Source organism: Algoriphagus terrigena DSM 22685 (assembly GCF_000429445.1).
Lineage (GTDB): Bacteria > Bacteroidota > Bacteroidia > Cytophagales > Cyclobacteriaceae > Algoriphagus > Algoriphagus terrigena.
This window is the reverse complement of sequence record NZ_AUBW01000020.1, coordinates 57,672-115,342: the sequence shown is the minus strand read 5'-3', so window position 1 is coordinate 115,342 and position 57,671 is coordinate 57,672. Positions and strand designations below refer to the sequence as shown.

55 protein-coding genes (2 of these 55 cut by a window edge) are annotated in these 57,671 nt (G+C 48.0%); 27 read left to right on the top strand and 28 right to left on the bottom strand.

Translation table 11 applies throughout. The features are described from left to right. From atpG to G459_RS0118040, 8 genes are all read right to left on the bottom strand, one after another. Positions 1-124, bottom strand: the 5' end (the start) of a protein-coding gene (atpG, locus tag G459_RS0118075) for an ATP synthase F1 subunit gamma (RefSeq protein WP_026968905.1). The gene continues 746 nt to the left of window position 1, outside the view; only the first 124 of its 870 coding nucleotides appear in the window; it begins with the start codon at positions 122-124; its stop codon lies beyond the left edge, outside the window. 55 nt (positions 125-179) lie between these two features. Continuing rightward, positions 180-1,757, bottom strand: a complete 1,578-nt coding sequence (atpA, locus tag G459_RS0118070; protein WP_026968904.1) for a F0F1 ATP synthase subunit alpha — start codon at positions 1,755-1,757, stop codon at positions 180-182. 21 nt (positions 1,758-1,778) lie between these two features. Further along, positions 1,779-2,342 (bottom strand): ATP synthase F1 subunit delta, encoded by a 564-nt coding sequence (gene atpH / locus G459_RS0118065; RefSeq protein WP_026968903.1) that lies wholly within the window; start codon positions 2,340-2,342, stop codon positions 1,779-1,781. Between the two features lie 6 nt (positions 2,343-2,348). Next, positions 2,349-2,843 (bottom strand): F0F1 ATP synthase subunit B, encoded by a 495-nt coding sequence (locus G459_RS0118060; RefSeq protein ID WP_026968902.1) that lies wholly within the window; start codon positions 2,841-2,843, stop codon positions 2,349-2,351. A gap of 83 nt (positions 2,844-2,926) precedes the next feature. Then, entirely contained in the window at positions 2,927-3,184 is a 258-nt protein-coding gene (gene atpE / locus G459_RS0118055; protein ID WP_026968901.1) for an ATP synthase F0 subunit C, read from the bottom strand. A 38-nt stretch (positions 3,185-3,222) separates the two neighbouring features. Next, positions 3,223-4,251 carry a F0F1 ATP synthase subunit A gene (atpB, locus tag G459_RS0118050; RefSeq protein ID WP_026968900.1) on the bottom strand — a complete coding sequence of 343 codons (1,029 nt, stop codon included), beginning with the start codon at positions 4,249-4,251 and terminating at the stop codon, positions 3,223-3,225. 18 nt (positions 4,252-4,269) lie between these two features. Then, complete coding sequence (locus tag G459_RS0118045) at positions 4,270-4,653, bottom strand: hypothetical protein (RefSeq protein ID WP_026968899.1); 384 nt, start codon at positions 4,651-4,653, stop codon at positions 4,270-4,272. Between the two features lie 90 nt (positions 4,654-4,743). Next, positions 4,744-4,974, bottom strand: coding sequence for an AtpZ/AtpI family protein (locus G459_RS0118040; RefSeq protein WP_026968898.1), 231 nt, complete (start codon positions 4,972-4,974; stop codon positions 4,744-4,746). Between the two features lie 132 nt (positions 4,975-5,106). Between G459_RS0118040 and porW the strand changes: the two genes are divergently transcribed. The 3 genes from porW to uvrC all read left to right on the top strand — a co-directional run bounded on the left by porW (position 5,107) and on the right by uvrC (position 11,911). After that, positions 5,107-7,725, top strand: coding sequence for a type IX secretion system periplasmic lipoprotein PorW/SprE (gene porW / locus G459_RS0118035; protein WP_026968897.1), 2,619 nt, complete (start codon positions 5,107-5,109; stop codon positions 7,723-7,725). 6 nt (positions 7,726-7,731) lie between these two features. Further along, on the top strand, positions 7,732-10,035 hold the full coding sequence (locus tag G459_RS0118030; protein ID WP_051315292.1) for a penicillin-binding protein 1A: 2,304 nt from the start codon (positions 7,732-7,734) through the stop codon (positions 10,033-10,035). A 70-nt stretch (positions 10,036-10,105) separates the two neighbouring features. Beyond that, positions 10,106-11,911: an excinuclease ABC subunit UvrC gene (gene uvrC, locus G459_RS0118025; protein ID WP_026968895.1), complete on the top strand. Its 1,806-nt coding sequence runs from the start codon at positions 10,106-10,108 to the stop codon at positions 11,909-11,911. 14 nt (positions 11,912-11,925) lie between these two features. Here uvrC and porN read toward each other — a convergent pair whose 3' ends face one another. From porN to G459_RS29920, 8 genes are all read right to left on the bottom strand, one after another. Next, positions 11,926-12,741, bottom strand: coding sequence for a type IX secretion system ring subunit PorN/GldN (gene porN, locus G459_RS0118020; protein WP_026968894.1), 816 nt, complete (start codon positions 12,739-12,741; stop codon positions 11,926-11,928). A 25-nt stretch (positions 12,742-12,766) separates the two neighbouring features. After that, positions 12,767-14,365: a type IX secretion system motor protein PorM/GldM gene (gene porM, locus G459_RS0118015; protein WP_026968893.1), complete on the bottom strand. Its 1,599-nt coding sequence runs from the start codon at positions 14,363-14,365 to the stop codon at positions 12,767-12,769. Between the two features lie 38 nt (positions 14,366-14,403). After that, positions 14,404-15,186 (bottom strand): type IX secretion system motor protein PorL/GldL, encoded by a 783-nt coding sequence (porL, locus tag G459_RS0118010; protein WP_026968892.1) that lies wholly within the window; start codon positions 15,184-15,186, stop codon positions 14,404-14,406. 48 nt (positions 15,187-15,234) lie between these two features. Beyond that, the gene (gene porK / locus G459_RS0118005; protein ID WP_026968891.1) at positions 15,235-16,329 is read right to left on the bottom strand and encodes a T9SS ring complex lipoprotein PorK/GldK; all 1,095 of its coding nucleotides are present in this window, start codon (positions 16,327-16,329) and stop codon (positions 15,235-15,237) included. 168 nt (positions 16,330-16,497) lie between these two features. After that, the gene (locus G459_RS0118000; protein ID WP_035456342.1) at positions 16,498-17,478 is read right to left on the bottom strand and encodes a PorP/SprF family type IX secretion system membrane protein; all 981 of its coding nucleotides are present in this window, start codon (positions 17,476-17,478) and stop codon (positions 16,498-16,500) included. Between the two features lie 73 nt (positions 17,479-17,551). After that, entirely contained in the window at positions 17,552-18,325 is a 774-nt protein-coding gene (locus G459_RS0117995) for a uroporphyrinogen-III synthase (protein WP_026968889.1), read from the bottom strand. Between the two features lie 33 nt (positions 18,326-18,358). After that, positions 18,359-19,468 carry a DUF4271 domain-containing protein gene (locus G459_RS0117990; protein ID WP_026968888.1) on the bottom strand — a complete coding sequence of 370 codons (1,110 nt, stop codon included), beginning with the start codon at positions 19,466-19,468 and terminating at the stop codon, positions 18,359-18,361. A 16-nt stretch (positions 19,469-19,484) separates the two neighbouring features. Then, positions 19,485-21,185, bottom strand: coding sequence for a BamA/TamA family outer membrane protein (locus G459_RS29920; protein ID WP_035456340.1), 1,701 nt, complete (start codon positions 21,183-21,185; stop codon positions 19,485-19,487). A gap of 45 nt (positions 21,186-21,230) precedes the next feature. On the opposite strand from G459_RS29920, the gene hemW reads away from it, so the two are divergent. The 7 genes from hemW (at position 21,231) to G459_RS0117950 (ending at position 29,103) form a co-directional block, all read left to right on the top strand. After that, positions 21,231-22,352: a radical SAM family heme chaperone HemW gene (gene hemW / locus G459_RS0117980; RefSeq protein ID WP_026968886.1), complete on the top strand. Its 1,122-nt coding sequence runs from the start codon at positions 21,231-21,233 to the stop codon at positions 22,350-22,352. A 4-nt stretch (positions 22,353-22,356) separates the two neighbouring features. Next, positions 22,357-22,668, top strand: coding sequence for a DciA family protein (locus tag G459_RS0117975; RefSeq protein WP_026968885.1), 312 nt, complete (start codon positions 22,357-22,359; stop codon positions 22,666-22,668). 96 nt (positions 22,669-22,764) lie between these two features. Then, complete coding sequence (locus G459_RS0117970) at positions 22,765-24,849, top strand: GAF domain-containing SpoIIE family protein phosphatase (protein ID WP_026968884.1); 2,085 nt, start codon at positions 22,765-22,767, stop codon at positions 24,847-24,849. Positions 24,850-24,864: 15 nt separating this feature from the next. Further along, positions 24,865-25,197 carry an STAS domain-containing protein gene (locus G459_RS0117965; RefSeq protein ID WP_026968883.1) on the top strand — a complete coding sequence of 111 codons (333 nt, stop codon included), beginning with the start codon at positions 24,865-24,867 and terminating at the stop codon, positions 25,195-25,197. A gap of 1 nt (position 25,198) precedes the next feature. Beyond that, positions 25,199-25,612 (top strand): ATP-binding protein, encoded by a 414-nt coding sequence (locus G459_RS0117960; RefSeq protein ID WP_026968882.1) that lies wholly within the window; start codon positions 25,199-25,201, stop codon positions 25,610-25,612. Between the two features lie 87 nt (positions 25,613-25,699). Beyond that, positions 25,700-27,694, top strand: a complete 1,995-nt coding sequence (locus G459_RS0117955; protein WP_026968881.1) for a peptidylprolyl isomerase — start codon at positions 25,700-25,702, stop codon at positions 27,692-27,694. A 44-nt stretch (positions 27,695-27,738) separates the two neighbouring features. Next, complete coding sequence (locus G459_RS0117950) at positions 27,739-29,103, top strand: peptidylprolyl isomerase (RefSeq protein ID WP_026968880.1); 1,365 nt, start codon at positions 27,739-27,741, stop codon at positions 29,101-29,103. Between the two features lie 250 nt (positions 29,104-29,353). Here G459_RS0117950 and lolA1 read toward each other — a convergent pair whose 3' ends face one another. The 4 genes from lolA1 to G459_RS0117930 all read right to left on the bottom strand — a co-directional run bounded on the left by lolA1 (position 29,354) and on the right by G459_RS0117930 (position 34,499). After that, a complete protein-coding gene (gene lolA1, locus G459_RS0117945) occupies positions 29,354-30,007 on the bottom strand; it encodes an outer membrane lipoprotein periplasmic chaperone LolA1 (protein WP_026968879.1) in 654 nt (217 codons plus the stop codon). Between the two features lie 32 nt (positions 30,008-30,039). After that, on the bottom strand, positions 30,040-32,553 hold the full coding sequence (locus G459_RS0117940; RefSeq protein WP_026968878.1) for an FtsK/SpoIIIE family DNA translocase: 2,514 nt from the start codon (positions 32,551-32,553) through the stop codon (positions 30,040-30,042). Positions 32,554-32,606: 53 nt separating this feature from the next. Beyond that, a complete protein-coding gene (locus G459_RS0117935; RefSeq protein ID WP_026968877.1) occupies positions 32,607-33,647 on the bottom strand; it encodes a quinone-dependent dihydroorotate dehydrogenase in 1,041 nt (346 codons plus the stop codon). An 81-nt stretch (positions 33,648-33,728) separates the two neighbouring features. Next, a complete protein-coding gene (locus G459_RS0117930) occupies positions 33,729-34,499 on the bottom strand; it encodes a type III pantothenate kinase (protein ID WP_026968876.1) in 771 nt (256 codons plus the stop codon). Positions 34,500-34,569: 70 nt separating this feature from the next. Between G459_RS0117930 and G459_RS0117925 the strand changes: the two genes are divergently transcribed. The 6 genes from G459_RS0117925 (at position 34,570) to G459_RS0117900 (ending at position 40,582) form a co-directional block, all read left to right on the top strand. After that, positions 34,570-35,049 carry a GNAT family N-acetyltransferase gene (locus tag G459_RS0117925; protein WP_026968875.1) on the top strand — a complete coding sequence of 160 codons (480 nt, stop codon included), beginning with the start codon at positions 34,570-34,572 and terminating at the stop codon, positions 35,047-35,049. 192 nt (positions 35,050-35,241) lie between these two features. Beyond that, positions 35,242-35,976, top strand: coding sequence for an RluA family pseudouridine synthase (locus G459_RS0117920; RefSeq protein ID WP_026968874.1), 735 nt, complete (start codon positions 35,242-35,244; stop codon positions 35,974-35,976). Between the two features lie 14 nt (positions 35,977-35,990). Then, entirely contained in the window at positions 35,991-36,488 is a 498-nt protein-coding gene (locus G459_RS0117915) for a SixA phosphatase family protein (protein WP_026968873.1), read from the top strand. Positions 36,489-36,548: 60 nt separating this feature from the next. After that, positions 36,549-38,123, top strand: a complete 1,575-nt coding sequence (locus G459_RS0117910) for a glycerol-3-phosphate dehydrogenase/oxidase (RefSeq protein ID WP_026968872.1) — start codon at positions 36,549-36,551, stop codon at positions 38,121-38,123. 158 nt (positions 38,124-38,281) lie between these two features. Then, positions 38,282-39,781 (top strand): glycerol kinase GlpK, encoded by a 1,500-nt coding sequence (gene glpK / locus G459_RS0117905; RefSeq protein ID WP_026968871.1) that lies wholly within the window; start codon positions 38,282-38,284, stop codon positions 39,779-39,781. Positions 39,782-39,847: 66 nt separating this feature from the next. After that, the gene (locus tag G459_RS0117900; protein ID WP_026968870.1) at positions 39,848-40,582 is read left to right on the top strand and encodes an MIP/aquaporin family protein; all 735 of its coding nucleotides are present in this window, start codon (positions 39,848-39,850) and stop codon (positions 40,580-40,582) included. Between the two features lie 184 nt (positions 40,583-40,766). Here the strand turns inward: G459_RS0117900 and G459_RS0117895 are convergent, their stop codons facing one another. Further along, positions 40,767-41,753, bottom strand: coding sequence for a D-alanine--D-alanine ligase (locus tag G459_RS0117895; RefSeq protein ID WP_026968869.1), 987 nt, complete (start codon positions 41,751-41,753; stop codon positions 40,767-40,769). 152 nt (positions 41,754-41,905) lie between these two features. Between G459_RS0117895 and G459_RS0117890 the strand changes: the two genes are divergently transcribed. Then, complete coding sequence (locus G459_RS0117890; protein ID WP_026968868.1) at positions 41,906-44,092, top strand: S9 family peptidase; 2,187 nt, start codon at positions 41,906-41,908, stop codon at positions 44,090-44,092. 167 nt (positions 44,093-44,259) lie between these two features. Here G459_RS0117890 and G459_RS0117885 read toward each other — a convergent pair whose 3' ends face one another. After that, on the bottom strand, positions 44,260-44,577 hold the full coding sequence (locus G459_RS0117885) for a hypothetical protein (protein ID WP_026968867.1): 318 nt from the start codon (positions 44,575-44,577) through the stop codon (positions 44,260-44,262). A gap of 71 nt (positions 44,578-44,648) precedes the next feature. Next, on the bottom strand, positions 44,649-46,439 hold the full coding sequence (locus G459_RS0117880) for an ABC transporter ATP-binding protein (RefSeq protein WP_026968866.1): 1,791 nt from the start codon (positions 46,437-46,439) through the stop codon (positions 44,649-44,651). 146 nt (positions 46,440-46,585) lie between these two features. Here G459_RS0117880 and G459_RS0117875 point away from each other — a divergent pair, with 146 nt between their 5' ends. The 8 genes from G459_RS0117875 to G459_RS0117840 all read left to right on the top strand — a co-directional run bounded on the left by G459_RS0117875 (position 46,586) and on the right by G459_RS0117840 (position 52,700). Further along, positions 46,586-47,686, top strand: coding sequence for a Glu/Leu/Phe/Val dehydrogenase dimerization domain-containing protein (locus G459_RS0117875; protein WP_026968865.1), 1,101 nt, complete (start codon positions 46,586-46,588; stop codon positions 47,684-47,686). A 119-nt stretch (positions 47,687-47,805) separates the two neighbouring features. Next, a complete protein-coding gene (gene nusB / locus G459_RS0117870) occupies positions 47,806-48,990 on the top strand; it encodes a transcription antitermination factor NusB (RefSeq protein WP_026968864.1) in 1,185 nt (394 codons plus the stop codon). A 7-nt stretch (positions 48,991-48,997) separates the two neighbouring features. Further along, entirely contained in the window at positions 48,998-49,300 is a 303-nt protein-coding gene (locus G459_RS0117865) for a YtxH domain-containing protein (protein WP_026968863.1), read from the top strand. 1 nt (position 49,301) lies between these two features. After that, positions 49,302-49,838, top strand: a complete 537-nt coding sequence (locus G459_RS0117860) for a DUF1573 domain-containing protein (protein WP_026968862.1) — start codon at positions 49,302-49,304, stop codon at positions 49,836-49,838. Positions 49,839-49,840: 2 nt separating this feature from the next. Then, positions 49,841-50,158, top strand: coding sequence for a preprotein translocase subunit YajC (yajC, locus tag G459_RS0117855; protein ID WP_026968861.1), 318 nt, complete (start codon positions 49,841-49,843; stop codon positions 50,156-50,158). Between the two features lie 8 nt (positions 50,159-50,166). Further along, on the top strand, positions 50,167-51,132 hold the full coding sequence (locus G459_RS0117850; protein WP_026968860.1) for a YbbR-like domain-containing protein: 966 nt from the start codon (positions 50,167-50,169) through the stop codon (positions 51,130-51,132). Then, positions 51,125-51,733: a dephospho-CoA kinase gene (gene coaE / locus G459_RS0117845; RefSeq protein WP_026968859.1), complete on the top strand. Its 609-nt coding sequence runs from the start codon at positions 51,125-51,127 to the stop codon at positions 51,731-51,733. The genes G459_RS0117850 and coaE overlap by 8 nt, the downstream gene beginning before the upstream one ends. A gap of 82 nt (positions 51,734-51,815) precedes the next feature. Continuing rightward, the gene (locus tag G459_RS0117840) at positions 51,816-52,700 is read left to right on the top strand and encodes a bestrophin family protein (RefSeq protein WP_026968858.1); all 885 of its coding nucleotides are present in this window, start codon (positions 51,816-51,818) and stop codon (positions 52,698-52,700) included. Between the two features lie 86 nt (positions 52,701-52,786). Here G459_RS0117840 and G459_RS0117835 read toward each other — a convergent pair whose 3' ends face one another. The 5 genes from G459_RS0117835 to G459_RS0117810 all read right to left on the bottom strand — a co-directional run bounded on the left by G459_RS0117835 (position 52,787) and on the right by G459_RS0117810 (position 56,376). Next, positions 52,787-53,035, bottom strand: coding sequence for a DUF6952 family protein (locus G459_RS0117835; protein WP_026968857.1), 249 nt, complete (start codon positions 53,033-53,035; stop codon positions 52,787-52,789). Continuing rightward, entirely contained in the window at positions 53,016-53,327 is a 312-nt protein-coding gene (locus G459_RS0117830; protein WP_425393748.1) for a thioredoxin family protein, read from the bottom strand. Before G459_RS0117830 ends, G459_RS0117835 begins: the two co-directional genes overlap by 20 nt. 2 nt (positions 53,328-53,329) lie before the next feature. After that, on the bottom strand, positions 53,330-53,962 hold the full coding sequence (locus tag G459_RS0117825; RefSeq protein ID WP_026968855.1) for a peroxiredoxin: 633 nt from the start codon (positions 53,960-53,962) through the stop codon (positions 53,330-53,332). A 335-nt stretch (positions 53,963-54,297) separates the two neighbouring features. Further along, positions 54,298-55,569 (bottom strand): serine--tRNA ligase, encoded by a 1,272-nt coding sequence (serS, locus tag G459_RS0117815; protein WP_026968854.1) that lies wholly within the window; start codon positions 55,567-55,569, stop codon positions 54,298-54,300. A gap of 36 nt (positions 55,570-55,605) precedes the next feature. After that, a complete protein-coding gene (locus G459_RS0117810) occupies positions 55,606-56,376 on the bottom strand; it encodes a hypothetical protein (RefSeq protein ID WP_026968853.1) in 771 nt (256 codons plus the stop codon). A 76-nt stretch (positions 56,377-56,452) separates the two neighbouring features. Between G459_RS0117810 and G459_RS0117805 the strand changes: the two genes are divergently transcribed. Further along, positions 56,453-57,430: an isopenicillin N synthase family dioxygenase gene (locus G459_RS0117805; protein WP_026968852.1), complete on the top strand. Its 978-nt coding sequence runs from the start codon at positions 56,453-56,455 to the stop codon at positions 57,428-57,430. Between the two features lies 1 nt (position 57,431). Beyond that, on the top strand, positions 57,432-57,671 hold the start of the coding sequence (chrA, locus tag G459_RS0117800) for a chromate efflux transporter (protein WP_026968851.1). The gene runs 960 nt beyond the window's last position; only the first 240 of its 1,200 coding nucleotides appear in the window; its start codon is at positions 57,432-57,434; the stop codon falls past the right edge of the window.

The window sequence follows — 57,671 nt, the reverse complement described above, 5'->3', positions numbered from 1 at the left end:
TCTGAATGATCTTGTCCTGAGCTCTTCTCAGCTTGGCGGCGGATACCATTTTCATGGCCTTGGTGATCTGCTGTGTCGAGATTACCGAGTTGATCCTTTGCTTTACTTCCTTAAGGTTAGCCATCAGTGAGTTATACTTATAGAAATCCGGTGAGGTCGCCCTCACCGGGGATTTTCAATTATTTAGCGTATTTCGGAGCCAGTTCGGCCGCCGCGGTTGCGAGGATCTTACCTGCGCCGTCCACGTCTCCTTTGAGGATCAGTGTCAAAGCTTCAGGATAAGTAGAATCCAGCAATTGGTAGTATTCCTTTTCGAAAGCTCTTGCTTTCTCCACAGGCACACTGTCCATCAAACCTTTGGTAGAAGCGTAGATGATCGCAACCTGATGCGCTACAGATACAGGAGAGTACTGTGCTTGCTTCAGGATCTCCTGGTTTCTTCTACCTCTCTCGATCGTACGCTTGGTAGTCGCATCGAGATCAGAACCGAACTTAGAGAAGGCTTCCAATTCACGGAAAGCTGCCTGATCCAATTTCAGGGTACCGGCAATCTTCTTCATGGATTTGATCTGCGCGTTACCACCTACTCGGGATACGGAGATACCTACGTTGATCGCAGGACGGATACCAGAGTTGAAAAGGTTGGTCTCCAAGAAGATCTGACCGTCTGTAATCGAGATTACGTTAGTCGGGATGTAGGCAGAAACGTCACCAGCCTGAGTTTCGATGATCGGAAGTGCAGTCAAAGACCCACCACCTTTCACCAAATGCTTGATTGATTCTGGCAGATCATTCATTTCCTGAGCGATCTTATCAGACTTGTTGATTTTCGCAGCTCTCTCCAGCAATCTGGAGTGAAGGTAGAATACGTCACCTGGATAGGCTTCACGTCCCGGAGGTCTTCTGAGAAGCAAAGAAACTTCACGGTATGCAACCGCTTGCTTGGAAAGATCATCATAAACAACCAAAGCAGGACGACCGGTATCTCTGAAAAATTCACCGATCGATGCACCTGTAAACGGTGCAAAGAACTGCATTGGAGCTGGATCAGAAGCCGGAGCCGCTACGACCACGGTATAAGGAAGAGCGCCGCCTTTTTCCAAAGCTGCTACTACACCCGCAACAGTCGATGCTTTCTGACCGATCGCAACGTAGATACAGAATACTGGCTCGCCTTTTTCGTAAAATTCTTTTTGGTTCAAGATCGCATCGATTACCACGGCAGTCTTACCAGTCTGACGGTCACCGATTACGAGTTCTCTTTGTCCTCTACCGATTGGAATCATCGCATCGATAGATTTGATACCTGTCTGAAGAGGCTCAGTAACCGGCTGACGGTAGATTACACCCGGAGCTTTACGCTCCAATGGCATCTCGTACAAGTCACCAGTGATTGGCCCTTTGCCGTCGATTGGGTTACCCAAGGTATCCACGACGCGGCCAAGCATGCCTTCACCCACTTTGAGGGAAGCAATCTTCTTCGTTCTTTTTACGGTATCGCCTTCTTTGACTCCTTTGGAATCGCCGAAAAGTACAGCACCGACATTGTCTTCTTCAAGGTTCAGAACCATTGCTTTCAGACCATTGTCGAATTCAAGCAATTCGCCCGCCTGAGCTTTGGAAAGTCCGTAGATTCGAGCTACACCATCCCCTACTTGGAGGACTGTACCTACTTCTTCAAGTTCGGCTGCAGTTCTGACACCCGCGAGTTGTTCTCTCAGGATTGCCGAAACTTCATCAGGTCTTACTTCTGCCATGTTATCGTCTATTAATGCTTTTTAGATTTTGCTTTCGTAATGATTTTGCGAAAACTCGTTTCGCAACACTCTCAATTTGCTGCTCAAAGATTCGTCCAGCTGTCTGTCGTTGACTTTCAGGACAAAACCACCGATCAGATCTGGATTGATTTTCTCGGTCAGCTTCACTTCCTTCATCCCGGAAATCTCCAGGACAAGCTTGGTGAACTCAGCGCGGAGCTTTTCATCCAAAGGAAAAGTGGTAGTCACTTCAGCCACCTGGATCGAATTGTGAAGCTGATAAAGAACCTGGAACTCCCGGGCGATATCTGCCAGCACCTCTGCTCTTCCTTTTCGGCAAATGATCTCAAAAAAGGAAAATGTCGCTTTAGTCGCGCCTTTTTTCTCATAGAGCGCCTTCAAGATCGCCAGCTTTTTTTCGGAGCTAATGATCGGACTTCTCATCGCCAGCTCCAAGTCTCTGTTGGACTTAGCCAACTTGGCCAAGTGGAGAAAATCCTGATACACTGCTTCCAATTCACCTCGTTCGATGGCAAGATCCATCAGAGATTTGGCATAAGCGTATGCTACTCTTTGGTTTGACATGAGGGCTTAGTTAAGCTTGATATCTTTTATGAATTCGTCCACAAGCGCTTTTTGCGATTGCTCATTAGACAAATTCTTTCTCAGCAATTTCTCGGTGACTTCCAGTGTCAAGATTGCCACTTGGTTTTTCACCTCGGTCAACGCTGCTCTCTTTTCGGTTTCGATCACGGCTTTTGCATTCTCGATCTGCTGAGCGGCCACTTTTGAGGCTTCGTTTTTGGCATCTTCAATCATCTTGACAGAAGCTTCCTGAGCTTTTTTCAAGATAATATCGCGCTCCAAACGGGTCTCCTGAAGCAACTTTTCGTTGTCAGCTTTCAAATTTGCCATCTCGTTTCTGGCTTGTTCAGCTGACTTCAGTGCGTTCTCGATGCTGGTTTCCCGTTCTTCCAAAGCTGCAAGCAACGGCTTCCAAGCGAATTTGATGAGAAGGAAAAGCAAACCTAGGAAGCCGAAGAGCTGCCAGAAAATTAGACCGGAACCTGGGGTTATTAAATCCATGGATAGAGGAGATTTATTTCAGATTGTTCAATAGAAAATAAAGAAAAGGGAAAGGCCTAGCGCCAATCCCTTTCCAATTTGTTTTAAGCGATGCCCGCGATGTTTAGCGCGATCAACAAACAGATTACTGCTGCGAACAGGGAAACAACCTCGATCAAAGCGGCAATGATCAACATTGCACCTTGGATCTTACCGGCAGCTTCTGGCTGGCGAGCAATAGCTTCCATTGCCTGACCACCGATACGACCGATACCTAGGCCTGCGCCAATCGCAACAATACCTGCACCGATACCAGCTCCCATTAGAGCGTAACCAGCAGTCAACAAGATAGACATTAACATAAGTGTATGATTTATAAATTGAACAAAGAAATTTCTACTTAATGATGATCGTCATGCGCGTGTTCGGCCACTGCACCACCGATGTACATCGCTGTAAACAGCGTAAATACATAGGCCTGAATCGTGGCTACGAGCAATTCGATGATATTGATAAAGGTCACCATGATCGTACTCACGATGCCGATGGAGATCGACTCGAAGATGAACGCCAAAGCGATGAAACCCAAGATCACGATGTGACCCGCTGTGATGGCGACAAAAAGTCGAACCATCAAGGCGAAAGGCTTGGTAAACAAACCGATGATCTCCACCGGCACGATGATGAGCAACATCGGAATCGGCACGCCCGGCGTGGCGAATACGTGCTTCCAGTAGTCTTTATTTCCGCTGACGTTGGTGATGATAAAGGTCAAGACCGCCAAAGTCAAGGTCACGGCGATATTTCCGGTGATGTTGGCAGCGCCAGGCAAAAGCCCCAACAGGTTGCCAAACCAGATGAAAAGGAACAGTGTAATCAGGTAGGGAACGTACTTCTTGTATCTCGGACCGATAGACTTGTGGGCGATCTCGTCCCGGACGAAGATCACAATCGGCTCGATGATGGCGGCTGCACCTTTTGGAGCTACAGGGCCGTTCTTCTTATAGTGAGATGCCGCAGACAGGGACACATAAGCCACCACGAAGATGACGATGAACATCATCACGACGTTTTTGGTAATCGAAAAGTCAGTGAAGCTACCTCCGTCTACACGACCCAGATGATCGTGGTCATCGATGAAATATCCCTCGTGAGCGAACTCTTTGCCGAAGGCATGGGTTTCATGGTCTTGGAAATCGGTAGACATGAAAAACTCCAATCCACGGTCTCCAGAGTAGACAATGACCGGAAGGGGAAGGGTCACATGGGTATGTCCGAAAGTCGCAAAGTGCCACTCGTGTGAATCAACCACGTGATGCATGATAAAACTCGTCTTGTCTTCTTCTGACTCAGATGCAAGAGCAGAGCTGTTGAAACCCAGCAAAAATGCTGAAAATAAAAGACTTAGGGCTAGTAGTTTACGCGTCATCAACTCTTTTTTTGAGGGCTACTTCGAAATCGGCCGCAAGTTAGCCAGAAAGGTGTAGATATCAAAAACTAAGTAGAACAAAAAAACTACAAAGAAGTCGGCTATAAACAGAAGAATATTCTCCATTTGAGGCCAAACTTCGATCCCAATGAAGGTAAGTGAGGCTATAAATCGTAGAATCATTGCTAAAACCATGATTTGAAAAAAGCTATCTGCAAAGCTTTTCAATAAAAACGCATTGAGTAAGCTGATCAAAAAGGAAAGAACGACCATAAAACCCACGATTTCCCAGATCTTAGGATGAATAATAACCGGCAGCGCAAACTGCAGGATCAAGATCAGAACTATCAACCCTGCAGTGACGATCAGAAGGCGGAGGTGGCTATTTTTAGGAAGGGTCATCTTCGGATTTTTGCCCAAAATTAGCCCATTTTTTTAAACCTGAATTTCGAACCTTGCTGGTCTAGCTTCTAAAATCTTGTGTCTGCTATCTTATTTGTCCCGCTTCATCTGAACCCACAACTGATAAAAAGCTACAAACACCGAAAAAAAGCAAAACACCAGAATCCAAAGGGGAAATTTCATCTCAGAGCGCTGCTGTAGCCAATAGCCCAGGTAAGTACCTGCAGCGATGATTCCAAAAAGTTGAAAGGAAATCCCAATGTACTTGACATAGATTGGAGGCCCCTCCTCTCCTTCCTTTTTCTCCTTCATCTTTTCCATAAAAGTGAATTTATCTAAAATCAGCTGCAATGAACATTCCAAAATGACTCACAGGTAAGATTTGCGCTTTTATTGCGTTCGGTAAGTAAGTTAAAAAGGCTATTTTGGTACTCAATTTGGGTGAATTCAGAAATGAGAAGATTTTCCGGTCTGGCAGTAGTTGTGTTTATTTTTTTAGGGGCGTGTTCCTCTGAGCGCAACACGTTTACTAACAGGGCCTTCCACAATCTGACCTCGCATTTCAACGCCTACTACTTGGCAGATGTCAAGATCAAGGACGTAGAAAATCAGGTTCGGGCTAACTACAAGGAGGATTTCACCCAGGTGTTACCCGTCTTTATCCCGATCGATTCTGCCACGATACAGTTAAATAAGGAGAAGCTGGATTCGGCACAGGAGCTTTCCTCCAAAGCAATTGACTGGCACCGGATTTCCAAATGGGTCGATGACAGCTACTACCTTCTGGGCAAGATCGACTACCTCCAAGGCCAGCAGGACGACGCTTTGAACGCTTTCAAGTACGTCAACAGCAAAAGCAAAGACAAGGACCTCCGCCATCAGTCCCTCATCAGTCTGCTACGGTTGTATGTAGACAAGCGGGAGTATGAAAACGCCAACTTCACCATAGACTATTTATCCAAAGAGACAGAGATAAGCGATGAAAACAGGTTTACGCTTTTCAAAACACTCGCCTATTATTACGAAACACGAATAGATCAAAACGGGGTGATTGGTGCACTCGACAGAGCCGTGGAATATTCCCCTGACAAAAAGGAAGAGTCGCGGATCAATTTCATACTCGCTCAGCGCTATCAAAGAGAGGGCTTGGATGCACTGGCGTATGACTATTATCGAAAGTCCCTCGAGGGCAATCCTCCCTACGAAAGGAGCTTTTTTGCAACACTCTACGCGCAGCAGGTAGCAGAACTGGATAAATCAAAGGATCTCAAAAAAGTCCGCAACTACTATGACGAACTCTATAAGGATCCAAAAAACAAAGATCTCAAAGACGTGGTGATCTATGAGCGGGCGCTTTTTGAAGAAAAGCAGGGGGACGTTCCGCTCACCGTCCAACTACTGCATCAAGCTGCCAAGGAACCCGGAAGCAATCCCCGGTTGAAAGGTTACATCTATCAAAAACTTGCCGCCATCAACTTTGAGGAATTCAAAGACTTTCGGGCTACCAAATACTACCTAGACAGTGCATTGACTTTTATTAAGGAAGACGATCCGGTTGCGATCGAAATCCAGGAGCAGAAGACGACTTTGGATCAGTATGTCTTCCATGTAGAGCGCATCCAGCTGAATGACAGTTTGGTGGTCATCGCGGAGATGAGTCCAGATCAGCAGATGGCAATCGCACAGGATTACATCGAAAAAGAAGAGGAAAGGCTTATCAGTGAAGCGCAGGCCAAAGAGCAACCCAAGAACTCCAACATCTTCAACAACCTTTTGGCTTTTAGCGGGAAGGATCCCGGGGCAAGTTTCTACTTTGACAATGGCGTAGCCATGCAGCAGGGCGCGATTGAATTTAACCGGACTTGGGGCAATCGGCCACTGCAGGACAATTGGCGAAGACGGGCGGCGAGTTTTCAGACCGTCCAGCAGGATTTGCCCACAGCAGCACTGGATTCCCTGGCTCCCTCAGAAAATCCGATTCTGGCCGGCCTACCGACCATGGAAAGCCTTTTGGCGAAAATCCCCAACACTCCAGAGCAACTTTCCCAACTCAACGGAGAGCTCGAGGAATCTTACTTCGAGCTCGGCAAGCTGCTTTACTTTGATCTGGAAGAAATCGAACCAGGCATTGACAACCTAGAGACGTTGATTAGAAATTATCCCAATACCATCCGAAAACCTGAAGCCTATTACCTGCTTTATCTTGGACAAAAAGACTCCGGAGGGAATTTCGAGCAATATGTCGGCCGTCTAAACAGAGAATATCCGGAGTCGCAATACACTTATTCCGTCAACAATCCAGACGCAGCTTCGGGTAACCTCGCAGCCCTGGAATCGTCCAAAGGATACGAGGAAGCCTATAATAGTTACTACGCAGGCGACTATCAGAAGGCCCGGACAGTGATCAAATCCACGCTCGAGGGATATCCACTCACCCGAAATACCGAGAAATTACTTTTGCTCGACATCATGGTCACCGGCAAACTGGAAAGCCGGGACAGATTCAAAGGCAGACTGGAATCGTATATCGAAAATACGAAAGATCCTGCGCTGGTCAGTTTGGCAAGAAATATGCTCAGACCGCTATTGTCTAGTGAAGAGCTGGCGGCTTTGGCACCAAAGGACAGTACTGCGATTGATTCGACACAGCTTCAGGCAAATCTTGAAGCTGAAAATCAACCCAAAGAAGTCCCAGCAGATTCCCCGTATAAGCTGAACGAATCACAAACCCATATCTTTGTGATTGCTTTGAGCCGATCAGAGGCCGACGCGGCGAAAAATCTGTTGGGTGATTTGGAGAACTTCCATGCCAGCAACTACCCCAACGCCCGTCTCCGCACCGGGAATATGAACATGAGCCAAGAAAATGCGATATACATTATAAGTCCCTTTTCAAACGCCGAGAAAGCAAAAGAATACTACGGAAAGTTTACGACCGATTTCAAATCAGAAGGATTGCCCGAAAATGCGAAAACAAACGCCTTCTTTATTTCTATCGAGAATTTTCAGACGTTAAATAAATCCAAAAATCTGGAAGAATACCGAACCTTCTTCCGCACCATATACCAGTAACACACTATGTCAAAGACTGCCAAAGCCACAATCCCCGATTGGGCCGGTAAAACCATAAAATACCTCTGGATCGCATTTATCGGAGGTGTGATTTTCTTCATCCTCTTCGTCTGGATGGTCAGCATCAATTTCCTTGGATTATTTGGATCGCTTCCCGATTTCAAGGCATTGGAAAATCCGGACAGCGAACTGGCATCCGAACTCTATTCCGCGGATGGTTTTCTACTTGGCACCTATGCCCGAGAAAACCGCAGTCCGGTCAGCTACGAGGAGCTTTCACCAAATCTCGTCCGTGCATTGATTGCCACCGAGGATGTTCGCTTTGAAGACCATTCCGGAATCGACATGATTGCCATGCTTCGCGTATTTGTGAAGTCGATCTTGCTTGGACAGGACGCCGGGGGAGGATCTACGCTGAGCCAACAAACTGCCAAAAACCTTTTCAAAACCCGTACAGACGCTTCTCAAGGAGTTTTAAGCTCGATCCCTGGGCTAAGAATGTTGATCATCAAAACCAAGGAGTGGATCGTGGCCACCCAGCTCGAGAAATCCTATACCAAAAACGAGATTCTGACTTTGTACCTCAACACTTCAGAATTCGGATCCAATGCATACGGGATCAAGACTGCCGCCGGGACTTTTTTCAACAAGCTGCCTTCGGAACTTTCCGTGCAGGAAGCGGCCGTGTTGGTAGGTCTCTTCAAAGCGCCAACCTACTACAGCCCAGTCTTTAATCCCGAAAACTCCCTGAGACGGCGAAACACCGTCCTTTCCCAAATGGAAAAAAACGGCGATCTGGACGAGGCCGCATACGATTCTATCTCCCAATTGCCGATCGAACTCGACTATCGGGTCAGAAACCAAAATCACGGTTTGGCGACCTATTTCCGAGAAATAGTCAAAGCAGATCTAATCAAATGGACCAAGGAAAATCTCAAATCCGACGGTTCTTCTTATGACCTTTTTGGAGATGGATTAAAGATTTATGTCACCATCGACAGTAGAATGCAGCGGTATGCGGAGGAAGCGGTGCAAGAGCACATGACCGATTTGCAAAAATTGTTTTTCAAAGACATGGGAAAAAGAGACCCATGGATCGATGAAAGTATGCAGGTCATCCCCAATTTTATCGAAAACGCAGTCAAGAGAACAGAAGCCTATCGTCTTTTGAAAGTCCGATACGGCGATGATACTGACTCCATCGATCTTAAGCTGAATGAAAAAAAGAAGATGCGAATCTTCTCTTGGGAGGGAGAGATCGATACACTCATGAGCACAATGGACTCGATGAGATACTATAAAAAGTTTCTCCAGGCAGGCTTCATGAGCATGGACCCACATACGGGACACATCAAAGCTTGGGTGGGAGGTATTGACCACAAGTACTTCAAGTTTGACCACGTGAAGCAAGGCAAGCGACAGCCCGGATCTACGTTCAAGCCATTCGTCTATGCCGCGGCAATCGAAAACGGCTACAGCCCTTGCTACTCGGTGGTCGATCAGCCGGTAGAAGTATATATTCCAGGCCAGCCAGCCTGGAGCCCGTCCAACGCAAACGGGAAATTCACCTACGAAAAGATGACGATCCGTAAAGCAATGGCCGAGTCGGTAAACTCAGTCACGGCTTATATGATGAAAAAACTCAGTCCAAAGATCGTCATGGAGACCGCCAGAAGAATGGGCGTAACCAGTGACCTGCAGGAGGTACCTTCTTTGGCCTTGGGTGTCAATGACGTTTCTGTCTTCGAGATGGCCGGAGCCTTTGGGACTTTTGTCAACAAAGGCGAGCATACGACACCATATTATATCGACCGAATTGAGGATAAAAACGGTAACGTGATTCAGCAGTTTACACCACGTAAGAAACCTGCCATGAGCGAAGAGCACGCCTACCTGATGCTCTACATGCTTCGGGGAGGATTTGAAGAGGAGGGCGGAACAAGTCAAGGCGTACCTTGGACTTTGAGAGCTGGGAATGAGCTCGGCGGCAAAACTGGAACTACCCAAAACGCCTCAGATGGTTGGTACATGGGTCTGAGCAAAGATCTAGTTTCGGGCACTTGGGTTGGGGGCGACGACCGTGCTATCCATTTCAGAAGCTGGATCAATGGACAAGGAAGCAAAACCGCAAGGCCGATTTGGGTTAAGTTCATGTCAAAAGTCTACGAGGATGAAAGCCTGGGCTATACCAAAGGGCCATTTCCAAGACCGGACCGGCCATTGAGCATCGAGATCGATTGTGACCGCTACGAGCAGGACAGCCAGCGCTTTGCGGATTTTGACTACGATGCCAAAAAGAACGATTTCTAAATTTCATATTTGAAAAGATCCTAATGGAAAAACAGCCTGATTCACGGGCTGTTTTTTTTAATTTTAACCCATGCAGTCCTCCTCCTTTTCGCCCGAAGAACACCTCCAACTTCCGGATCATCCTGGTGTCTACAAGTATTTCAATGAAGAGAACGAGCTGATCTATGTAGGCAAAGCCAAAAGCTTAAAAAAGCGGGTCAGCAGCTACTTCAACAAAAACTCCGGGGTGAATCTGAAAACCCGGAGGATGGTGAAGGAAATCCGAATGATCGAAATCACCCTCGTCGACAGTGAACTGGATGCTTTGCTTTTGGAAAACAATCTGATCAAAAAGACCCAGCCCCGATACAACATCCTCCTGAGGGACGACAAGACCTATCCCTATCTCCTGATCACTAAAGAGAACTTTCCGCGAATCTTTCAGACTCGAAAGATCATCCCCAAGAGAGGAACTTACTTCGGGCCATTTGCAAGTGTAAAAGCGATGAATAACGTCCTGGACCTCATACGGGAGCTATTTACCATCCGGACCTGCAAGCTTGATCTTTCGCCCTACAAGATCGACGAAGGGAAATACAAGGTCTGTTTGGAATACCACATCGGCAATTGTCAGGGACCTTGCGAAGGTCACCAGCGGGAACCCGCCTATCTCAAGGATGTCGAACAGGCCAAGCATATCCTCAAGGGAAACCTCGGCGTCGCAAAGACCTATTTCAAGCAAGAGATGCAGACATTCGCCGAAAATCTCGAATTTGAGAAAGCGCAGAAGATGAAGGAGAAACTGGATTTGCTGGAGAAATATCAGTCCAAATCCCTGATCACCAGTCCGAGCATTCAAAACCTGGACGTCTGTACGCTCGTGTCTGACGACAAATTTGCCTACGTCAACTTCATGCGGGTGAAAAACGGAGCAATGATCACTTCCAAAAACGTCGAACTCAAAAAGCGACTGGATGAAAGCGACGAAGAATTGCTGATCACCGCGCTGGTGAGACTCCAAGACCAGTTTCAAAGTGATGCAGACGAGATCTTGATCAATATAGAGCCAGAAAATCCGATCGAGGGCCTCAACCTCGTCGTCCCAAAAATTGGCGACAAGAAAAAGCTCATAGAGCTCTCGCTGAAGAATGCGCTCTATTACAAAAAGGAAAAAGCGCTTCTCCAAGGCCTCAATCAAGACAAAAAGGAACGTGTCATCCGCCAACTCCAACAAGATCTCAGTCTTCCTGACCTCCCGGACCACATCGAATGCTTCGACAACTCGAACATTCAGGGCACAAGCCCCGTGGCGAGCATGGTTTGCTTCTTGGGAGGCAAACCCGCGATAAAAGAGTATCGACATTACCACATCAAAACTGTCGAGGGACCAAATGACTTTGCCAGTATGAAGGAGATCGTGACGAGGCGTTACAGACGACTGCTGGAGGAGGAGAAGCCCTTTCCAAAGCTAGTAGTGATCGACGGTGGCAAAGGGCAGCTTTCCTCAGCGGTAGAAGCACTTCAGGAGTTGGGTGTATACGGTAAGATGCCAATCATAGGAATTGCAAAGCGGCTGGAAGAGATCTATTTTCCCGGCGACTCCTATCCCATTCACATCGACAAAAAATCAGAAAGCCTCAAACTACTTCAGCGAATTCGCGATGAGGCCCACCGTTTTGCCATCACATTCCACCGGAAAGTCCGGAGCAAAAACGCCTTTGGTACCCAATTGACCGGAATTCCGGGGATAGGCGAAACCACAGCGGACAAGCTTTTGAAGCACTTCAAATCGATAAAAAAATTAAAGCTGGCTACAGAAGCGGAGCTGACCGAAGTGATTGGTAATCCCCGAGCTAAGGCGCTGCTAGAATGGATGGAAAAAGAAAAAGGGGCCTGAGCCCCTTTTCTATTTTACCACTCCCAGAGGGAGTTTTCAAATTCTAATAGCTTGTATTCAAACTCAAGCGAATTCAGGTAGGCTTGCATCTCCGGACTCGGATGATCGGCCTGTACCAAATCTGCTATCAGCGCATCGTCTGGATTTGTAAATCTACGGACAACCGACCTAAACAGTCTCGATTCAAAAGCTTCATCGTAAGTCAGGCTCTTTGAAAGGTTCTGGAAATTAATCCACCTAGCTGTAGGATGATTCTTGAAGTAGTTCACAAAGTCCTTGTAGCGGATAAATGCCACCGACTTCTGACCGGCATTGGAGTTGGTCTGGGATGGCATTACCAGCTCGATGTATTTGATGTCAAATACCAGATCCGAGTGATGTCTGTCAAAGACAAAGTCTTCTTTGAAATCAAGATAATAAAGCTGTTTGGAGAAAATAGAGTCACCGTTGGCGGAGATCCAGAAGTTGTCCTGAAACTCGGCAATGGAAAGCGGCTTGGTAAAATCCGCATCTGCAAAGACCTCCAATGCATTTTCATCAACCACAGCCTTGTAGATATGGTTGATAATCCCGTTGGCTTTGTTGTCCCCAGCACCGTATAGTGAAAGATTGTATTTTTCTCTCAAGTCAATTCTTCTCCAGACAGAGATTTGATACATCTTGTCATCATCCCTGATCCGCTTCGCTGAGTAGACAGTATCCATGGAAAACTGGCGATCACCAAATCCAGAAGGAGTGACACTCGTAGCCACCTGAGCAGTGGTACTGAGCGGAATCAGTCCTACGCCTACCAAAAGCGCCAAGAAGATGTGTTGCACAAATCGTTTCATAACTTATTAATTTTAATCAAATCGCCTATTTAACGGCAATTCTCTTGATTTCTCTTAATTCAGAGTTGATTTTATTCCCTCTGAAGTTGGTTCTAGTCACTTGGGTGACGCGCACTACGATGTCATCACCTGGTCTTGCGCTCTCCAAAAGCGACCGCATGCTTCCACCAATCGGAACTGTCTGACGGGGAACCTCACTTCTAAGCAAAACCAGTTCTCCACCAGTCACCTCAAATTTGGAATCTTTCGCCATTGTACGGGCGAAGGTCGGCTCCGGTACAGCGACTACCTTCATACTGTTCAACGTATTCAAAGCTTGAGCTTGGCTCATGTCCAATTCGCTGCCATTAGATCCAACGACTCTGATCGTCGGTGCAGGCACCGGCTTGATATCAAACGCCACGTCACCGATTTTATTTCCTCCACTGCTGACACCGATGGTCACTTTGCCAGATCCACCAGGGACCACGGTAAGTTGTCCCGGCTTGCTTCCTTTAATAGATTGACCATTGCTAACGGCAAACTCAGGAGAATAGGTGTTCCCCAATGCAGGAACCTCAATCAACAGCTCGTTAGCGCAATCTGCGTAAAGTTGCTGAACCACTTCCGACGAAACTTTGATGATCGGTTGTGCTACGAAGTACTCGTATTCCACCGGAATCACTTGGTCTTCGCCGCCTACATTGGTTACGATTGATCCTGTCAATACTTGTCTAGAAAGACCTTTATCGTCGTATTTTCCAGCAGGAGCTACTGTAAATTCCACTTTACCAAATCCGTTCTCCACTGGTACTGCGCGCCCGCCCAATGTCATGGTTGGTGCAGCAGAAGAAGAGGCCGAAGCGATAAACATGTCACCTTGGAACTTGGTACCCGCTGCAACCACATTCGAAACTGCTGCGATCTTACCTTCCAAGATATCCGCCTTGAAATAGAAAGAGCCCAATGTGCTGGAGATCTGCGAAAGGGACTCACTTTCGATATTCAAGACTTCGTTTTGAAACTGCGAAAGCAAAGCCATTACGGCTCCTACCGGAGACTTTACAAAGTTCAGATTCACAAAGCTTTTACCTCTAACATCTCTGTCATTGGCAAAAATCTCTATGTCCTTTGCATCCAGCGCGATTGGCTTAAACGCTACACCAGTGATTCCCACCCCACTTAGGATCTGGGAAACTTGGGTAGGATAGGCATTCAATTTCGCCTGCAATTCCTCTCCTCTACCCGAGTTAGCAAACATATTTCCAGAAATCTCCGTGTTTTTCAACGCCGAATTGACAAAGTTCCCCTCCTCATTTTTAGCATTGGAAGTTGCAATCAGCTCTTGCTTAAGCTCTTCGAGGTATGTGTAGATTTCGGATGTTGCCGCTCGTACTTGCTCTGATGCGGCTACTTTGGGCACATCTCTCGGATTATTTCCTTGATCTTCTACTGTCGCCTTAATTGAGGTGACGGTGTTTTGGTTTTTTGAAATGAAATTTCTGGAAGTCCGCTCCATCCCATCATTGATGAGGACGAACTTCTGAAGAATCTGATTACTTACCTGGAGGGCCAATAGGGCCGTCAGTACCAGGTACATCATCCCGATCATCCGCTGTCTAGGTGTTTCTTTAGCTCCTGCCATCTTACTAGATTATCTTATTTAGAAGTGTGTAGGACAAATTAACCTTTCATAGCGGATAGCATTCCACCATAGATTTTGTTGAGAGAACTTACGTTTTGGTTCAGTTTGGACAGTTCATTTTTGAATGCCTCAGTTTCTTTACCAGCTTCAGCAATACCCTGCATTGCGACAGCCATGTTGCTATAGAATTTATTCAATGTCTTCACATGGCTGTTTGCGTCCTGGAGCTCCATTTCGTAGACTGAGTTCAGCGCAGTAAGGTTTTTGGTGACAGTCACCACTTGCGCGTGATACGCTTTAGCATCCTGAGAAGCAGCAGACATTTCAGTAAGAGCAGCAGCAGTTTTGCTATAAGATACGTTCATATCCACCAGGGTTTTGGCGGCAGACTTTACGTTGGTAGCGTATTCATTGGTAGCGACAGCAGCATCGGAAAGATTACCCATTTTCTCGGCTGAAGTAGCAAGATTTTGCATCCCCTTACCCAAGCTTTCGATCAATTCCGGGCCGATTTTAGCTTTCGAAAGCATGTCATCCAGTTTAGCGGAAACGTCGTCACCTTTGGCTTTTCTAGGCGCGCCTTCGCCCAGTTCCGGATAGATCTTACTCCAATCCATTTCTTCCTGTCTTGGCTCAAATGAGGAAAGGAAAAAGATAATCGCCTCTGTGGTCAAACCCACCCCGATCATAATGTTGGCAAATTGCCAATCGAGGATTTTGAACATCGCACCGAGGATTACGACAGCTGCACCAATACCATAGATTTTCGGCATGATGCTGCTATAGAACTTAGCTTGAAAGGAGTTGCTGTTGCTAGCCATTTGTAAAGTGTAAATTAAGGTTAAGGTTTTGTCTAATTGAGGGGTGGATTAACGTTTTGTTCTTTTGCTGGATTTGACGTCCATCGATCCAGATCTTCCCATGAAGGTCATCGCGGTACGGAATCCAATGTGGGCTTGGGCTACATCTTGATATTCGTAAGTTCTCGTGGAAGTTTCCAAGTAGTGAGCGATATCTTTCCAGCTACCGCCTCTTACGATTTTTCTTGGTTCGTTCGGGTCATCATACACAGGATCCAAATCCCAGGTATCAACTCTGGACGTCGCTTTATATGCATCCAATACCCACTCAGCAATATTTCCTGACATGTTGTACAACCCGAAGCCATTTGGAGAGAACACATCAACTGGTGCCGTATATGCAAATCCGTCGTCGATGTAATTTCCTCTGCCCGGCTTGAAATTGGCCATCAGGCAACCTCGTTTGTTTTTCAGGTAAGGACCGCCCCACGGGTATTTAGCTACATCCTTCCCGCCTTTTGCAGCGTATTCCCATTCAGCCTCTGATGGAAGTCTAAATGAGGGCGCATCAAAGTCCGATTCATCGTTTGCTCTCAGGTGGTAGGTTCTCCATTCGCAGTACTGCTGAGCCTGATCCCAAGTGATCCCCACCACAGGATAGTTGTCAAAAGCCGGATGGTCAAAATAGAACTCCATCAGCGGGTCGCCGTAGTGATAGGAAAAGCTGGTAGACCACACAGTCGTGTCAGGTCTTAGCTCATCGTAATTAAACGTCGGAGGATCTTTTAGCGTCGTCGGAGTACCTGTCGCGAGCTCTCCGTTCTTTACAGCTTCCAAAAACTGTCGGTATTTATTATTGGACACTTCGTATTTGTCCATGAAAAACTCTGAAATGGTGATCTGCTTGTTCATGGCAGATTGAGTATAGGCGATATCTTCGTCAGATTGTCCCATCCAAAAAGTACCCGCCTTTACAGGCACCATATCGATCGGAAGGTTTTGCTGCCAGCTGGCGCGCTTTGGAACCCCTGTCACCTCACCACGTCTGTTGGCCTTGTCACTCGCCGAACCTTTCTTATTAAAAAGCCCGCAACCCGGTAACAATGTCGCAATGGCCAAGCCCAATGTAATAGGCACTAGGCGGAGTTTCATTTCTTTATACATAAATGACGTTTTTGAAATCATCAATTTCTTGCCCAATCTAAAATCTTTTTAAAGATCGAAATTTAGATGAATTAGGCGCAATAATGCAAATAACCTGCCAATTTTAACCCTTTTTGTAAACCAAACGTTATGGGCTTCGCAGCTTCGCTTCAGTTTAAATTTAAGAAATTAAAATCTGAATCTCGGGGTTCTCTGAATCACCCGCTCCACTTCCCTATTTGATGTAGGAAGAACATACCTCAACATTAACTCATGGCTGGTAGGTGATTTGGCTTCCAATCCTCCTGTGACCAAATCGAAAGCATAACCCAATTTCAGTGAATTATCCCTTAACATACTGTAACCCAGGATCAAAGAAATAGACTCTTCTCCTCTATAGGATATTCCTCCGTTGATTTTATTTTGATGTGTTGCCATAACGCTCACATCGTAGGAAAAATTATTGAAGGATACTGCTTTAATCAGGAGATTTGGTTCTATTCTCAATTGACCAATTGGCCGTACACGGTACCCAAAAAGAAAGTACGAGTGATTTTTCAGCTGATTGGCGTAAGTAGCATCCCCAAAATCAAAAGTAGGCTGATTCAAGTGCTTCGAACTTAGGCCCAGATAATAATTGCCTCTGTCATATAATATCCCCGCTCCAAAGTCCAATGCAAGCTGGCTTTCTTTTCCTGACTGTGGCAAATTTGGCTCGGGATTCACCACGACCAGTTCACCATAGTCTAACGAGCTCGAAAACATCCCCACATATCCTCCGACGCTGAGTGTCGCCCGCTTGATTTTCTTGTGATAGGCCGCCTTGAGGTTGACCTCGAGGTTACCCGAAGCGCCAATTTGATCATTGACTATTGAAAGTCCATAGCCAATATTCTTGGCGTCCAACCTTCCCTGGGCTGTTATCAACTGGGTAACGGGAGCTCCTCCCTGGCCTGTGCTCGTGGAGTAACCCGCCCATTGAGAGCGGTGTAAGGCCGAAAATCGATACCCACTCTCCTTTCCCGCAAATGCAGGATTGTAGAACATGCCGTTGTACATGTATTGGGTAAACTGTGCGTCCTGCTGAGCTTGGGCGTATCCTGCACCTAAAAACAGAATCAATGAAATTCCCAGCTTTAAAAAATTATCCAATCGGCTTTTGGTAGTCATTTGGTTGAAGCGTCTCAATTTTAAACTAGTGTAGGAATTTAAACTGAAAAACCACAGCAAATGATTCTAAGATTTACAAATTATTGGCCTTTTTGATATAAAGTTCCAGCGCCCCCGTCATACTGGGAGCATTTGGCATCGGGGCTTCGACATCCAATATCAGCTCCATATCCCGAACAGCCTGTGCCGTCGTAGGCCCGAATGCCGCGATTCTCGTATTTCCCTGCACAAAATCGGGGAAATTGCTTTTGAGGGATTTAATACCCGAAGGACTGAAAAACGCCAGGATATCATACTTCACGTCCGCCAGGTCAGACAGATCTGCCGCTACGGTGTGATAAATAATGGCCTCTGTAAATGCAATTCCGTGCTTTTCCATATAGCCTGGGATATCGTCTTTGCGGATATCGGAGCATGGAAAAAGATATTTTTCGTTCTTGTGTTTTTTGAAATAATCAAAAAGATCCTCAGCAGTCTTTTGCCCCACGAAAAGCTTACGCTTGCGGATCACGATATATTTCTGAAGGTAATGCGCCGTCTGATCAGAGATACAGAAGTATTTCATTTCGGCAGGCATTTCGATCTTGAAATCCTTGCAGATCGCAAAGAAATGATCGATCGCATTGCGACTGGTAAAAATAATCGCTGTATGCTTCAGAATGTCGATTTTCTGCTTCCTGAATTCCTTGGGCGGAACCGGCTCCACTTTGATAAATTGCCTGAAGTCAATCTTGAGTTTATACTTCTCTGCCAATGCGAGGTAAGGGGAATTAGCATCGGTTGGCTTAGGCTGGGAAACTAGGATACTCTTTACTGGTTTAAAGCGATCTTTTGGAGCTGCACTCATGCTAATAGATTCCTTAATTATAGTTCGATACTCTCACTGACCTAGAGCCATAATCCATTTTGCTAGGATTAGAAAAGGCACTAATTCCGCGATGCAAAGGTAAGTAAATAAATGATATTTCTTAAAACTCAACCTACTCATCATAATCAGGAACAATCCAAGCACCCCGATAATGTAAAACCAGAAAAAGCCCGAAAATAGAATTGAAAAGGCTCTTTCAAGCCCACTAAAATTGTTTGACACAAAATACGCTCCCACCAACAATACTGCCGAACTGCCAAAAACAATCAATCTCAACAGGTAAAAAAAATGGGAGAACTCGGACTTGCCCAGATCGAACAGATAAGATAACAATCGAATGCCGATAAATTTGACAATTGTAAACAGCAACAACCCAAAAGCTCCAACCAGCCATATCAATAAAAGAGAGGAATAGTCTAGTCCGACCCAAGTGTCCAACCAATCTTTCCTGAATACTACCAATCCCGTGACTGCACCTTGGGAAATCATCATCGCCACGATCAAAACGTAGAAAATGACGTCAAAGGAAAAAAACTTTTGCAGGTTGCCACTGTCAGAGAAATCCTCCGCACTGATCACCGAAAGCGGCTGTAGCATCATGGCCAGGAGATACGGATAAGCCAATTTATAGAGCGCTATAAAGAACAGGATGATGAACAGCGCCGTAAAATAAAAGTCCTTTACCGGCTGCGGTACAAAGCGGCCGACTACCGGATTCCCTTCCGGGCCGATCAGCGTTTCGTCCAAATTATTTCTCCCAAGTACTTTCTTGATACTGGTCTTTTTGGGCCCAAGATTGGGACTTACTACTGTGACATCGACCAAATCCTTTCCAAATTCCGTCTGAAACTCTTTGACCGACCTGAAAAACACCGTGTCTCCCAAGGTCAACTGCCATAGTTTTCCATCAATAAAAACCGTCGATTTAGCTGGCAGTTTGATTCTGAGTTCGGATTCTGGGAAACTCTTTAAGTCAACCTTCAACTCCAATTGGTTGTTGCTCCCCAGCCAGGATTCCTCGCGCGCAGACCTCCATAGTCCGTCATAATTCTCCAAAATCTGGGCATTTGCGCCAAAACTCAGAGTAAACCAAAAAAAAACGAGCAACCGAACTTTAGGCATAGAATTAATTGAACCGCTAAAACCTGGCCAGATAGCCAAAATGGATTCTGGAATAGGAGAAAGACAAGGGCTGGGTGTTTGACTCGCCCAACGCAAACACAAAACTGAATAATCCTCCGTCAGTGTCCAAATTGATTCCCGTCCCAAATGAAAAAGGGTGATCAATTTTTTGGACTTCGTACGGATTGTCAAGGATCCCCATATCGGCAAACACAACCAGAAAGGAATTTTGGTCGAAAAACAGCCGCTGCTCGAAATTGATATACCCGAAGCGCTTTGCATAAAAATACTTCTCATTGAATCCCCGGATGCTCTTCAGCCCACCCAACCGAAACAGTTCATTCAAGAACAGATTTTCATTCTCCATAAAACCGCCCACGCCTCTGAGCCACATTCCCCAGGCCGGTTTGATGTAAATGTGCTTTTCACCGGAAAACCAGCCCTGGTATTGCGGAGTGGATGCGTCCAGCCCCGCGTACGCTTCCTCAGGCAGGCCGGTATTTTCAAGAATCTTCTTGTTGCCAAGGGAAAATTGCCCCTGAATCCTCGTCCCCCGTCTGGGAGACACAGGAGAGTCAAGCTTATCCCAATCCACACCGATCCCGTACTGATTCCATCGGTAGTCAATGGCCGAGGGCAGTGTTTGATCCGTCTCAAACTCCCCCACCGAAATCAAATCTCCGGCTTGCCTCCGGGTGAAAAAATTGAAATATCCCGCATCCGATATCCGATATCCAAAATCCAACTCAAATGTCCGATTGACAAAGCTGGAGTCTTGCTTTAGCAGCGAAAACCCAACTTCCACGTCCAGCGGAGACCTAAACACAAACGCTTCCTTGGCGCGTATCTCGAGCGATTGTGACTGAATATTGAGCCGCTGCCACTGGATCGAAAAATCACGCCCCTTCCCCGCTAAATGATACAATCGAAGATCCACTTCCCCGGTGATCAAAACTTTCCCAGGTTCATTTTCATTGGGCAAAAGCCCGATCACCCCGTCAAAAACATTGACTCTCCGGTCCTGAAGCGTAAAAATGGGGTTAGCCTGCTGGGTCTGAAAAGACAATTCCGGCGAACCTGCCAGCGTGAAATACGGCGACCTTTGGATCGTCTGCGCCGATTTGGAGAGTTGCTTTTGCGAAAAAGGAGCACCTGGGCGCAGCCCCGAGACCATTTGCAAATACGTGACCTTTGTCTTGCTTTCTCCCGCGATCGCCAGGCTGTCCCAGGTGATCAAAGGCCCCGGGGTATAATCCATCTGTCCAGAGAGCAAGCTGTCTCTGATCTGCAGACTGTCAAGTTTCAGTTCAGCAAAAGGATATCCGGAGTTCTCTGCGAGCTCGAGGCCCTTTTCTATCCATTGATATGGAGCGGCATAGCTTAGCTCAGGCTTCCCAAGTTGCTCCGTAAAAGACTCGGGCACATTCCCCAATTTAATTTCCGACCAGCGAAAGAGTCTGCCGGGCTCCCAGTTGAATACCAGCGTGTCGGTTTTGTAGGTCTCACCAAAGCTCCCTTCCAAAAAGCCCTGGCTTTGAAAGACTTTGGAAACCGAATCGGCCAGATGTTCGGCCTGGCTTCTCTCCGAAAAATCGCGGACTTCCTTACTTTGTCCATTTTCCAAATCATCCCAGCAGACTCTAAATACCGTCTGTCCAAGGCATGCAGCCTTTCCAAAAGTCAGTAAAAATAAGACCGTCAAAAACCGGGACTTCAAGGCACAATTGAGGATTGATTATATTCGCAAGTTAATTGAATTCACTTGGCAGGCATCTACATCCACATTCCATTTTGCAGGCAGGCTTGTCACTATTGCGACTTCCACTTCAGCACGAATCTGAGCGGCATCGACTCCCTGGTGGCGGCGATCGCGGAGGAGATCGCACTGCGAAAAGAATTCCTCCTCGGCCAGACCGTCGAAACAATTTATTTTGGAGGAGGCACACCTTCGCTACTTTCAGAGAAACAGTTGGGATTTTTGCTGGCAAAGATCCGGGACCATTTCGCTTTGGATCTGAAAGAAGTCACGCTGGAAGCCAATCCAGATGACCTTTCGGAGGAAAATCTAAACAACTGGAAGTCGCTGGGAATTGACCGACTCAGCCTGGGAATACAGAGTTTTCAGGAGGAAGTGCTTCGGTTTTACAATCGGGCGCACTCCGCCAAAGAGGCCTTAGACGCCATTTCCTCGGGCAGAAAAGCGGGATTCGAAAAGTTCTCTATTGATCTGATTTACGGTTTTCCGCACACTGACCATTCGCTATGGGAAAAAGATCTGGCGGAAGCACTGCGTCAGGATTCAGGTCATATCTCGGCTTACTCGCTGACAGTTGAGCCAAAGACCGCTTTGGGAAAATGGACCGAAAAAGGCCTATTTCAGCCCGCAGACGAAGACTTTGTCGCTGAGCAGTTTGAATGGCTACAAGAGCAGACCGACAAAGCGGGATATATCCAATATGAGATTTCCAACTTTGGAAAGCCCGGGCAATTTGCGCTGCACAACACCAACTACTGGAAAGGCACTCCCTATCTCGGTCTTGGTCCGAGCGCTCATTCTTTTGACGGAAAAAACCGCGGATCGAATCCCTCCACCAATCCAGGCTACATCAAATCTATCGGATCGGGAAAAATCCCTTTCGAAGCAGAACTCTCCTCGGTCGAAGATCAAGTCAACGACCGGATTTTGACGGGTTTGCGGACGGTTTGGGGGCTTTCACCGTCAGCACTCGACGAGGACTTTGGCATCGCACTTTTGGAAAGCAGGTCGAAGGAGATCGAGAAATTAGAAAAGCAGGGGTGGCTGATTTGGGACGGTAAAATCCTATCTTTGACCAAACGGGGAATGCTGCTGGCTGACAGTATCGCAGCCGAACTATTCATCTGAATCCATGAGTTACAATTCCAATCCAGGCAGAAAAAGAGAGGCCGCGCCGCTGGAGGCCGCATTCAATGAACTCCTGAAAGCCTACCGGCTCGAGGACAAGTTCAAAGAAAAACAACTGATCAGCAGCTGGGGGGAAATCGTCGGCAAGACGATCGCAGATCGCACTTCTTCTGTCTTTATCAAGGATAAAAAGCTTTTTGTAAAACTCACTTCCGGCCCGGTAAAGAAAGAACTGACGCTCAACCGCTCCAAAGTCCTGATCCTGATCGAAGAAAAAGTAGGCAAAGGTGTCGTGGAAGAATTGATTTGTCTTTGATTTTTTCTTTGCAACTTTTAACTCGGCTTCGCTGACTGAACCCGCAGGTTTTAAGCAGGATTAGTTCAGTTTCAGTATTATTGCCAAATCATTCTGATGGTCAAGCTACCCTCCATTCATATCGGCAAACTCAGCGTCCTCCTCGCCATTCTGGTTTGGCTGGCCCTGCTGTTTGTAGACTTGGTGAGACTTTTTGGGATCATCAACGAGATGGATTCGGGTATTTCTGACGAGATCACCTGGATTCTGGAGATTCTCTTTTTCTTCACGCTGTATGGGTTTTACAATTATTCCGTCGGCAAAAACATCCAAGGCGACTTTGTAAATCTCCTCTGGCGTGCCGCATCCACCGGCATCTTTGCCACTGGGATTGCCCTGATCACAGAGCTTTTTTACATCTCCATGGGAGATAGCAAGCTGGCGACAGAGCCCTTTCTCAAAAACTTCTTTTACCACGTAAATTTTGCCCTCACTGCGATTTTCCTGATTTCGTCGGCGTTGCTTTGGAAGCATCTGATCCTGTATCAGAAAAACAAAAAAGTCGTCCAACAATGGCAGACCTTCGAGTTTGCCATGCTTCTGGCGATGTTCTTTGTCTTTTTCAACAAAAACAACTTCGACTACAGCTTCCTGTTTGCGATGGTCATCCTCTTTGCGATCATCATCGTACTATCGGGCAACCTCAAGTGGATTCCTTACCTCACGTTCAAGGAAAAGTGGAAGTCGCTGCTTTTCCTTTTCTTGATGCTCGTCTGCACCGGCTACCTGTTCAAACGGCTATTGGCCTATGGAGAGGCCGAAATCTATCAGGTCAATCTTACGGACAACCTGTTCCTGATGGCCCTGTTCATGTTTATTTTCACCTACGCGCTTTTCAGCTTTTTGGTCACGCTGTTCAATCTCCCCACCTCCTCGGTGTTTGAGCAGAAGCTGACCGAAGCGATCAATTTTCAGCGTCTGAGCCAATCCATTCAGCCGGATGACGACGAAGAGCAGGTGTTGGATATCCTCCTGGACAGCTGCATGAGCGCCTCTTACTCTGATGGAGCTTGGATAGAGATCAATCCTGAAGGCCAAATTGAGGGCATCAATCAGTTGAGATTTCTGGATGAGGCAACTAAAGAAGAACTCTCCGAATTGATCAAAACCCAAAAGTCAGCCATTGGCTGGGCATCCACAGACCAGCCCGAGATGCTTCAGCCACTGCTGGTTCGTCTGGAACATCCCCGGTACGAATCGACGCTTCTCATCCCCCTGGTTATCAATAAAGTCGCCATCGGCCGCATGGTGCTTTGTAAAGAAGTGCGCGATGGGTTCAATAAGGAGATGGTCAATATCATCAGCACCTTTGTCCGGCAAGCATGTATCGCGGTGGAAAATCACCGGCTTCTCAACCAAGCCATCCAAAACGAGCGATATCAGGAAGAGCTCAAGATCGCTCAGCGCGTACAAAAGGCCCTCCTTCCTGCCAAGTTGGATCATCCGGATGAGTTCGACATTTGCGCGTTTTCCAACGCTGCGGATGAGGTCGGCGGGGACTATTACGACACTTATAAACTAGACGAAAACAGGTATGTGCTGATCATCGGGGACGTGTCAGGCAAGGGGACCTCGGCGGCATTTCACATGGCGCAGATGAAAGGCGTGTTTCAAAGTCTGATCCAGCTCAACCTCAGCCCTGCCCAATTCATGATCAAGGCCAACTCAGCCCTCGGTAAATGCCTGGAAAGGAACCATTTTATCACAGCTTCGATTTTCCTGATCAATATCGCCGAACAGAAAATATGTCACTCCCGAGCTGGGCACGTGCCGACCTTATTATACAAAGCCAAAGAAGCCAAATCGGACTATTTGTTTTCCGATGGGTTGGGATTGGGGATTTTAAGAAACAAGCAGTATGAAAATCACGTTCAGGAAGAAACCTTCGCCTATGAGTCGGGGGACATCCTGGTATTGATCACCGATGGAATCGTGGAGGCCAAAAACCAAAAGGGTCAGCAGTTCGGATTCGAGCGAATCAAAAGTCTGGTGGAAATCCACCACGACAAAAGCCCAAAAGAAATTCAAAACCAACTTATCGATTCACTTCACGTCTTTGTAGGGGGTGATGGCATGATCGAGGATGATTATTCGATGATGGTCGTAAAGTTTCAAAATTCCGTAGCCCAAACTAATCAGTAAAAGAATCCGTAAGCCATGCTTCGTCTGGAAAAAACAAAAGAAAATCGAAGTGACATCCTAAGCCTGTTTGGAGAAGTAGACGCCAGCAACTCCGTGATCCTGGACGAAGCGATTCAGGAACTCGTAGCCTCCGGCACCAAATCTCTGATCATTGACGGCAAAAATCTAGAGTACATTTCCTCTGCTGGGTTGGGCGTGTTTATGTCCTATCTGGAGGATTTCCAAGATCAGGAGATCAGTATGAAAATCTGCGAACTCACCCCGCGGGTATTTGAGGTGTTCAGGATACTGGGACTGGATCAACTGATCCCCATCTACCCGGACAGAGCAGCAGCATTTGCAGAATAACATGAAGTACAGACTGAACATCTCCTGCCAAACTTCGGCTCTTTCGGAACTGAGAGCGTTTCTCCAGCAGTCGCTGGGTGGAGCCACCTTAGACGAAATCGAAAAACACCAGGTCACCCTGGCGGTGGAAGAGGTCTGTGCAAACCTGATCATCCACTCTCACGGTTGCAATCCACAGGACATCATCCATCTGGAAGTCATCGATTCTGACCAAAAGTTAATCTTTGAAATCACCGACCAAGGCGAGGCTTTCAACATCCTGGATTACGAGGTTCCTGACCTCAAAAAGGTCATGGTGGAAAAACGCAAAGGCGGCTTAGGCATCATTTTGGTTAAGAAGATCATGGATGAGATCGAATTTGAATCCAAAAATGGCGTCAACACCTGCCGTCTGATCAAGTGGTTTCGATCCTAATTTTGGTTAAATGCCCCGCCAATAAGGCTTTCACCCCGAATTACTGATAAATTTGTAACATTGCACTTTAAATCGGCTATCCAGTACATGAATCACCGAACCGTTTCGGCCTTTGTAGTCACTCTTCAAGTTGCATTCCTGCTAAATCTCCCGCTTTCGAGCCTTGCTCAAAGCGCCAATGAAGCCCTGTTCATAGTCGGCGGAAAGCCCGTGGACAAGGACGAGCTGGTATACCTACTCTCTAAGGGGAAAAGCTCCGACACACAGACGCCCGGAGTCAGTCGGGAGGAATTTGAGGAAAATCTCGAACTGTTCATCAACTACAAGCTCAAAGTCCGCGAGGCAGAAGCCTTGGGAATGGAAGAAACTGAGGAATTTTCCAGAGAATTCGGCTCATTCAAAGAGACGCTGATCTACCCCTATCTCATCAAAAATTCCCTGGAGGAAGGAGAACTTCGCAAGGCTTACTCCCGAATGCAGGAGGTGGTGCGCGCGAGTCACATCCTGTTCCAATTCCCACCCAAAGCCAGCACGGAGGACAGTCTGATCGTGTTGAAGATGGCGCTGAAAGTAAAAGGTGAGATCGAAAACGGCGGCGATATCAACGAACTCGCTGTCCAGTATTCCGACGACCCTTCCGCCAAAGCCAACAAAGGAGACTTGGGATACTTCACAGGTCTTCAGATGGTACAGCCTTTTGAGGACGCGGCCTATACGCTCCAGGCCGGGCAGGTCTCTGACCCAGTCCTGACTAATTTCGGCTATCATATCATCAAAGTCCAAGATCGCCGACCTAATCCGGGGCAGGTGAGAGTATCGCATATTTTGGTGCGCTTTGACGCGGCAGACCTCACGCAGGAAGAAAACGCCCGACGAAAGATCTCTGACATCTACGCGGAAATCCAAAAAGAAAATACCGTCTGGGAAGACATCGTAAAGACCTACTCCGAGGATCCAGCGACCAACCAACGGGGAGGAATTCTTCCTTGGTTCGGTGTGGGAAGCATGATTCCCGAATTCGAAATGGGCGCTTTTTCCCTCTCAGAGGTCGGAGAGGTATCTCCTCCGCTCAAGACACAATACGGCTATCACATACTTCGACTGGAGGAGAAAAAACCCATCGCTTCTTTCGAAGAAATGGAGGAAAGCATCCGCTCCAAAATTTTGCGGGATTCCAGATCCGGAATGATCCACTCTCAGGTCGTCGCGATCCAAAAAGCCCGATATGGGTATGTGGAAGACGAGACGTCTGTCCGAAGCTTAACCCAAGCCCTGAATCCGGTGCCCAAGGCGAATTTTGCCAGCACTGTGAGCGGCCAATCCCTGGGCAAGTCTCCGCTGTTTACGCTACAGGGCAAAACTTACCTTGTGTCCGACTTGGTATCCTATATGGATGGAGAGGAAATAAGTCCGAAAATCAAGGGAGGCACGTTTGACATCTGGTTTGACCGATTTGTTTCGAAAACGTTGGCTCAGGCTGAGGAAAGCGACATCGAGGCAACCAACAAAGAATACCAAATGCTGCTCAAGGAATACCGCGATGGCATTTTGCTGTTTTCTCTGATGAATCAGGAAGTTTGGGAAAAAGGGATCTCTGACTCACTGGGTCAGGTAGACTTCTACCGGCAAAATATAGATCGCTATCAGTGGAAAAACCGCGTCGAAGCTTTCGTTGTCAAAGTCCTGGATCCGGCCCATACTGAAGCCGCCCGCAAGTCACTGCAAGGAAATGGCTACAGTCAGGAGGTAATCCAAAAATTCGAAGCCGACTATAAAGCGAACGCCACTTTGGCCTATCAGACCGAATCGGGCGTGTTCGAATATGCAGATCACCCGGTCCTGTCCAAGATTGACCCGATGCTTTCTTATCAGGAAGTCCAACTGGATGGCGCCTTGTATCTGATCTTGATTGGACAAAAAATGCCCGCCGGTCCGCGCAAATTTGAAGAGTCTCGGGGACTCGTAGTCCGGGACTATCAAGAATATCTCGACAAAAACCTGATCGAATCCCTCAAAACCAAATACCCCGTCCAGATCAATCCTCAGATTAAAGAAGAGGCATTTCTGGCACTGAATCAATAACTAAACGACGCCCTTCTGAGGGAGTAAAAGATTACCCAAACCCCATGAAATTTCTAAACCGACTTATTCTCAGCCTTTTTGGAGCGATGGCTCTGAGTCAGACTTTTGCTCAGGAAACACCACCCTCCGGCCAGGTCTTGGATAAAATCGTCGCCAAGGTGGATAACAACATCATCCTCGAATCGGACGTCCAGCAAATGTACATGGAAGCTTTGGCACAGGCGCAGCAGGGCATGGAATCTCCCACCCGATGCGACGTGTTCGAAAACCTCATGATCAACAAGCTGATGGTAGCCAAAGCGGAGATCGACTCCGTGATGGTCACAGACGCAGAAGTACTACTTCAGACGGAAAACCGCTTCAATTCAGTGCTCCAGCAATTTGGAGGGGACGAAAGCATGCTTATCCAGGCGTATGGAAAAACTGCCGAACAACTAAAAGGCGAGCTTGAAGACGTCATCCGGGAGCAGATGATCGTCTCTAAGATGAGATCTACCATCACCGAAGGCATGACCGTGTCTCCGGCGGACGTGCGGGCATTCTTCAACAGTATCCCGGTAGATTCTCTCCCATTGTTCACCTCCGAGGCTACGGTGGGTCAGATTGTGAAAAAGCCGGGAGTCAGCACCAAAGTCCGGGACGGAATCGTGGCACAACTCAGACAGTTTAAGCAGGATATTCTGGACGGAAAAGCAGACTTTGCCGACTTGGCGAAAGAATACTCGGAAGATCCTGGATCAGGAGCCCAGGGCGGTGATCTGGGCTTCTTCCGAAGAGGTGAATTGGCGCCCGAGTATGAGTCAACCGCGCTAGGCTTGAGACAGGGCGAGATCAGTGATCCGGTGGAAACCCAGTTTGGCTTTCACATGATCCAGCTGCTCGAGATCAAAGGAAGCACTTACAACACCCGCCACATCCTCCGCATACCAAAGGCTACTGAAGAAGACATTCTTAAGGCCGAGCGCTATCTCGACAGCTTGAGAAAAGAGATCGAAAACAAGAAGATTACCTTCGCAAAGGCAGCAAAAGAATACTCCGAAGACAGGTCAACCTCTGACAACGGAGGCTTTTTCACAGATCCCGCAAACAACTCAAACAGGCTGTCGCTGCGAACTCTGGAAGACCCCGTACTCTACTTTACGATCGATACTATGGCCGTCGGAAATATCACCAAGCCTATCAGATTTGAAGATCCCCGCGAAGGAACCAAGGTCAGAATCCTGTATTACCACGCAAAATATCCGGCTCACCGGGCAAACCTCGAAGACGACTACGAAAAAATGAAAGCGGCTACGCTTCGAAGAAAAGAGGAAGACATCCTTGCAAAATGGTTTATCACTGCCAAAGAGGATGTGTTTATCGACATTGATCCGGCGTATGACCGATGTAACGTCCTGCAGGGAAAATAAGAAGCCCTTCTCCCGCCCAAACAAAATGCCCCGAACAGGTCCAGTGACTTATTCGGGGCATTTTGTTTTTGTGGGTTAGAAAGGAGCTCATAAAAAGACGAAAGCTTGGACGCAAAGGCCAATTCATTATTTGCACTTCAGCGACCGATATTCGAGAATGGTTTTAAAAGCGATCCGAAACTTCAATCCTGTCCAGTTCCTGTACCTTGTCTGATGCTTCGCAAATCAAAAATGGAAAGTCACAAACCACTTACCTCAAGTCAATTACCTCGATGCCCGGATACTTTTTGGGATCAAAAACAAAATAATCCGCAGGCAGACTCGGAGCCGCTTTCAGCCCCTTGAAGGAATAGGAAAACATCCCGCCCTGTCCGTCCATCATCTCCCAACCGAGCAGATCCTTGGTCGTCTTATCTACCATCAGCTTGACCTGCTTGAAAGGTGCGTTGGATTTCAGTGCGGTGAGTTCGACCACGTTTACGGCTTTTCCCTGATAGGTCTTATCCGCTAAAAGCTTGTAGTTAAACCCATTTTGATACATCTTATAAACGTTAGATGGCGTCAACTCTCCTTCCATCTCAGCGGCCTCATTGATGGTCACTTCCTTGTAAGTTGCTGTCTGGATATAGGTCCACACAGTTTTTCCATCGTTGTAGATTTCTTGATCGGGAAGCTTTAGGCGATATTTTTCTCCACTGACCGCGATTTCGCCTGATTGACGATCACCGGTACCTCCACCATCTTGGTAAGTGTAGTCAAAGCCGGCGGTGAAGCCTTTCATACTTTGATACTTTTGGCTCATGCCATCAAGCACGGCTTTGGCCTTTGGATCTTTTTGTGGAAAAGCCTCGAAAGACGCAAAAACCAGAAAAAAAAGAAGGAGAATAAAGGAACGGGACTTCATGAATAGGGGCTGATGAAACTGTAAAACAGCTTTTACAAACTATTCAATAACCGTTCCAAACTAGCTTCGTCTTGGATTAGTACTTCCCGGGCTTTGGAGCCTTCAAATGGCCCCACGATTCCTGCCGCTTCTAGCTGATCTACGATCCTGCCGGCCCGATTGTATCCCAATTTCAACTTCCTCTGAATCAGCGATGTACTGCCTTGCTGATGTAACACAATCATCCTCGCTGCATCATCAAAAAGTGGGTCCCGGTCAGCGAGATCGACACTGGATAACGATCCGTCACCATCTTCACCGACAAACTCAGGCAAGAGATAGGCATCCGAATACCCTTTTTGCTCTCCGATCCAATCACAGATCGCCTCCACTTCAGGCGTATCGAGGAAGGCGCACTGGATCCGGGTCATCTCCGATCCGTGGGAAAGCAGCATATCGCCCATACCGATCAACTGATCCGCGCCGCCCGCGTCGAGGATCGTTCTGGAATCAATCTTGGAAGTCACTCTGAAAGAAAGCCGCGCTGGGAAGTTCGCTTTGATGATACCTGTGATCACGTTCACGGACGGCCTTTGCGTTGCGACGACCAGGTGAATCCCAATCGCCCGTGCAAGCTGAGCCAATCGGGCAATAGGAGCCTCGATTTCTTTTCCGGCAGTCATCATCAAATCCGCCAACTCATCAATCACCAAAACAATGTAAGGCATGAAATAGTGACCTTTGTCCGGATTGAGCTTTCGGGCGATGAACTTTGCATTGTACTCTTTCAGGTTTCTGCAGCCAGCGTCTTTCAGCAAGTTGTATCGGTTGTCCATCTCAATACAAAGCGAATTGAGCGTATAGATGACCTTTTTGGTGTCCGTAATGATGGCCTCTTCTGCACCTGGAAGTTTGGCCAAGAAATGCCGCTCGATCTTGTTGAAGAGCGTCAATTCTACCTTTTTAGGATCAACCAGCACAAACTTCAACTGGGAAGGATGCTTCTTGTAGATCAGGGACGCGAGGATCATATTCAATCCGACAGACTTTCCCTGTCCGGTCGCACCCGCCATCAGCAAGTGAGGCATCTTGGCAAGATCGGCTACGAAGACCTCGTTGGAGATGGTTTTCCCCAGCGCTATCGGCAGATCTTTGTCCGACTTCAGAAATTTCTCAGTACCCAAAACAGACCTCGCCGGAACCAGTTCCCTGTTTTTGTTGGGCACTTCGATACCGATGGTACCCTTGCCGGGAATCGGAGCGATGATACGAATCCCCAACGCCGCCAGACTCAACGCGATGTCATCTTCCAAGTTTTTGATCTTGGAGATCTTCACGCCCGGATCAGGTACGATCTCATAAAGTGTTACCGTAGGCCCAATTGTCGCCTGAATCCCCTGGATCCCAATCTGGAAATTCTTCAGCGTCGTGACGATCTTGTCCTTGTTCTCCTGCAATTCCTGCATGGATACGGTCACCTTCTTGATGTCGTAGTCGTTCATCAAATCCAGTGTCGGGTATTTATATCTTGGCAGGTCGAGAGTCGGATCGTAAGGATCTAAGTTCTCGACTTCCTGAGCTGTTTTCTCTTCTTCGGCTTTTTTGACAGAAAAATTCCCCTCTTTCACCGTGGTGGATTTCGACCTTCCTTCTTCCAACAGATTCACCTGAGGGACGTCAAAGATGTCCTCTTCCTCCTCCATTTCTTCCTCCTGCAAGCCGGGCACAGTGAACGGAATCTCCGGAGCGGATGTAGGCGCCGAGTTACTTTTTACCTCCCAAGCGCTCCCATCATCTGCCATGTCCTCTTCCAGTTCGTCGAAGCCTTCTTCAGAATCTTCCTCACTGAGGAATGGGTTGGACTTTTTGCTCTTTTTCTCAAAATCTGAAGAACCAATCGCATCCTCTTCGGTAGCCGCCTTGGGCGCAAACCAATGCAGCTGCTCCAATCCGAAGAACAGCACGACGAAAATCAGGAAGGCTCCGACAATCAAGATAAACGTGCCCATACCGAGAAAGTCGCTGGACAGCTTGGCCAATTCATAACCAAATCCGCCCGAAAGGAAACTCCAGAAGGAATATCCTTCGACCAAGATCACGACGTAGCCCATCAGCAATCCCAGCCAAGCGGTGAAAAACAGCGCAAAAACCGAGTATCGGGTCAGCGAAATCAAGGAAAACTTAAACGTCCATCTGAACCCCAGTAAGAAAAGAAACGGAGGAATCAAAAACGCAGCGATCCCAAACCAGCGATAAATCAACCAATGGGACGCCTGAGCCCCGAGATAGCCCACCCAGTTTTGGGACTCACGGGCAGAATCGCGGATCGCTTGATCGGGATTGTTCATCACGAGACTTTGATCCGCGGGGCCGTTGATCAGGTAGCTGACAAAGGCAATAAAAAGGAAGATGGAGGCTGAAATCAGAATGATTCCCAAGGTCAGCGGGAGCTGCTTGAACTGAATTTTCGGAAACGAAAAACCCGGCCCTTTTGGTTTCTGAGGGGCTTTTTTGGTGTTATCGGTTTTCTTTCGAAAGGTATTTTTGCCGGGAGATTCTGATGCCATCTAAGCTTGAAAGTACAATTTTAATTTTAGCCAAAGGGCTACTGAAGGACATCTTACCGGGAAAAATATGCCAGAAGTCCTTTCTTGATCTTTTTGATCAAGGCTGGTCCCTCATAAATCATGCCCGAGTAGACCTGCACCAAGCTGGCGCCGGCCTCCAGCTTCTCTATCGCATCTTCGGCAGAGAAGATCCCGCCCACTCCCACGATTGGAAACGCGCCATTCGATTTCTGATGAAGGTATCGGATGACTTCGGTACTTCTTTTTGCCAATACTCTGCCGCTCACTCCGCCTGCTCCGATAGCTTCCACTTCAGGTTGTGGAGTGCTCAGTTTCGAACGGTCGATGGTCGTATTGGTCGCGATCACTCCCGCGATTCCCGTCTCGCGGACGATCTCCACGATGTCATCCAGCTGCCCGTCGGTGAGATCCGGAGCAATTTTCAGGAGGATCGGCTTTGGATTGGATTTCTTGTCATTGGCGGATTTCACCGCTTGCAAGAGTTGCTTCAACGGCTCCTTTTCCTGCAAATCCCGAAGATTTGGCGTGTTTGGGGAACTGACGTTGACCACAAAATAATCCACATAGTCATGCAGAGCTTCCAGGCAAAACAGGTAATCGTCCACCGCATTTTCATTGGGGGTGACTTTGTTTTTGCCGATGTTCCCGCCGATCAGCACGCTGGATTTCCGCTTCTTCAACCGCTCTACCGCCTCCAGCACGCCGCCGTTGTTGAAGCCCATGCGATTGATCAGCGCGTCGTCTTGAGGAAGTCTAAACAGGCGGGGAAGGGGATTTCCTTCCTGCGGTTTGGGTGTCAAAGTTCCGACTTCGATAAACCCAAAACCCAACATCGCCATCTCGTCGATGACTTTGGCGTCCTTGTCAAATCCTGCTGCCAGCCCCACTGGGTTCTTGAATTTCAGCCCGAACACCTGGCTCTCAAGCCTCGGATCATCCAGTTCAAAGATCGAGTTGACGACCGAGTTTACTACAGGTAAGTTGAAGGTGAACTTGGTCAGCCCAACTGTTAAATGATGTGCTTCTTCTGGTTTTCTGAGGAAAAAGATGGGTTTGAGGATCGATTTGTACACGGTGGCGAGGCTTGAATTTGGTTGCCAAAGTTAGGGATTGCCCGGAGAAAAACGGGAGGAAACGCCTTGGTTTTCCCCAGACTATGCGTTCAATTCAGTAATCAGCCTGAGTCCTTCCAAAGTCAGATTCCGGTCAATTTCGTCAAAGGTTTTCTCCAAAGTTGTGAGTATCGAAGCCAAGCCGCCAGTGGCAACGACGGTGAATTTCAAACCAGTCTCCGCCGTCATTGTCTCGATCATCCCCTTCACCAATCCGGTGTAGCCATACAAAACGCCAGCCTGGATCGCGTGGATGGTATTTTGTCCGAGGGCCGATTGGGGAAGTTTGAGCTCGACCTCGGGGAGCTTGGAAGTATCTGTGAATAACGCCCGAACAGCAGTTTTTAACCCGGGAACGATGTTTACTCCCAAGATTTTACCCTCCGAATCTACCGCTGTGAAAGTCAGCGCCGTGCCAAAATCCACCACGATCACCGGCCGGGAGTACCTCGAGAAGGCCGCCATCACATTGCACATCAGGTCCGAGCCGATCTCATTTGGGCGGAGCGATTTGACGGGAAGCTTCGCGTAGCTTTTCGCAGAGATCAGATAGGGAGAAAGCCCAAAGTAGTTTTCACAAAACTGGCCGATGATTGAATTCACCTCTGGGACGACGGAGCTGAAACCGATCTTCTGAATCTGGGAAGGCTGAATCCCATGCTCCAAAAAGTACAGCGGAACTTTCTTGCTCAGCTGGGAAATCAGCCGCGGCGTATGAGTCTCCAAGCGGAATTGGTTTGCCCATTTCCCTGATTTTTCATCGTAAAGCGCAAATACTACATTGGAATTGCCGGCATCAATGGCTAAAAACATTCTTTCTCGGGTTTTGACTAATTTAGGCCTTCACAAAAGTAATTACCAAATCTCTATTCCTTTTCCGCTTATGTATTCTCTCCGTGAAGGCAAGATTGAAGACTTGCCCCGAGTCCTCGAACTGATCAAAGAACTGGCACTTTATGAAAAAGCTCCCGAGCAAGTCACCAACACGCTGGACTTGATGAAGGCCGACGGTTTTGGGCCAAATCCGGTTTATGGACTCTTTGTCTGCGAGAAGCAACCCACCGCAGAAATCATCGGGATTGCGATCTACTATTACCGCTACAGCACCTGGAAGGGAAAGAGACTTTACCTGGAAGACATCGTCGTAACCGAATCCGAGCGTGGACAAGGCGCTGGAAAACTGCTTTTTGACCGCGTCATGGCCAAGTCTCTCGAAGCCAACTGCACCGGAATGATGTGGCAAGTGCTGGACTGGAATGAGCCTGCAATTAATTTTTACCGAAAATATAATGCAACTCTTGAAGCCGGCTGGCTAAATGCGCATCTGCAGGATTACGAGATTAAGGAATTGTTGGGTGTTTGATGTCCGATGCACGATGGTCCAAGCATCGGACATCCCGCATCCGTCATCCAACATAATCACCTACCTTTGTGATTCATTATGAAATCGAGCATTACCCATGCAATGGCGGGAGTTGGTTATCCTCCTTGCGAGATTCTCCCGAAGAAAAATCGGGACGGGCTATGTGGCCTCTGAAAATCAAATTAAATACTCATGAAAAAGAAGCCATTTACAGTTGTCTATGAGGACAACCACCTCCTGATCGTCAACAAGGCCGCCGGCATCCTGGTGCAGGGTGACAAAACCGGCGACAAAACCCTGACAGACTATTGCAGAGAATATATCGGAGCCAAATACAACAAACCCGGGGACGTTTTTCTCCATCCCATCCATCGGCTGGATCGCCCCGTCAGCGGATTGGTCGCTTTTGCGCGTACTTCCAAAGGTCTGGAGCGGATGATGGAGCTGTTCCGCAAGCGGGATATTCACAAAGTCTACTGGGCGCTCGTCAAGAGAAGACCGAAAGAAGAGCAGGGCAAATTGACCCATTACCTGACAAAAGACGAATTCAAAAATGTCGTCACTGCCCACGACAAAGAGGTGTCCGGTTCACAAAAGGCCGAACTGAACTACAAGACGCTCGGCTACATGAACGACCACTGGCTGCTGGAAGTCCGACCTATTTCGGGCCGTCCGCATCAGATTCGGGTTCAGTTGGCATCGATGGGCTGCCCGATCCGGGGAGATGTGAAATATGGATTCGCAAAACCCAATCCCGACGCCAGCATCAATCTGCATGCGTTTCACCTGATCTTTGTACACCCCATCCGCAAGGAAAAACTCTACATGCGGGCTGCACTTCCTGAGACGGAATTTTGGGAGCAGTTCTTGGAGTTTGAAGAGATCAAGGCTAAAGACCAGCATCTGGACAATACCTTTTCAGGGTAAACAAGTAAAATCATATGAAAAATCTCCTCCTTCTTTTCTCCCTGATCCTGGTTTTGGCTTCCTGTACTTCGCAGAATCAGCCCAAAACCATCTACATCGTCCGACATGCGGAAAAACTCCTTGAAGGACAAAATCCGGAACTTTCGCAGGCTGGACAGGCGAGAGCCAAAAAGCTCGCGCAGATCTTGGCGGATCAAGACATCAAGCATATTTTCTCGACCGACTACCAACGCACCCGATTGACGGCCTGGCCGACGGCAAGCGCCGCAGGAGTAGAAATCGAGTCCTACGATCCCAACAATCACGATGCCTTGGTCGCCCAGCTGAGAGACTTGGAGGGAAATGCGTTGGTGGTGGGCCACAGCAACACAGTCAGTCAATTGGCCAACTACTTCGTCGGAGATGGGGAGAAATATGCGGATTTAATCGACCTCGAATACGAGTACATCTATATTGTCACGTTGGAAGGCAATTCATCCTCAGTTATTCGAAAAGTTTACAAGGATTTTTAATTCGGATTTTTTCTTTGGCGGCTCAATTCCTCTATCTTCAAAACACAAGTCGAGGAACAAATGGACCGGAAAGAAAACCTAAAACAACTCCAAGATTCTGATAAAATCTGGGACGTCGCCGTGATTGGAGGCGGAGCGTCTGGACTGGGCGTAGCGCTGGACGCAGTTTCCAGAGGACTTTCAGTAGCACTTTTTGAAAAGGCAGATTTTGCCAAAGGCACCTCGAGCCGCAGCACGAAACTTCTCCATGGAGGAGTGCGCTATCTGGCCCAAGGAGACGTTTTTCTGGTGCTTGAGGCGCTCCGAGAGCGTGGCCGATTGCTGAAAAATGCGCCCCATCTCACCAGAAATCAAGCTTTCATCATCCCGGTATATACGCTTTGGGATCGGGTCCAATTCAGCGCTGGGCTCAAGATGTACGATTACATGGCCGCCAATTTGAGTCTTGGATCGTCAAGGTATATTTCCAAAGAAGAGACGCTGAGACGCATGCCCGGCATCAATTCTAAAGGGCTTTTCGGAGGGATTGTCTATCATGACGGCCAATTCGACGATGCACGGCTGGCACTCGCCATTGCCCAGACGGCGGACCATGCCGGAGCCTGCATATTGAATTATACCAAAGTCGCCGCGCTGGAAAAAGACGCAGCAGGCAAGCTTTGCGGGCTGCAGGTGCAGGATCTTTTATCCAAAAAGAAGTACGGGATCAATGCCCGGATGGTCGTCAATGCCACAGGAGTATTCGCTGACAAAATCCTCCAAATGGACAATCCCGAAGCACCCAAGACCATCCAACCTAGCCAGGGAATTCACCTAGTATTGGAGCGCGATTTTTTGGGTGGAGACGACGCGCTCATGATCCCAAAAACCCGTGACGGCAGGGTGCTTTTTGCAGTCCCTTGGCATGGAAAACTCGTCGTCGGGACTACCGATACCCTTCGGGAAAAGGCAAAGCTCGAGCCGGAAGCTTTGCAAAAAGAGATCGATTTTGTGCTGGAAACAGCCGCCGGATATTTGACGCGAACTCCGACCCGAGCCGATGTAAAGTCTGTTTTCGCAGGACTGAGGCCACTGGCCCGGCCCAAAGAAGGCAGCACCAAAACCAAGGAAATCTCCCGATCGCACAAGGTCATCGTCTCTGAGAGCGGACTGGTTTCGCTCACTGGAGGTAAATGGACAACGTTTCGCAAGATGGGGGAAGACACGCTCGAGTACTACCCCAAAATCACCGGAGTGAAGTTGGCCGATTCGACTTCCAAGGACATCTTGCTTCATGGATTCACGAAATCCATTCCCGATGGACACTGGGGAGTATATGGCTCGAATGCAAGATTGATCCAGGATTTGGCAAAAGCCGACACAAGTTTGGCCGAAAAAATACATCCTGACTTCCCAAATATCATGGCAGAGGTGGTTTGGGCCGTCCGGCATGAGATGGCAATTAAAGTTGAAGATGTACTTTCCAGAAGGGTTCGAATGCTGATGCTGGATGCGCAAGCGGCACTGGATTCTGCAAAAAAAGTAGCAGACTTGATGGCAGTTGAGCTCAATAAAACTCCCGGCTGGATCGAAAAAGAGCTGGAGGATTTTCAACTAGTCGGAGAAAAATACCTGATTAAGCCAAAGGGAAGCTGATTTCTTAAATCGTTTGCTTGGCCGATCTAAGCGACGCCTATGATTTGATAATCTCTAAAGATGCGCCACTTCGGTTTTTTGGTGCGTTTGGAAAACCAAATCTCACTACTAGAGGGATTGCTGATAAACATGAATAGAATACCGTAAACCCAAGAACAATGACCCAAGACAAACCGTACCTGATGGCGCTCGACCAGGGGACGACCAGTTCAAGAGCGATTATTTTTGACAAAAAGGGCCAGATCGTCTCCGTCGCCCAAAAGGAATTCAAGCAATTTTTTCCAAATCAAGGCTGGGTCGAGCACGACGCCAATGAGATCTGGACCAGCCAATCCTCAGTCATGATCGAGTCCCTCGTCAACAAAGACATCCGGGCGGATCAGATCGCCGCCATCGGCATCACCAATCAGCGGGAGACGACCATTGTCTGGGACAGGAAGACCGGCAAACCAATCCACAAAGCGATCGTCTGGCAGGATCGGCGGACCGCGGCTTTTTGCAATGAGCTCAAAGAAAAAGGACTTTCTGAAAAAATTGCCTCCAAGACCGGGCTGATCATCGATGCGTATTTTTCTGCCACCAAAGTCCGATGGATCTTGGAGAATGTGAAAGGCGCGCGGGAGCGTGCAGAGGCCGGAGAATTGGCCTTTGGCACGGTAGACTCCTGGCTGATCTGGAAGCTGAGTACAGGAAGAGAACACCTGACCGACATCACCAACGCGAGCCGGACGATGCTTTTCAACATCCATTCTCAGGAATGGGATCAGGAGCTGTTGGATCTGTTCGAAATCCCAAAGTCCATGCTTCCCGAAGTCAAGTCCTGCAGCGAGATTTTCTGTGAGACTACGGGGGATGTTCTGAGCGTCAAAATCCCCATCGCCGGAGTTGCAGGCGATCAGCAGGCGGCGCTTTTTGGTCAGCTTTGCACGGAGCCTGGCATGGCAAAAACCACCTACGGCACGGGCTGTTTTCTCGTCATGAATACTGGCAAAGAGGCTGTGCGTTCTCAAAATCAACTTTTGACGACCGTAGCCTGGAAGATCGGCGATGAGATCAACTACGCGCTGGAAGGTTCGGTCTTCATCGGCGGAGCAGCTGTCCAGTGGCTTCGCGACGGACTGGAGCTTTTCAAAAAAGCATCCGAAACAGAAAAGTTGGCGGCCAGTCTGGAAGATAACGACCACGTGTATTTTGTCCCCGCACTATCAGGACTGGGCGCGCCACACTGGGATCAGGATGCAAGAGGGGCATTTTTTGGAATTACCCGGGGAACTACGATTGCCCACATGACCCGGGCTGCCTTGGAAGCCATCGCCTACCAAGTCTACGACGTGCTCAAGGCCATGGAAAAAGACAGCGGAAAACCCACTCAGGAGCTTCGGGTGGACGGCGGGGCGACTGCCAACAATTTCCTGATGCAATTCCAAGCGGACCTACTTGACTGTGAAATCAAGCGGCCAAAGATCATCGAAACCACAGCGATCGGTGCAGCATTCTTGGCTGGATTGGCAGTTGGATTTTGGAAAAACCGGGAAGAGCTTCAGGAGCTTTGGACCGCCGACCGGAGTTTCCAGCCTGAAATGCCGGACGAGAAACGGGAAAAACTGATCCACTTCTGGCACAAAGCAGTGGAACGTTCCAAAAACTGGATCGAATAATCAAGGGCAAAAATTTCAAAAGCAGCATCAAGCTGCCTCAAAACCCCACAGACACAAAAAAACAGGATGAATCCATATATCGCAGAATTTATCGGGACAGGAGTCCTCATTTTATTGGGATCCGGCGTGGTCGCAAACGTCGTTTTGCCCCAAACCAAGGGAAATGGCGGTGGACTCATCGCAATCACGACGGCCTGGGCGCTGGCAGTATTTTGCGGTGTCGTAATCGCCGGGCCATCCAGCGGCGCACATCTCAATCCGGCCGTGACGGTCGGTCTCGGGATCGCCGGGAAGTTTGATTGGGCTTTGGCTCCTGGGTATATCTTGGCTCAGATCGGAGGAGCGATGTTGGGTTCTTTTTTGGCTTGGCTCATGTACCGCGACCACTTCGATCTTGAAAAAGATCCCGGCTTAAAACGCGCTCCGTTTTGCACAGATCCTGCCATTCGCAATTTCAACACCAGCGTGACCTCCGAAATCTTAGGAACTTTTGTCTTGATTTTTGTGATCCTGTACATCTCCGGAGCCAAGATGGAAGACGCCTCCGGAACTCCAATCGGCTTGGGTTCTGTGGGCGCGGTACCGGTCGCTTTTTTGGTTTGGGTGATTGGACTCGCCTTGGGAGGGACTACTGGCTATGCGATCAATCCTGCACGGGATCTCGGCCCGAGGATTATGCATCAGATTTTGCCAATCAAAGGAAAAGGAAGTTCGGACTGGGGATATGCCTGGGTACCGATTGTTGGCCCGATCATCGGGTGTGCACTGGCGGCCGGATTGTACCTGGTAGTGGGAAGCTAGAAAATGTTTTTTTGGCGATCGTAATCCCCAAAAAATACGTCTTTTTGGGGATCAGGACTTGTCCCCCTTGGTTCTTAGATTTTCAATTTCTTCAAATTAAAAAGCCTGGATCTTCCAATCCGGGCTTTCTTGATTCTTAGCTTCGATTCTAGACTCTAGGTTCTTGACTCTCGATTCTTGACTCTCAGGAAAACATCTCCTCTATCAACTCGGTATAAAACTCCTTGACCTCCATCCCGGTTGCTCTCACTTGCTGGGAAATCAGGCTGGTTTCGGTCTGTCCCGGTACGGTGTTGATCTCGATGAAATAGAATTTTCCGGTCTCGTGTTGGAGGAAATAATCCACCCTAACGGCTCCTTTGCAGTTGAGTTTTTCATAGACTTTGGCCACAATCTGACCGACGCATGCCCCTTCTTCGGCACTCATCCTACCGGGCGTGATCTCCTCCGCCACTCCGGGGACATACTTCGCTTCGTAGTCAAAAAACTCCTTGCTGCTCACGATTTCAGTGGCTGGCAAGACGGTGATCTTGCCTTTTCCCTTGAACACTCCTATCGAAAACTCCCGCCCGGATACAAACTCCTCCACGAGCACTTGCTTGTCTTCGGCAAAGGCCTTTTCCAAGGCCTCCGGTAGTTCTTCCCAAGTTTTTACCTTGCTCATGCCGATGGAGCTTCCTCCGTTGTTGGGTTTGATAAAGAGAGGCAGCGCAAGTTCGGCTTGTATTCTCTGGACGTTTTCACGGCTTTTTTCAAAAAGCTGAACAGATTGAGCTACGTTCAGTTCGGGAATATCCTGCACGATTGCCTTGGTGTATCCTTTATTCATCGTGATCGCCGAAGTCAGCTGATCGCAGGTGGTGTAGGGAATCCCGAGCATATCAAAGTAGCCGGCAAGCTTACCGTCTTCGCCCGGCGAACCGTGAAGAATATTGAATACGCCGTCAAAAGTGATCTTTTCATCACCTAAGCTGATACTAAAGTCGTTTAGATTCACCGGGATTTTCTCCCCGCCGGAATTCAAATAATGCCAATCTCCTGGGTAAACAAAGATCTTATACACCTCGTATTTCTCCCGATCGATCGTCTTTTCGACTACGGCGGCGCTTTTCAGCGAGATGACTGATTCACCGGTAAAACCACCGGTCACGAGGGCAATTGTCTTCTTCATGGCACGAAAAATTTGTACTGCGAAATAGGCTATTTTCTCTTAACCCTCCAAGGTTTTTCCCAAAACGGCCACCTAAATCCCTCCACAGGTTTTCGGGAGGTTTCCTATATTCGTCCCCTGAAATTCACCTGTTCAACCCAAATAAGATTGTTATGATTAAAAGTTGGAAACTTCTGTGCCTTGCCCTGATTTGCTCGGTGGGCGCGTCAATTATCTCGCAGGCGCAAGGTCTGAAAAAAGTAACCATGGAGGACGTTTTCAAAAAGGGAACCTTCGACCAAAAAACAGTTTCGGGGATCAACTGGATGAAAGACGGGCAGTTTTACAGCTCTCAGATTGTTCGAAATGGAGCTCCTGTCGTGGTAAAAATCAACGTCGCAACCGGTGAGGAATCCGGCGTTTTGCTGGACGGGCGGGCGTTGGGAGTCAATTTCTCTTCCTATTCCTTCAATGCTGATGAATCCAAAGCTTTGATCGCTACAGATGTGGAAGCTATCTATAGACGTTCGTCTAAAGGGATTTTTTACGTAGTCGACATGGCCTCCGGCGAAAAGCAGCAACTGATGAACGGAGAGAAAATCTCCTATGCAACCCTCTCTCCTGACAACAACAAGGTTGCTTTTGTGAAAGAAAACAACCTATACATGGTGGATCTGATCAGCGACAAGCTCACGCAAATCACAACCGACGGGGAGTGGAACAAGGTCATCAACGGATCAGCGGACTGGGTGTACGAAGAGGAGTTTTCGATGGCCCAAGCTTTCAAATGGTCAACGGATGGAAAGAAAATTGCCTTTATCCGCTTTGACGAAAGCCAGGTTCCGGAGTACAACATGCAGCTCTGGGGATCCCTGTATCCAAAGGATTACAAATTCAAATACCCAAAAGCCGGGGAGAAGAACTCCACAGTCAGCATCCATGTGTATGATTTGGCCTCCGGCAAAACTCAAAAAGTGGATGCAGGAACAGAAACGGACATCTACCTTCCGAGAATCTATTGGACGAAAGAAGCCAACACACTTGCTTTTATCCGGCTAAACCGCCTCCAAAACCAGCTTGATCTTTTCCATGCGGATGCAAGTACTGGAGCGAGCAAACTGATCATCTCCGAGACGTCCAAAACCTACGTGGATCTCGAATACAACGACGATCTCCAATACTTGAGCGATGGCAAAACATTCATCCGGACTTCAGAGCAAGATGGCTTCAAACACATCTACCACCACAATCTTGACGGGACGCTAATCCGGCAGATCACGGCTGGAAATTGGGAAGTGTCTGCGATGGTTGGGGTGGATGAAAAAGCCAAGAAAATCTACTACCTCTCTACCGAAGCTTCTCCGCTGGAGCGCAACTTCTACGTGATCAATCTGGACGGAAAAGGCAAAAAAGTCCTCTCTCCGGACAAGGGAACCCATTCTGTCAACATGAGCTCAGACCGGAAATTCTACATTGACTACTACTCGACCGCCGATACTCCGGTGACGGTCAGTCTCCATGACGCGTCCGGCAAAGAAATCAAAGTGCTCGAAGACAACATAGTTTTGCGGGATCGAGTGGCTGGTCTGGCTCTTGGAAAAAAGGAGTTTTTCAGCTTCCCAACCGTCGACGGCACGTCTCTATATGGCTATATTCTAAAGCCTGCAGACTTTGACCCCAACAAAAAGTATCCGCTGCTGATGTATGTGTATGGCGGTCCAGGTTCCCAAAACGTGCTGAACGGCTGGGGAGGCCTGCGTGATTTTTGGCACCAGCAACTCGCTGCCGAAGGGTACATCATTGCCTGCATCGACAACCGCGGCACCGGCGGCAGAGGTCGTGACTTTAAGCACTCGACCTACGCCAACCTCGGTAAATTGGAAACAATCGATCAGATCGAGGGAGCGAAGCATTTCGCCAAGATGCCGTTCGTAGATGCCGCCAGAATCGGAATCTGGGGCTGGTCCTATGGCGGATACATGTCTTCGCTTGCGCTGATGATCGGCAATGACGTATTCAAGACAGCCATCGCTGTCGCTCCGGTGACGACCTGGAGATATTATGACACAATCTACACCGAGCGCTATTTGCAGACTCCTCAACTCAACGCCGCTGGATATGACAACAACAGCCCGATCAACCACGTCAACCAGCTGAGAGGCAACTTCCTCCTCATTCACGGCACCGGCGATGACAACGTCCACTTCCAAAATTCCGTGGACTTGGTCAATGCCCTGATCACAGCCGATAAGCAGTTTGAGACCTTCTACTATCCCAACAAAAATCACGGGATCTATGGAGGCAATACCACTTGGCATCTCTATACTCAGATGACCGATTTTCTGAAAGAAAAACTGTAATCGCCCGTATTTAACTCTAAAAAGCCGCAGAGATTAACTTTGCGGTTTTTTTTCGTTTTCAGTAAGTATTTAGAATTTCCCCAAACAAACGCTGTAGCGTCCACACATCCTCTTCCGCCCATAGACACAACAACCAATGATTTTTCAACCGATCTACGAACCGTCGTCTATTTCTTTCCAAGAATCGCTTTGACGGCTAGTCCGAATTGGCGAAGTGATTCCTTCAAAAATCCTTTGGATTCCTGGATCTTCGGATCCATTTCTTCCTTCTTTTCCTTGAATTCGCGGGCAAGCATTTCCTTGCCTTTGCGCAGCTCCTCTTCCAGGCTGGTCTTGTTCTCTTTCAGATCCTTGATCCTCTGCTCGATCTCCTCTTTTACCTCGCTGCCTGCCTCGGCTCCTTTTTTGACTAACTCCTCGATTTTACCTCCTATTTCCTGGAGAACTTCCTCGATGTCTTCGGTGGTGGATTTCTTCTTAGTCATAGCCAAAAGCGATCTGTTTAGGAAATCAAGTTAGGAGAAAAACCTGAAAACCAGTATTCTCCCCAAAAAAATCAACTCTCTACCGACTCGCCCGACTGCGTCTGTTTTTCAAAAAGATCCGCATACACGCCCCGCTGATTCATCAAAGAGTCGTGATCACCGCGCTCGATGATCTTACCATCAGCAAGGACGATAATTTGGTCAGCCAGCTTTGCGGAAGAAACCCGATGGGAAATGATCACAGAGGTTCGGTTTTCCATGATTCGCTTCAGCGCGGTCAGGATGGAATTCTCCGTTTTGGTATCGACTGCAGACAGGCAGTCATCCAAAATCAGGATTTTTGGCTCCTTTGCAATCGCCCGCGCAATCGAAACCCGCTGTTTTTGCCCGCCGGACAGCGTAATGCCCCGCTCTCCCAGCATGGTTTCAAAGCCCTTCGGAAAATCGACGATATTTTGGTACACATCGGCATCCTTGGCTGCGCGCTCGATCACTGTCTGATCGGCATGATCCAGACCAAAAGCGATGTTGTTGGAAATCGTATCAGAAAAAAGAAACACATCCTGCGGCACAAACCCAATTTGCCTTCTCAAGCTCGAAATATTGTACCGCCGGATATCCAGTCCGTCGATCAGAATCTGTCCTGAGCTAGGGTCATACATCCGCATCAGTAAGTTGGCGATGGTTGATTTTCCAGATCCGGTGGTCCCGATAATGCCGAGTGTTTGTCCGGCCTTGATTTCAAAAGAAACCTGATCCAGCGCCTTGATCCCCGAGTCAGGATACACGAAAGTCAGATCCTTCACCTGAATTGCTCCCTTGATATCGGCTTCTAGATTTTCGGTGGTCACCAGATCGTTCTGGATATCCATGAACTCATTGATCCTGGTTTGCGAGGCGGCTGCCCGCTGGACGATACTGGTCACCCAGCCGAGCGAAGTCACCGGCCAAGTGAGGATGTTGACATACAGGATAAACTCCGCGATCACCCCATAGCCGATCTCCCCCTCGATCACCATGATCCCGCCGACATAGACAGTGATGATCGTAGAGATACCCACCAACGTCATGATCAAAGGAAAAAACAAGGCATTCACCTTCGTGAGCTCAATGGATTTGTCCTTGTATACTTCACTTGCAATCGCAAATTCTCTTGCGGAATCTTCCTCCCTCACGAAGGCCTTCAAAACCCGGATGCCCGAAAATGCCTCCTGTACAAACGTGCTCAGCTCAGACAGACTTCGCTGTATTTTCTCAGAGCGTTCGTTAATCAGATTGTTGACAAAATAGATGCTCACAGAGAGGATAGGTAAGGGCAGGAGCGACCATAGGGTTAGTTCCGGATTGACCGAGATCATGTAGAAAATCACCAGCGGAAATAATAGTAACAAGTTAAGCCCGTACATAATAGCCGGTCCAAGATACATCCTCACACGGCTCACGTCTTCGGTGATCCTAGCCATGAGATCACCGGTGCTATTCTTCCTGTAAAAGCTCAGCGGGAGGTTTTCATAGTGCTCAAAAATCTCATTCTTCATGTCGTATTCGACTTTTCGGGACATGATGATGATGGTCTGACGGATCAGGAAGAGGAAAAAGCCTCTCAGCAACGCCATCACCAAGATCAAAATCCCGAAAATGAAGACATATTCTAAAAAAGTTTCGCGGGCGAAATCCCCCATCCCTCCCTGCATCAAAGGGCGGTAAAGAGCAAAACTCGCCACCACATAATCTATCGCAATTCTTACCAGTTGCGCCGGGATAATTACGAAGATGTTAGAGATCGCAGTAAATACTATCCCCAACAACAACAAGCCCTTGTATTTGTACAGATACTTATTAACTCTCCAAAGCGACTTCACGAAATAAAAACTATTTATTTGAATATAAAGTTATAGAAACTACTGAAGCGATTCCTTTGTTGGCTGATAAAAGTATTTAATTTTGTATCAGCCTTTTTCCGAAGGCAACAACCCAAATATAACGTATTCTAAAAAGCTAAGTTCACATGTTAGAGATTAATGCAACCGAAACAGTGCGGGAAGGCTCCATTTTTGGGCAGATCAGCACCATGGATCACGAGCAACTCGTGGTATGTCATGACCAAGCCACTGGCTTAAAAGCCCTCATTGGCATTCATAATACCGTACTTGGCCCAGCTTTGGGTGGCACGCGCATGTGGCCTTACGCTTCTGAAGAGGAGGCTATTACCGACGTGTTGCGACTTTCACGCGGTATGACTTTCAAAAATGCACTGGCCGGACTCAATCTTGGCGGCGGCAAGGCAGTCATCATCGGCGATCCCAAACTTAAGAATGAAGCATTTCTGAGAAGATTCGGGCGGTTTGTGGAGAGTCTCGGGGGACGATACGTCACCGCAGAGGACGTCAACATGAAGACATCCGACATGGAATACATCTCCAGAGAAACACGACACGTGACAGGCCTCCCGCAAATCAAAGGCGGGGCAGGAGATCCCTCTCCCGTCACAGCATTTGGCGTGTATATGGGTATCAAAGCTGCTGCTAAAAAGGCCTTCGGTTCGGATTCACTCAACGGAAAAAGAATAGGCGTCCAAGGAGTCGGACAAGTTGGTAAATACCTGATCGACTACCTGGTCAAAGAAGGAGCTGAGATCCTGATCACAGACATCTTCGAAGACAAACTGCGGGAAGTCGCGAAAGCAACAGGAGCAACCGTGGTCGACCCAAGCGTCATCTACGATCTTCCGATGGATATCTACGCTCCTTGCGCCCTTGGCGCGACGATCAACGATCAGACCATCGACCGCTTGAAATGTGCAGTCGTAGCCGGCGGGGCAAATAACCAGCTGAAAGATGAAGCCAAGCACGGAAAAATCCTCATGGACAGAGGCATCGTCTATGCGCCGGATTTTCTGATCAACGCCGGCGGAGTGATCAATGTGGGCGCGGAATATTACGGAGATTATCAAAAGGAAACCGTTTTTGCGCAGACAGAGAAGATCTACGACACCTGTCTGACCATCTTGGAAAAATCCGAAAAAGAAAACATTCCTGCTCAGCAGGCCGCTATCGCAGTGGCGAAAGCACGGATTGAAGCGATCGGAAGGCTGAAGCTTCCTTTCTAAAGAACACGTCTTCCATCCTCAAAACCACCGGAAACAGTCTTTCGGTGGTTTTTTTGTCTTGGAGCAAATGGCTATACCCCATCCAAATTCCCTATATTTACGGCTCTTTTACAACCTATATGCTAAACAGAAGAATCCTCAGAGTCAAGGCATTTCAGAATCTCTATGCTTTTGAACAATGCAAAGGATCTAATCTTAATATTGCCAGAGACTTCATCCGGGAGTCTTTTTTGCCAGATCTCAACAGCATGGAAGTACAGGACAAACCTGCACTCACCCGGGATGCGGAGGAGGCTGTAAAGCTTTTCGACCAAAACCTGGAAAATGAGAGCCTGCTGAAATCGTCTGAAGCAAAGACAAAGATCAAACAGGTGGTACTTCAGGCGCTTAAGCAAGTCCGCGCTGCGAATGAAAAGGACCACGACTTCATGTTGCGAAATATGGTCGCTTCTGCCGAGCGGATTCCACAGCTCTACCTGCTGGCAATCGAACTGCTCCAGGCATTTGCAAAGCATGTCGAAAAGGACATTGAAAAAAAGAAAAGACTCGCCGGAGACAACCCGGTGGCTTTCAGCAACGAGCTAAATCTGGCAAATAACCAGGTACTCAGAAATATCCGGGAGTCCCAGCCTTATCGGGCCGCCATTGCTAGAAACAATGTCAATCTGGACGATATCGAGCTGGAGATCAAAGAGTGGTTTCGGGATTACATCAAGACTTCTGAGACCTATCAGGAATATGTCAACCTGGCTGAGCCGACGATAGAGCAGGATTTTGAGGCGGTCGATGATCTTCTGAAAAAAGTGATCTTCAAAAACGACGTCATCCTCACGTACTTTTCAGAAAAAGATCTGAACTGGACCGAGAATAAAGCAGTCGTCAGAAGCCTCGCCTCTAAGGTGTTGAAAAACGCTGTCGGATCGGAAGAATCAGAGGGAGATCAAATGCCTGAGATCGCTATCAACTGGGAGGAGGATAAGGAGTTTTTTCAAAATATCTTTAACTTCACCATCGAAAATGACGCATTGAGCAGGTCTCTGATCGCCCAAAAAACCAAAAACTGGGACATTGATCGATTGGCCTATACGGATAAAATTATCATTTCGATGGCCATTGCAGAGATGAAACATTTCCCCAGCATACCGGTGAAAGTGAGCATCAATGAGTACATTGATATCTCTAAAACCTACAGTACTCCGAAAAGCAAACAGTTTGTGAACGGATTGTTGGACGTTTTGGCAAAAGAACTAACCGAAAGCGGCCAAATTCGTAAGAGTGGTCGAGGACTTCTGGACAACAAATAAGAAAACTATGAGCAAGAGCACAAATACTCTATTTGCATTTGCCCTCGGTGCCGGAGTAGGCGCCGCACTGGGCATTCTGTTTGCTCCTGACACCGGGGCAAATACGCGCGACAAACTTTCTTTCAAGCTTTCCAAGTATAAGAAGGAGTTGGAAGAACTCATCGATGAGCTGGTAGAAGGCAAAGAACTTCACCTCAATGAGGCAAAAACCGAAGGAAAACGCGTGATTTCCGAAGCGAAAAACAAAGCAGAAAACCTGCTGAATGATGTCAATAAATTAATCGATCAAATTAACCAAGGTAATAACTAATATGAAAATCAAATTGCTAAGCGCATTCGCACTGGCGTTGGTTTTGGCTAGCTCCTGCACGCAGAAAGACGACAACGCAGCTAAAATTCAGGCTCTAGAGGACAAAATCGCGCAACTGGAATCCAGCAATACTGCTGTGACTCCTGTCAACGCCCAATCTGCAACTCCGGCTGATCCAAGTTCACTCGGCGGGTTCGAATTTGCCGAAATGGAGTACGATTTCGGAACGATCAATGAAGGTCAAGTCGTGGAGCACGTGTTCAATTTCACCAACAACGGCCAATCGCCACTGGTGATCTCCAACATTACTGCTTCTTGCGGCTGTACCAGCCCAGAGTGGACCAAGACTCCAGTCAATCCAGGGGAAAAAGGAATGGTAAAAGTGGTCTTCAACTCTACTGCAAAATCCGGCGCCCAGGCTCCGACAGTGACTATTCAGGCAAACACCAACCCAACCGTGACCCGATTGAGAATGAAGGGCTCAGTAACTCCTAAATTAGCCGGCGCTGCAGCTCCTGCTGGTCCTTTGAAAAAATAATCATGATCAATACCGTATTAGCACAGGCCGCAGTTGGTGGCGGAGGGATCCTTGGACAGGTTTTTCTATTCGGATCCATCATCTTGATCATGTATTTCTTCATGATCAGACCGCAGCAGAAAAAACAAAAGGAAACCAAAAAATTCATTGAGGAAATCAAAAAAGGAGAGGATGTCGTGACCATCGGCGGCCTTCACGGAAAAGTCTACAGCGTAGACGGAGACACTGTCCAGCTCGAGCTGGATCGTGGGTTCAAAGTGACCGTCGAGAAATCCGCTATCTCCCTAGACTTCTCCAAGAAATCTAACCCATCCAAATAAATTGAGCTTTGCCGGAACCTAAAAAATCCTCCGGAAGGATTTCTTCCAAAAAACTCTCAAATCTAAAAGTGGTAGTCCTCTGCATCGCGGCGGCTACCACTTTTTGGATTTTAAATGCCCTCAACAAGGACAACTACACCACTATTGTAGACTACCCAATCCAATGGGATTACGACAAGGCCGAATACATGGCGGTGCAGCCACTTCCACAAAGCGTACCGATCCAGATTTCCGGTAATGGATGGGATCTGCTTCGCAAATACTTCAAGCTCAACGAGCCCCCCTTTGTCATTAACCTCGTCGAGCCATCGTCAAAAAGTTTCATCCTCACTTCGGATCTGAAGCGGCCTTTGGGCGACTTTATCACCCCGACCACGCTGATCGGGATGCTGAAGGATTCGATCCCCTACCACATCGATCAGATCGAGACCAGAAAACTGGATCCAGTCTTGGACTCAACCAGCTTCACCCTCGCAAAGAATGTGGAGATCGAAGGAGAAATCACTTTCAGTCCAAGCCAAGTGACGCTGATCGGCCCGTCTTCCTTGCTCGACAGCTTCGGCGGCAAGTTCACGGTTTCGCTGGATGAAGCCCGGATCAGTGAAAACTTCAACAAATCCGTCCCCCTTCAAATCCAAGAGGAACTCGCCGACATCCTCACTCTTCAGGACGAGAACATCGAGGTGAATTTTGCGGTGATCCAGTTTCTGGAGGGAAACAAACGCCTAAAGGTGAGAAAGGTCAATTTTCCAAAATCTGTCACGCTGGAAAACGAAGACCTGACTCCGATGGCCACCTACCTGGTAGATGGAAGTAAGGTGACCGAATTGAAAGACATGGAATTCGAGGCGGTCTTGGACTATGGGAAAAGAAACCGGGAAGACAGCACCATCACCATCGTGGTGAAGCCCAACCCCAGCTACATCAAAGAAATCAAGGTCGATCCTGCTTTTGTCAAGTTGAAATATGAGTAGTCGCAGGCCACTTTGGATAGGAATCACCGGGGGAATCGGCTCAGGAAAATCCACGGTCTGCAGAATATTCCAACTATTGGGAATTCCGGTCTATGGCTCAGACGATCGGGCCAAATGGCTCATGGCCCACGATCCAACGCTAAAATCCGGAATCTGCTCAGCTTTTGGCGACGAGAGCTATTTGGCTGACGGCGCTGTCAACCGAGCTTATTTGGCTGAGAAAGTTTTTTCCGATCCTGAGAAAGTAAAGCAAATCAATGCGCTGGTTCATCCCGCCGTGGGCAGGGACTTCAAGACATGGGCTGAAAATCAAGATAGCCCCTACCTGCTCAAAGAAGCTGCTTTACTTTTCGAAACCGGTGCAAACAAAGAGCTGGACAAAGTAATCAATGTCAGCTCTCCGCTGAAGATCCGCGTCGCCCGCACGCTCATGCGTGATCCCCACCGCGACGAAGCGCAGATCAACCATATCATCGACCAGCAGATGCCTGATGAGGAGAAGAACGAATTGGCAGATTTTGTAGTCAAAAACACGGATACAAAACTGCTAATCCCCCAAGTACTGGCTATCCACAAGACGCTCTCTGAAGACATCATCTAATTTATTCCTCTTTTAAAAAGGGCGGTATCTCGTAAGCGGTTACCAATTCCTAACATTATTTTTATCAGTTACTCTTTCCCTTATGAAGGTTTACGACAACAAAGACTGGTTACAATTTCTTTTTTTAGTCACCAAATCAGACACTCTGAATAAGCTGGCGCCTTTGATTTTGCTGCTTATCGCTTACTCAGTTGGAATAGTCTATTTAGAGATCAATTATTTAGAAGTTTCGGCTGACAGTTGGATAAGGAATCTGCCCCAAATGCACAGTCTGCTCAGTTTCGTCATATCGATGCTGCTCGTATTCCGTACCAACACCGCCTACGACCGCTGGTGGGAAGGGAGAAAACTCTGGGGCCAACTCGTCAACAACAGCCGAAACTTAGCAATCAAGATCGCCGGTATGACTGATCCTTCAGAAGAGGAAGTGAGAACATTTTTCCGTCGGGCCATTCCGATTTATGCCTTTTGCCTGAAAGACCATCTCCAGTCCAAGCAGACTGAATACAGCCTCCACGACGGAGAGATCGAGGGGCTCCCAGCCAAAGTCGACGCGGAAAAGCATGTTCCGAATCAGGTTGCCAAAGGCCTGTTTGCCAAGATCAATCTGCTCTACAAAGGAGGAAAAATCACCGGCGACCAACTGATTGTCTTGAATGGGGAAATATCCGCACTCACGGATATTTGTGGTGCTTGCGAGCGGATCAAAAACACCCCGATCCCTTACAGCTACAGCTCGTTTATCAAAAAATTCATCATGCTCTACACGCTCTCGCTTCCGATCGGCTACGCTTATCTTCTTGGATATTTCGCAGCGCCGATTGTTGCGTTTGTCTTCTATGTATTGGCCAGTTTGGAGCTTATTGCCGAGGAGATTGAAGAACCTTTTGGAAGCGATGAAAATGATCTTCCGATGGGGAAAATGTCGGAAAATATCCAGCGGCATGTCGGCGAGATTTTGGGCTAAACTCTGATACCCGGCCAACCCACAAAAAAAAAGGAATCCCAAACGAGATTCCTTTTCCACTTCAATAAACCCTAAATACTATTTTATTATCTGTCGATCGAGCCGAGCACTTTTTTCATAAAGGCATTTCCGGCATCTTTTTCAGTCATTCCACCGGCGATCATCTCATGCACTTCCAGCGCTCCGCAGAGATTGGAGATCAGTTCTCCGATCACATCGATCTCCGGCTCCTTCAGCGAAGGGGCCTCTGAGATGTTTTCCAACACTGCCAAAGCCGTCTCGATCTGCTCTGGAGTGCAGGTCTTCTGAATGGTCTTAATTACCGGCAACTTCATGAATCAGCGCTTTGAGTTGATCTTCTTTGTTGGTCTGTATCTGATTGAGCAAAGACCCACCTTTGAAGGCAGCGAAAGTCGGCAGGTTGTTTACCTGAGCCAATTTTCTGGAATTGGGAAATTTCTCAGCATCCACCAGCACAAAGACCGCATTGGCATTTTCGCCAGCCAGTCTTTTGAACTTGGGCTTCATGATTCGGCAGTTGCCACACCAGCCGGCAGAGTACTGCACGACTACATTGTCATGCTGAGCTACCAGCTCCTGCAGGGTATCTTCGGTCAGTTCGATCATGATTAATTATTGGATAGGTAGTTGGCGACTCCTTCGTTGGTAGCTTGCATCGCAGCTTTTCCTTCTTCCCAGTTGGCAGGACATACCTCGCCAAACTTCTCCACGTGAAGCTGCGCGTCTACGATTCTCAGGTATTCGTCGATGTTTCTTCCCAGTGGGAAATCATTGACAGACTCGTGACGGACGATTCCTTCTTTGTCAATCAGGAAGGTACCTCTGTAAGCGATAGGCGCTCCAGAGAAAGACCAAGTACGCGTCACTGCGTCAAAAGAATACTCGCCGCCCAATACACCGTAGTTCAAGGAGATGGTCTTAGCCACATCGGCCAAGATGGTATAGGTTACGCCTTCGATTCCGCCTTGATCCTTGGCAGTCATCAACCAAGCCAGGTGAGTCTCTTCAGTATCTGTAGAGCAGCCGATCACGACAGTGTCTCTTTTTTCGAACTCAGCGAGTTTGCTTTGGAAAGCATGGAGTTCGGTAGGGCAAACAAAAGTGAAGTCTTTCGGATAAAAGAACAGGATCACATTCTTTTGGCCGATGTACTGTGCCAAGCTGAAGTTTTCGACGATTTCTTCTCCGTTGATTACCGCTCCTACTGAAAATGCTGGAGCCTTTTTTCCGACTAATGCCATATTGCTGTTTTTTTGATGATTTGTTAGACAAATTTAACTCTTTAAATAAACTTTCTAACAAACAGGGTGTTTGATTGCCAAATCAAAAAAGAAGAAGGCCGCCAATCAAACTATTGCCCGATTGAAAACAGGCGAAACAAAAGCATCGATTCGAACAAATTTCTGATTGAAAAAACGCGGGAAACGGCGCACGTGCAGAAGAAAAAGTCTACTATTGAAATAATCTATTGAAGATTTACCGCCGCTATAGGAGTACACCTTTGAGGGGTTGAAAAAGAAAAAACCGTCCTGAATGTCTTCCGGACGGCTTGTAGTACTTCTAGATTGTGTCGATTCTAGATGGAATCAAATCCGAGATACTGATGGAGCACCTTTGGCATCTTGATGCCGTCGGGAGTCTGATTATTTTCCAGGATGGACGCCACGATTCGTGGTAAAGCCAAAGCGGAACCGTTGAGCGAATGCGCCAGCTGCGTCTTTTTGTCTTCGCCACGGAATCTCAGCTTCAGACGGTTCGTCTGGTACGTTTCAAAGTTGGACACAGAACTTACCTCCAGCCAGCGCTCCTGTGCGGCAGAATAGACTTCCATGTCGTAGGTCAGTGCTGAAGTGAAGCCCATGTCGCCTCCGCAGAGTCTGAGTACCCGGTAAGGGAGCTCCAACTTTTGCAAAAGTCCCTGCACATAGCTGCTCATGCTTTCGAGCGCCTCGTAGGATTTGTCAGGGTGCGTGATCTGGACGATCTCCACCTTGTCAAACTGGTGAAGTCTGTTCAGTCCTCTGACATGAGCTCCCCAGGAACCAGCCTCACGTCGGAAGCATGGCGTATAGCCGACGTTTTTGATCGGAAGATCTTCCTCAGAGACGATGACGTCCCGGTAGAGATTGGTGATCGGTACTTCGGCGGTAGGAATCAGGTAGAGATCATCGGCTGTAGAATGGTACATCTGTCCTTCCTTGTCAGGCAACTGACCCGTTCCATACCCGGATTCCTCATTGACCAAGATCGGCGGCTGAATCTCCGTGAATCCCATGGCCAACGCCTCATCCAAAAAGAAATTGATCAGCGCACGCTGTAGTCTTGCTCCTTTTCCTTTGTACACCGGAAAACCGGCGCCGGCGATTTTCACCCCCAGGTCAAAGTCAATGATGTCGTACTTCTTGATCAGATCCCAGTGCGGCAGCTTTCCCTCAAAAAGAGTCGGGATCGTCCCGTTTTCCAGCACAATCTCATTGTCCTCCGGAGTCTTCCCCTTCGGCACGGACTCGTGGGGTACATTGGGGATGGTATAAAGCAGGGCTTTGAGCTCGTCTTCTGTCTTGGAATACTGATCTTCCAGCAGTTTGATTTGGTCTTTGAGCTCACTGGTCCGCTCACGGATGGCGATCGCTTCCTGCGCTTTGCCTTCCTTCATCAGTTGGCCGATTTGCTTCGAAATGGTATTCGCCTCAGCCTGACACTGGTCGCGCTGGGTCTGTGTCGACTTTCTCTGGTCATCCAACGTGATCACCTCAAGGAGAAGATTCGCGGCATTGTGAATGTTGCGCTTTTGCAGACCGGCTAGCATACCGGCGTAATTTTCCCGGATTTGATTGACTAAAAGCATGAAGAAATCTTGATTTTGGTGTCCAAAGATAAGGACTTATCGGACATAGACTGTTTTGGTGACCGTAGAGAATGGTCCGTCGAGTTCTTTTCCATTCGTCAACAAAAGCTTCACATGCACCTGGTATTCTCCAACTGGCAGATTGGTCAGACGCACCGGCGCCATGTGGTCAATCTCATACAGATAGTCGTTGACTTTGATCTGGACTTTTAGCCCGTCCAGCTTCATATCTCCGCCCAAGACCAAAAAGTCGATGACGAGTTCTTCTCCCTGCGAAAGTGTCTGCGCGTTTCGGGGTAGATTCACAGCCAAATACGGCTCCCCGGAGTAAGGAAACGGTCTCGAGTCGCCCACGATAAAGTCCCTGTCAACATAATTCCCAAAACTTTTCAAGGCATGTCCTTCTTTGTCAACCAGAAAACCGACCACCCGGTAGGTTCCCTGCGTCAGTTCCCGTTGGAATATCGGCGAATAATAGCCCACTGGATCGCCGCCATTCAGGATCATGAAAAGCTTGGCGCTCTCACCAGCAACCTCTTCAAACGGGAAGTTCTTGCTGTTGAATTCAAAAGGCACTTTCCCGGGACGGAAAACCTGATTACCCAGGGGAGTATGCAATTCGAGGATTGCGTCCGGGTAAGCGGATGAATCTTCAAACTGATAAAAAGTAACCTTGGGAATCGTCGGATCCGCAGAAAGTGAATCCGAAAACTCATCCACCACTGCTTCATTTATTTTTCGCCTACCTTCCGAACAGCCGACTACGAGCACAGCACACAAAATTGGCAACAGGAGGATTTTCTTCATTTAGCAATCCAGATTGAGTTTAAAGATATTTATTTTTGAAGAATTATATTGGTACATCAAACTTAACAATAACTAAATGGACATCCTCTTTGATGAAATTCCAAGTTTGGATCTGGCTGACTTCACTTCCGGAACTCCCGAACAGAAAGCGGCTTTTGTGGAGAAGCTGGGAGAAGCCTACCAAAACATCGGTTTTGTAGCGATCAAAAACCACGGACTTTCCAAGGATCTTCAGGATCGTCTTTACAGTTCGATCAAGGCCTTTTTTTCCCTGCCGGATGACTTAAAAAAGAAATACGAAAAACCGGAAATCGGATACCAGCGTGGCTACACCGGCAAGGGAAAAGAGCATGCCAAAGGCCGAAATACCGGTGATCTGAAGGAATTTTTCCACGTAGGTCAGCCGCTGGAATTTATTCCCGACTCGGATACGGTGAAAGGCGAGTATCCCGAAAACGTCTGGCCCGCCGAAATTCAGGAGTTTCAGAAGGCCGCAGTCGAAGCCTATCACACCTTGGAAAATGCCGGCAAGGCAATGCTCCAGGCAATTGCCTTGAATCTGGACCTTCCGGAAGACTACTTTGAAGACAAAGTCGCCTACGGCAATTCCATCTTGCGTCAGATCCACTATTTCCCGATCGAAAATCCCGACGAAGTCCCCGCCGATGCTGTCCGCGCCGCTGAGCATGGCGATATCAACCTGATCACACTCCTGATGGGAGCAAGCGCTGATGGCCTGCAGGTGTTGAGAAGAGACGGCAAGTGGATCCCAATCACGGCCCTTCCCGATCAGCTGGTCGTGAATGTCGGCGATATGCTGGAGCGTCTCACTAACAAAAAACTGAAGTCGACGATCCACCGTGTGGTCAATCCGCCAAAGGAGATGATGCACACCAGCAGGTATTCTATCCCCTTTTTCATGCATCCGAGATCAGAGATGGATCTCACCTGTCTCGACAACTGCATCGACGAAAGCAATCCCAAACAGTTCACAGATGCCACAGCAGGAGAGTTTTTGGATGAAAGACTCCGCGAATTAGGTTTGAAGAAATAAGATGTCGGTCCGCAAAGTCCGATATTATGTATTTCTCAAAGATGTCCTGACGCTTTCCATCACCGCATTCGGTGGGCCGCAGGCATTTTTGGCAATGCTGCTGGAGCGGATGGTGAAAAACCGGGCCTACATCACAGAGGATGAACTCTGGGAGTTGAATGCTCTTTGCAATATCCTCCCAGGTCCATCGTCCACCCAGCTGATCTCCGCCATTGGATTTCGGGTGGGTGGACCAAACCTC

Coding starts and splice junctions, on each gene's coding strand:
- atpA (WP_026968904.1), bottom strand. CDS start 1,757: ATGGCAGAAGTAAGACCTGATGAAGTTTCGGCAATCCTGAGAGAACAA.
- atpH (WP_026968903.1), bottom strand. CDS start 2,342: ATGTCAAACCAAAGAGTAGCATACGCTTATGCCAAATCTCTGATGGAT.
- G459_RS0118060 (WP_026968902.1), bottom strand. CDS start 2,843: ATGGATTTAATAACCCCAGGTTCCGGTCTAATTTTCTGGCAGCTCTTC.
- atpE (WP_026968901.1), bottom strand. CDS start 3,184: ATGTTAATGTCTATCTTGTTGACTGCTGGTTACGCTCTAATGGGAGCT.
- atpB (WP_026968900.1), bottom strand. CDS start 4,251: ATGACGCGTAAACTACTAGCCCTAAGTCTTTTATTTTCAGCATTTTTG.
- G459_RS0118045 (WP_026968899.1), bottom strand. CDS start 4,653: ATGACCCTTCCTAAAAATAGCCACCTCCGCCTTCTGATCGTCACTGCA.
- G459_RS0118040 (WP_026968898.1), bottom strand. CDS start 4,974: ATGGAAAAGATGAAGGAGAAAAAGGAAGGAGAGGAGGGGCCTCCAATC.
- porW (WP_026968897.1), top strand. CDS start 5,107: ATGAGAAGATTTTCCGGTCTGGCAGTAGTTGTGTTTATTTTTTTAGGG.
- G459_RS0118030 (WP_051315292.1), top strand. CDS start 7,732: ATGTCAAAGACTGCCAAAGCCACAATCCCCGATTGGGCCGGTAAAACC.
- uvrC (WP_026968895.1), top strand. CDS start 10,106: ATGCAGTCCTCCTCCTTTTCGCCCGAAGAACACCTCCAACTTCCGGAT.
- porN (WP_026968894.1), bottom strand. CDS start 12,741: ATGAAACGATTTGTGCAACACATCTTCTTGGCGCTTTTGGTAGGCGTA.
- porM (WP_026968893.1), bottom strand. CDS start 14,365: ATGGCAGGAGCTAAAGAAACACCTAGACAGCGGATGATCGGGATGATG.
- porL (WP_026968892.1), bottom strand. CDS start 15,186: ATGGCTAGCAACAGCAACTCCTTTCAAGCTAAGTTCTATAGCAGCATC.
- porK (WP_026968891.1), bottom strand. CDS start 16,329: ATGTATAAAGAAATGAAACTCCGCCTAGTGCCTATTACATTGGGCTTG.
- G459_RS0118000 (WP_035456342.1), bottom strand. CDS start 17,478: ATGACTACCAAAAGCCGATTGGATAATTTTTTAAAGCTGGGAATTTCA.
- G459_RS0117995 (WP_026968889.1), bottom strand. CDS start 18,325: ATGAGTGCAGCTCCAAAAGATCGCTTTAAACCAGTAAAGAGTATCCTA.
- G459_RS0117990 (WP_026968888.1), bottom strand. CDS start 19,468: ATGCCTAAAGTTCGGTTGCTCGTTTTTTTTTGGTTTACTCTGAGTTTT.
- G459_RS0117975 (WP_026968885.1), top strand. CDS start 22,357: ATGAGTTACAATTCCAATCCAGGCAGAAAAAGAGAGGCCGCGCCGCTG.
- G459_RS0117970 (WP_026968884.1), top strand. CDS start 22,765: ATGGTCAAGCTACCCTCCATTCATATCGGCAAACTCAGCGTCCTCCTC.
- G459_RS0117965 (WP_026968883.1), top strand. CDS start 24,865: ATGCTTCGTCTGGAAAAAACAAAAGAAAATCGAAGTGACATCCTAAGC.
- G459_RS0117960 (WP_026968882.1), top strand. CDS start 25,199: ATGAAGTACAGACTGAACATCTCCTGCCAAACTTCGGCTCTTTCGGAA.
- G459_RS0117955 (WP_026968881.1), top strand. CDS start 25,700: ATGAATCACCGAACCGTTTCGGCCTTTGTAGTCACTCTTCAAGTTGCA.
- G459_RS0117950 (WP_026968880.1), top strand. CDS start 27,739: ATGAAATTTCTAAACCGACTTATTCTCAGCCTTTTTGGAGCGATGGCT.
- lolA1 (WP_026968879.1), bottom strand. CDS start 30,007: ATGAAGTCCCGTTCCTTTATTCTCCTTCTTTTTTTTCTGGTTTTTGCG.
- G459_RS0117940 (WP_026968878.1), bottom strand. CDS start 32,553: ATGGCATCAGAATCTCCCGGCAAAAATACCTTTCGAAAGAAAACCGAT.
- G459_RS0117930 (WP_026968876.1), bottom strand. CDS start 34,499: ATGTTTTTAGCCATTGATGCCGGCAATTCCAATGTAGTATTTGCGCTT.
- G459_RS0117925 (WP_026968875.1), top strand. CDS start 34,570: ATGTATTCTCTCCGTGAAGGCAAGATTGAAGACTTGCCCCGAGTCCTC.
- G459_RS0117920 (WP_026968874.1), top strand. CDS start 35,242: ATGAAAAAGAAGCCATTTACAGTTGTCTATGAGGACAACCACCTCCTG.
- G459_RS0117915 (WP_026968873.1), top strand. CDS start 35,991: ATGAAAAATCTCCTCCTTCTTTTCTCCCTGATCCTGGTTTTGGCTTCC.
- G459_RS0117910 (WP_026968872.1), top strand. CDS start 36,549: ATGGACCGGAAAGAAAACCTAAAACAACTCCAAGATTCTGATAAAATC.
- glpK (WP_026968871.1), top strand. CDS start 38,282: ATGACCCAAGACAAACCGTACCTGATGGCGCTCGACCAGGGGACGACC.
- G459_RS0117900 (WP_026968870.1), top strand. CDS start 39,848: ATGAATCCATATATCGCAGAATTTATCGGGACAGGAGTCCTCATTTTA.
- G459_RS0117895 (WP_026968869.1), bottom strand. CDS start 41,753: ATGAAGAAGACAATTGCCCTCGTGACCGGTGGTTTTACCGGTGAATCA.
- G459_RS0117890 (WP_026968868.1), top strand. CDS start 41,906: ATGATTAAAAGTTGGAAACTTCTGTGCCTTGCCCTGATTTGCTCGGTG.
- G459_RS0117885 (WP_026968867.1), bottom strand. CDS start 44,577: ATGACTAAGAAGAAATCCACCACCGAAGACATCGAGGAAGTTCTCCAG.
- G459_RS0117875 (WP_026968865.1), top strand. CDS start 46,586: ATGTTAGAGATTAATGCAACCGAAACAGTGCGGGAAGGCTCCATTTTT.
- nusB (WP_026968864.1), top strand. CDS start 47,806: ATGCTAAACAGAAGAATCCTCAGAGTCAAGGCATTTCAGAATCTCTAT.
- G459_RS0117865 (WP_026968863.1), top strand. CDS start 48,998: ATGAGCAAGAGCACAAATACTCTATTTGCATTTGCCCTCGGTGCCGGA.
- G459_RS0117860 (WP_026968862.1), top strand. CDS start 49,302: ATGAAAATCAAATTGCTAAGCGCATTCGCACTGGCGTTGGTTTTGGCT.
- yajC (WP_026968861.1), top strand. CDS start 49,841: ATGATCAATACCGTATTAGCACAGGCCGCAGTTGGTGGCGGAGGGATC.
- coaE (WP_026968859.1), top strand. CDS start 51,125: ATGAGTAGTCGCAGGCCACTTTGGATAGGAATCACCGGGGGAATCGGC.
- G459_RS0117840 (WP_026968858.1), top strand. CDS start 51,816: ATGAAGGTTTACGACAACAAAGACTGGTTACAATTTCTTTTTTTAGTC.
- G459_RS0117835 (WP_026968857.1), bottom strand. CDS start 53,035: ATGAAGTTGCCGGTAATTAAGACCATTCAGAAGACCTGCACTCCAGAG.
- G459_RS0117830 (WP_425393748.1), bottom strand. CDS start 53,327: ATGATCGAACTGACCGAAGATACCCTGCAGGAGCTGGTAGCTCAGCAT.
- G459_RS0117825 (WP_026968855.1), bottom strand. CDS start 53,962: ATGGCATTAGTCGGAAAAAAGGCTCCAGCATTTTCAGTAGGAGCGGTA.
- serS (WP_026968854.1), bottom strand. CDS start 55,569: ATGCTTTTAGTCAATCAAATCCGGGAAAATTACGCCGGTATGCTAGCC.
- G459_RS0117810 (WP_026968853.1), bottom strand. CDS start 56,376: ATGAAGAAAATCCTCCTGTTGCCAATTTTGTGTGCTGTGCTCGTAGTC.
- G459_RS0117805 (WP_026968852.1), top strand. CDS start 56,453: ATGGACATCCTCTTTGATGAAATTCCAAGTTTGGATCTGGCTGACTTC.